Source organism: Burkholderia sp. AU31652, from assembly GCF_002223155.1.
In the GTDB taxonomy this organism is placed as follows: domain Bacteria; phylum Pseudomonadota; class Gammaproteobacteria; order Burkholderiales; family Burkholderiaceae; genus Burkholderia.
On record NZ_NKFG01000001.1, the window covers coordinates 169,308 to 225,439 of the forward strand.

Here is a 56,132-nt window from a genome sequence, read left to right on the forward strand (position 1 = left end):
GCACGACGATCGTCTTGCTGGTCGTGTCGTCCCACGCGAGGAAGTCCGGCCAGACGACCATCAGTTCGCGCTGGCTGAACTGCTTGCGATAGGCGACGGCTTCTTCCTTCGTCTTGCAGCCGTTGGCCGAGACATACGCGAACGCGCGCAGCGACTGCGCGATCGACGCGAGCGCCGCGGCGACGGGTTGCGTGTCGAGGCCCGGCGTCGCGAGGATGCGCGGCTTCACGCCGAAGCGCGCTTGCGCGCCGAGCAGCGCCTTCATGCCGGTGTACTTGCCGTCGGCGGTGACGGTGCCGATCACGTTGGTCGCCGTCTCGGCGGCGTCCTTGCCTTCGGCGACGCGCACGACGATCGTGACGGGCTTGGTCTGCCGGCCGATCGCGTCGAGCGTGCGGCGCAGCGTGCCTTGGGTGCCGGCCTTGCCGAGCGCGGCGACGACGTTGGTCAGCAGGACGGGCGTGTCGAGCGGGAAGGCGGTGGCATCGGCGTCGGACGCGGTGCAGACGATGCCGACGACGGCCGTCGACACGGTGCGGATCGGGCGCGAGCCCTCGTTGATTTCGATGACGCGTACGCCGTGGTGGTAATCCTGCGGCATGGTGTGTGGCTCCTGTGTGTGCAGATCAGATGAAAGAGAACGGGAGAAATCCCGTGCGGATCAGGCCGCGGGGTCCGCGACCGGAGCTGCAGGTGCGCTGGGTTCGTCGGGCTGGGGCTTCGATTCCGGTTCCGGTTCCGGTTCCGGTTGCGGTTGCGGTTGCGGTTCCGGCTGCGAAGGCGGAGGCGGTACGTACGGCGCCGGCGTAGTCGGCCACGTCACCGCATCAGGGAACGTGTCGGACTGGACGACCGAAACGAGTGCCATCTGGTAGGCCGACCAGGCCTTGAAGTAATAGACGCCTTCGTCGTCGAGCAGACCCGCGGCGTAGGCATCGGCCTTGCCGGCGTTGGCCTTGCGTGCGGCTTCGAGGCGTCGCTCGAACTCGGCCATCGCGGCGTCGCGTTTCTCGCGTTCGAGCAGCGCGGCCGGAATGGCCCACGCGCCGTTGATCCATGCATGGCGAGGCGACGGTTGCGGTTCGGTCGTGAGGCCGAGTTCGTCGGGCGTCTTGCCGGCAGTCGCGATTTCGACCGGTTCGCCCGTGTCGGTGCGATAGCAGAGGCGGCCGCGGAAGTCCGGCAACAGCGTCCACGCGTTGTCGCGATAGAACGGCCACGTCGTCGGCGTGCGCGCCGGCGGCTCGTCGAACGTCGCCCATGACGGCACGAGCCAGCGTTCGGGGTTGCGCGGATCGGCGTCGGGCTGGCCGCTGCTCAGGTATTCGCCGTTTGATTGGCTGTAATGATGGATCAGCATGTTTCGTTATCCAGGTTAGTAGGCGCGGATCATGGCGAGTAGCGCGACGTTGCGCGGCCGCGCTTCGTTGCCGCCGTCACCGTTGACGGTGATGGCGTGGCTGTGGCGGCCGGCGCCGCCGATACCGACGTTGTGGCCGTGGTTGCCGTCGCCGTTGATGCCAATTCCGGTTCCGGAGCCGCTCAGCCAAATTCCTGTTCCCGAGCCGTATGTGTTGTAGAAGCCGTCAATACCAAAGGGGCCAACTACTGAGCGTTGATTTCCCCCGCCACCGCCGTGGGGCACGTCCGTACCGTGCGAGTGCCCTGGGTCGTTGACGCCGTGGCTATGCCCGGGATCGCTGACGCCGTGACCGTGCCAGCCCTGCGCGTCGGTCCATGCCGAGTGCACGTGATCCCCGACTTCGCTCGCGCTCGCGCCGTGGCCGTGCAATCGGTTCGTGCTGTCCTGCCATGAGCCGATCGTGCGATCTTTGTCGATACTGCGGGCGTCGTCCCAGCACCGGATGAACTCGCCGCGCAGCTCCGGGAGGCGGAACGTCGTCGATCCGTCGCCAGTGGAGAAGCAGCCCCAGCGTCCGTTGCGCCATTCGTCGTCCGAGACGAGCGTGCCGCTGGCCTGCGCATAGGTCCAAAGGGCGGGGTAGTCGGCACGATTGACGAGCACGCCGTTCGCTTTCAGGAACCCGGCGCGCGGCAGCGTGCGCGGCTCGAATACGATCTGGCCGACCGTCGCCGTCGAGAGGGCGGCCAGCACCCATTCGGTCGTGGCGAGCGCCTTCGAACGATCGCCCGTTGCGGGTGTCGGGCCCTGCACGGGGGTCTGGAAGACGGTGCCACCCGGCGTGAACGAAACCTGCGGGATCGAGTTGCACGTCACGCCGAACGAGCCGTCGTTGACGTGGTATAGGCCCGTGTCTGGTTTGCCGTCGTTGATGAACGTAATGCCGGGCGCGGATGGCGTGCCTTCGGCTGCGAGAATCTGAGCGCCGGCCGACATCGCGAAGCCGGTCGACTGGATCGGATTGGGGAGGTTGCCGGTGTGCCATACCGGTTTGCTGTCTACCCGGAAAGTTCGGTCCTCCGAGAAATACTGGAATGCGCCAGCATTACCTCCCCACCAGCCAACCGATCCGGCGTTGCCGTAGATATATCCGGCAGCGGAGCCGAGCCTGATATGCGCTTCGGCATTGCCCATCCCGACGGAAAGTTCGCCGCCGATGTAGGTCATTTCCCCGCTGCCATTGATCCGGACCGTTCCGTCGGCGAGCGACCAGGCGAACGGGCGGAAATCATTCCACTGGCCGTCCAGATCGCCTTTCTTGGTCGACAACAAGTAAACGTTTGTACCGTCGTTACGCAAAAAGGCGCCGTAGTCGCCGTAGACCATTCGGAAATGCGCACCGTTAGCGTCCATGTCGCGCGAAGTCACCGAGCCCTTGAACGTGGCGCTTCCGGCGGCCTGGATTACGTTGCGGCCGTCGTCAACAGACGTCCCAACCAACATGCGACCAGACGGCATTACGCGAACGCGAGCCGCATTGCCCGCGACGATGTCGCAGGAGCCGTTGGCGTTATCCGAACCGATGGTTGCGTTGCCCGCCGTGCGGAAGTAGCCATTCACCTCGTCGGCAGCAACCCAGGCCTTGACGGTGTTTGCCCCCCCCGAAATGCTCATGCCATACGTGCGAGAGTTGCCGTCGACCTGCAGCCGCGAGTTCCCGTCGTCATTCGTGACGTCGCCCACGAGCACGCGGCCGCCGTATGCGACCCGCACGGCGCGTGCCTGGTTCGCGTCGGTCTCTGCGTCGTTGCCGGTCTTGTTGACCCACAGATCGACGTACTCGCGCCCCCACGCGCCATTGTCGAAGCCTGCCCGCACCGTCGCGATCAAGCGCGTCCCGGTATCGGCGATGTTGCCGCCGAACGTGCCATGCAGGCGCACGCGGCTTTCCCGCCCGTTCTTGCCGGTCGGCGGACGCACCGTGACATGCGCCGTATCCGGCCCCGCATCGAACTCAGTGACGACCGGCCCGGTGAACTTCGCCCCGGTCAACGCCGCGTAACGCGACGCCGCGGTTTTCGGCGTCACTGCACGCGTATCGTCCGCACCGGCGTTGACTTCCGCCTGGGTCGCCAGCTCGACCACGCCTTGCCGCTCGGTGGTCGCCGGCGGATTGAGGAACGACGCGTCGCCGAACACGAGTTGCGTCGCGTCGATCGTCGCGAACTGCAGGTCGGACGACAGCAGCAGCATCGCGGCCGGCGACTTCTCCATGATCGGCGTCGCCTGGCCGTAGCTGGCCAGCAGCACGCCGTTCTCGAGATAGAGGCCGAACCCGTACAGCGAGTACTGGTCCGCGGTGTCGTCCTTGAGCGTCGTATGAATCGTGTCCGGCGCGACGTTGGCGCCGCCGAAGGACTGGATCCGCTTCAGCTCGTTCGGCAGCTTCGTGAGCCCCTTGTCGGCGACGAACGGCGCGTTCGCCAGGCCGATTTCCACGACCTGGTGGGCATTCGTGCCGCCGTTGCCGGCGGCGACGAGCGCGGCACGGCCGGCGTCGGTGATGATGATCTGGGTTGCCATGTGCGATCAGTAGTCGGTGAGGTTCAGGCGGCGATAGGCCGCCACGCGCGCGGCGGCGCCGACCGGTTGTCGGCCCCGCATCTCGAAGCCCTGCGTGAACGTGTAGTGCGCCCGTACCGGCTTGGTCCGGTCGATTTCCGCGAGGATGTCGGCGACGTATTCGGCGGTCGGCGGCTGGCCTTCCTGGCCGCTGACCGTCATCACGAGGTCGAACGTGCCGGGTTGGCCCGGCGGGCGCTGCTCGAACCATTCACGCAGGACGATGTTTCCGCCGAAGGCCGCGACGACTTCGCGCACCGCGGCGGCGGTGCCCTTGCGGCGCGCGATCGGAATCGCCTGGCCGACCCGGGCGCGCTTCACGTACTCGGGCCAGTAGTCCTTCCACGCATCGACGCCGAGGTGCCATGCGAGCCACGGCAGCAGGTCGGACCGGATCGCGTCCGGATTCATCAGCGTCGCGAGCGGCGTCGGCACGTCGTCGATGCGCGCGTTCGTCGCGGCGAGCCGGCGTTCGAGCCGCGTCGCGTTCGGCGGGAGGACGTCATTCATTGCTGTACACCCCGCCGTCGATCAGCTCGATTCCGGTGCAATACGGCGCCTGCTGCTTCGTCGCCGGCAGGCCGGCGGACGGGCTTTCGAGGATCACCTTCTGCACGCCGGCCGCGCGGGCGGCCGCGTAGATCCCGTCGAGCGTGACCTCCATCCCGAGGCGGTGCATGGATTCGGTGTATTTCTTCATCGCGCGGTTGGCTTCCGCGAGCGCCACCGCACGATCCGGGCCGGCAAAGAACACGAGCCGCGCGCGCACCTGGTAGCGCAGGATTTCCGCGCCGCGCACCGTGACCTTGTCGGTCAGCGGCCGCACGTCGTCGGCCTGCAGCGCGGCCGCCACCGCGGCGATCAGCGCCGGATCCGCCGTGCCGTCGCCATCGCGCGCCAGCACCGAGACGAGGACTTCGCACGGGGCCGGGCTGACGGCCGACGCATCGAGCACGCGGCCGTCCGCGTTGCGTGCGTGCGAAACGTACGCGCCTTCGGGGCCGGCGACGGACAGGCTCTGCGGCGCGAGCTGCGTGCGGGCGCGCAGGTCGGTATCACTTTCCATGACCGCCGCGACGTCGTGTTCCGGATCGGCGGGCGTGATCGTCAGGCGCCGGATGCCGAACAGCGCGGCGAGATGATCGAGGTCCGTGCCGACCGCGTAGGCGAGCATCACGGCACGCGCGGCGTCGTTCACGCGCTGCCGCAGCACGATCTCGCGGTACGCGTTCTCCTGGAGCAGCTTCACGACCGGCTCCGATTCGAGCGCGAGCGTCGCGGCGATTTCGGCCTGCTCGTCGGCCGGGTAGAGCGACACGAAGCGGGCCTTGCGCGCGGCAAGCAGGGTTTCGTAGTCGATCGTTTCGACGACGTCGGGTGACGGCAGCTGCGAGAGGTCGATCGGCGTCACGCTCATGCGGGGCTCCCGTTCGTCATCGGCACGCGGGTCGACACGATCGTGCCGTTCTCGCCGGTCCAGCCTTCGATGTCGAGATAGACCGACCCGGCGGCCGCATTCGCGTCGTCGGCGGCGAGCACGACGCGCGTGAGCGTCAGGCGCGGCTCCCAGCGCATGAGCGCCGTCGCGACGGCCGCGTACAGCCGGGTGCGCACGGTGCCGTTGCCGGGTGCGTCGATCAGGTCGGGCAGCTCGGAGCCGAACGTGCGGCGTTTCACGCACGACGCGAGCGGCGTCGTCACGATCCTGCCGATCGACTGGTAGAAGTGGTCCAGGCCCGAGATCGAGCGGCCGGTGTTCGCGTTCATGCCTTTCATTGCGGTGCGCTCACGAGTTGTCCATCGCCTTGTTCGCGATGCGTGTGATGCGGGAGGCTGATGCCCTGGGATGTCACTTCGCGGGTGAAGGTGGCCGCGCCGTCGATCTGCATCGTGGCGCCGCCGCCGGCGCCGCCGGTGCCGGTCATGCCCGATTCGAATGCGAACGGGCCCTTGACCGTCATCGCGCCGGTGCAGGTCGTCTGTGGCGCGTCGAACGTGATGCGCTCGGCCTTCACCGTGGCGTCGCGGGTCTGCACGACGACCGAGCCCGGCGCGACGATGCGCACGGTCGCGCCGGCGGGCAGCTCGGCCGTGAGCGCATGCGCGGCGTGGTCGTACGTGATGCTCGCGCCGTCGGGGTAGACGCGCGCGTGGGTGTCCGGGCTCGAGGCAGGGGCCGGCGCGGCATTCGAATACACGCCGCGCAGCGCGACGCCCTGCGCCGGATCGCCCATCGGGCAGAGCAGCACGACCTGTTCGCCCGGCGTCGGCGGCAGCCAGTCGCGCGTGCCGCCGGCGGTGCCGGCGACCCACGGAATCCAGTTGGTCTGCAGGCCGCTGCCGTCGGAGTCGGCGTCGCCGACCGAGACGCGGCACAACGCGGCCGCATGGTCGACCGCGAGGATCGTTCCCTTGCGCACCGCGTTGCGTGCCTGCCGTTGAATTTCATTTGCGTCCATGCAGCCATGGTGACGGTCGGGCAGCCACGGCGCGAGCGATGGCCTGTGTCGTCGCGACGAGGACAGCGCGCACCGGATGCCGGCACGAACGCGCGCGTCGAGAATCGCATCACCGGTTGGCGTGAGGATGGCGTCGTGCGCCCTGGCGATGGGGTTGCGGGGCTGGAATGCGTGAGCGGATCGACGGCGCAGCGGCGGCTGGGCGGAGGTGCGACGGGTTGCGTGGCGACGAGATGCAGAGGGGTGTTGTGCGGCGGGACACGAGGATGGGGCGCGCATGGAGGTGTTGCCACGGGCGACGACGTCGACGCGGCGCGCGTCGCCGATGCCGGTCGATTCGAGGGCGATGCACGAGCAGGCGATCGGCGTTGCGATCGCGACATGCAAGTTCGCCACGGCGCGCGAAACGAAGAGGGCGAGACGAGATGTCCGGTAGCGACGCGCAGCCGTTGCGGCAGTGAACGCGGCGGAACACTGCGCACGCACGGTGTTCGTTCGATAGCGCGCGGCGGCGATGCCACATGCAGGAAGACGGGCGGCCGCCCGCCGGGCTTACCTGGTGAATGAACGCTGCAGAACACTGTGCACGCACGGTGCACGGCGGTCGTTCGATAGCACGCGGCATCGATGCTGCGTGCAGGAAGACGAGCTGCCGCCCGCTGGGCTTACCTGATCTGCGGCAGCGCGACCCAGGTGAGCGTGTTGGCCGGATCGACCAGCGTGTCGTCGACGTGGGTGATCACGTGCCGGCCGTCCGGCCCAGTTGCGACGTTGACGCTTTCCGTCAGCGCCAGCCGGATCGACAGGTCAATTGCCGCCGGGTCGCGAACGCCGACCTCGAAGGTGATGCCGCTCGTGCGTGCGGCGGGATTCGTCACGAGATCCGGCTGGTTCTTGCGGACCCATTCGACGACCGCGACGAACACCGGATCCGTATCGCCGGAGAAATTCGTCGCGAGCACGTGGGCCGTGTACCGGTATTCGAACGACGGCGTCAGCGTGCCGGTGGTCGCAATCGATCCTTGCTCGACGAGCACGGTCAGCGCGCCCGGTTCGGTTCCGAGTGACGGGATGGCGGCGACGAGCGCCCGCCGCAGGCTGTCTGGCTTAATCATGCGGATGCGCTCCGTGGCGGGTTGCGGGCGTGCCGGCCTGGCATGCCGCGATCATGTCGACTTGCGCCGCGCAGGTTGCCCAGGCCGCCTTCGCGAGCGTGAGCGCGGCATCGAGCTCACCGTTGGTGCCGGGCGCGAGCATCGGCAGCGTGCAGGGGTTCACCGCCTGGCACGTATTCGACGTAAGCGTCGGCGCCGGTGAGAGCGGGATTGGCTTGCATGCGGACAACGTCGTCAGGCAGACGAGTACCAGCCCAGGCGCGAAGCGCGGCGTTTTCATCGGTCAATCTCCGGTTTTCAAGTCGGGTGGCGTCGAGCTTCGACGCGATCGCGGCCTGCGAGCGGTCGAGCCGGGCCTGCTGTCGGGCGCGCTCGGCGGTGTCCTGCCGCATGCGCGCGATGACGTCGTCGCGCCCGGCGAGCGCCTGTCGTGCCTCGACGAGTTGCTGCCGCGTGGCGCCCAGGTCGGCGCGCAGCGCATGCACGACCAGCGCCGCGACGGCGCACGCGGCAAGCGCGGCGACGCAGGCGGCGAATTTCGCGGCGAGCCCGTTCATGCGGCGGACGGGGCGCCGGTCGATGCGGATCCGCCCGGCGTCGACGCGGCCGGTTGCGACGCATAGCGGTCATAGGCGCGCGCGAGCTTCACGTCGTAGAGGTTCGCCGCGTAGTCGGGGCCGTTGTACGCGCGTGCGAATGCGGCCCACTGGCGGTCGCGGAGCGTGCGGCGCAGCGCGTCGTCGGCCGCGATGTAACGGACGAAGGCGTCGAGATGCCGGGCTTCGCCGCTTTCCATGCACGCGACGAATTCGTCGATGCCGGGATAGCCGAGACGCGCCCAGTGATAGCCCATCACCTGGAACGCGCCCCAGCTCGCGGATTCCCACGCGGCGCCGGCATCGATCGACTCGGCCGTCGCGAGGCGCGTGTATTCCGCGGCGCCGCCGCGATAGCCGCCGCGCGTGCGCGACACGATGTCCGGCTGGCGCGCCGCGAACGGTGCGGGATCGATGCCGCGTGCCTGCAGCCGCTTCCAGAACACGTGGCGTTCGAACAGGATCACGGGCCGGCCGTCGGGCAGGAACCCGGCGCCGCGCGACTCGACTTCGTTGACCGCGCGAATGCACGCGAGCGGCACGTCGAGCGTGCGTGCGGCGCGTTCGAGATCGGCGAGCGCGAGGTGGGTCGGATCGCGCCGGCCGGTGGCCAGCGCGGCGCAGGTCTTCGGGCCGGCGATACCGTCGTCGACGAGGCCGGTGTTTCGTTGCAGCGCGATCACGGCGGCTTCGGTCGCCGCGTCGTAGAGGTGCGTGACCTGCACCGGATAGCCGGCGCGGATCAGCCGGCGTTGCAGCAGGCCGACGTCGTCGCCGTGGTCGCCGAGGCGGCGGGTCTTCATGATTCATTCACTCCTGAGCAGGCGGGCGACGTTGCCGCGCGTGCCGCAGACGGACATCGCCAGCAGGACGGCGGTCGCCGTTTCGAAGAAGCCGACGGAGCCGGCATGCAGCAGCAATTCGATCGATGCGCCGCCGGCGACCGCCACGACGATCCAGGCGAACCAGGACGCGCGATGCCGGTGCCGCGCGCCGTTGCGCCGGTAGGTGAGCACGCGCACGAGCACGGCGACGTGGGCGCAGAGCGCGATCAGCACGAGCGGGAGCGGCATGTCATCCCCCCTTGCGGAACAGCGCGAGCAGGTCCAGCGTCTTGACCCGTTCGATGAGTTGCAGCGTGACGGCGATGACGAGCGCGGCCGCGAAGAACGCGGCGACGCCCGTCGAATGGATCGGCGTGGCGCCGACGATTTCCGGTGCGGCGAGATAGCCCATCACGAGCGAGATCAGCAAGTACGCGGCGCGCCGTGCGACGCCGATTTCCTTCGACGTGACGACCACGAGCGCGGCGCCCGTGAACGCGCCGATCAGCGCGTTGCCGTCGATGCCGGGCGCGAGCCCGGCGACGCCGATCGCGGCGGACAGCATCGCGGCGGTGGTGAGGTTCGGTTCGGCCATGCGGGCGATTCCAGGGTCAGTCAAACAGTTGCAGCAACGGCCGGGCGCGCGTGGCGGTGTCGAGCGGCGGCAAATGGACGGGCGTGCCGGCCGGCAGCACGACGCCGAGGCCGGCGAGCCCGGTGTTGGCTTCGAGCACCGTTTCGACGGTGCCGTCCGTGCGGCCATAGTGGCGCCAGCACAGCGCGTCGACGGTGTCGCCCTGCAAGGTGCGTACGATCATGGCCGGCGCTCCCGATGCGGGAGCGCGTCGCAGTCGCCGGCCGGCGCGGGGTGGAGGCTTGTCGATGTCGTGCTGCTTGCCATGGCGAGGTCCCGGGCAGTGAGGCAGTGGAGAGGGTTCCCATGGTCGAGCTTCGCCGGGCGGCGTTCAACGACACGCATGCGTCGCCTGTGCGGAGACGCAGCGCGGCGCGTGTCGCGACGTGCATCGGGCCTTACGCTTTCCGTGGGGGGCTTGATGGGCGCTCGACGGGCACGTCACGGGCGGATGCGGCGCGAGCCGTGCAGCCGGATTGCAGCTGGCGTGAGCCGGGGCGGCCTTGATTGACCTTGTGCAGCCTTGGTTTTGCGCTGTGCGACGCGTGTCGAGCCCTTGCCGGGCAAGGGCGGGGGGAACGTAGGTAAAACTCCGAAGGCAGGGGTTGCCGATGCACGGCGTGCGCCTGCCGCCGCACCGTCATGCGAGAATCCCCTGCAACGACCACTCCAAGCGACGATCGCGGCGGCCGTCCGCGCATCGCGCCGACTCCCGATGGCTGCCATCCTGTCTACCCCGACCGCAGTCGATGCCCGCGCGCTGACCGATGCGCAGCAGGCATTGCTCGCGCGTCTGCACGCCTATTCCCCCGACGATCCGACCGCGCCCCTGCCGTACAGCCGGCGCCTTGCCGAAGCCGAAGGCTGGTCGCATGCGCATGCGCTGGCCGTGATCGACGAATACAAGCGCTTCGCGTTCCTCGCGCAGGCGGCCGGCCATCCGGTCACGCCGTCGGTCGCGGTCGATGCCGCGTGGCATTTCCACCTGCAGTACACGCTCGAATACTGGGACGTCTTCTGCGCCGGCGTGCTGCGCGCGCGGCTGCATCACATGCCCGGCACGGGCGCGCCGGACGAAGCCGCCGTGTACGTGCAGCGCTATCGCGACACGCTCGACAGCTATCGCAGGCTGTTCGGCTGCGAGCCGCCCGAAGCGATCTGGCCGCGCCCCGTCGCCGAGGCCGTGCCCGCCGACGCCCCGGTGCAGCGCGCGGAACGGCGCGACGGCCCGTCGAGCGCGCCCGCCGCGCGCCCGCGACGTTGGCGGCGCATCGCGAAGTTCGCGTGGCCGACGGCGGCGATCAGCGTCGCGGCGACCTGCGCGAGCGCGAGCGATTTCAATGTGCTGGACTTCTCGGGGCCGGACTTTCTCGGGTTGTTCTACGTGCCGCTCTGCACCGCCGCGCTGCTGCTGATCGCCGGCCTGCAGTGGATCGAATACCGCCACCGGGTGTGGGGAACGCGCGCCCCCGAATCGTCGCCTGACCTGAGCGCGGAGGAAGCGGCGTATCTCGCGGGCGGCGGTGCGCGGATGGCGCAGGTCGTGATGCTGTCGCTCGCGCATGCCGGTGCGATCGAGCTGCGGATGAGCAAGGGTCACGACGCGCGGGTGCGGATCGACGATCCGCGACACGCAGGCGTGTATGGCGCCGACTGGGAATGGCTGCGGCGGCAACCCGGCGGCGAGACGAGCTGCCACGCGTTTCGTCAGCGTCTCGCGTGGCGCGAAGCCGACTGCGCCGCGGCGTTGCAGCGCAAAGGCTGGCTCTGGGCGCCGGGCGAGATGCGGGCGACGCGGATGGCCGCGCGCGCGATCCTGCTGCTCGTGTTCGGCGCGGGCGCGGCGAAGCTCGCGGTCGGCCTGAGCCGTGGCCGGCCCGTGCTGCTGCTGATGATGGTCATGGCGGCGTTCATGGTCGCGTACCACTTCATGGTCGAACGCCTGCCCGGCGTCGGGCGCGGCGGCATGACGCGCGGCGGCGAGGCGGCGCTCGACGCGCACCGCGAGCAACGCCGGGGCGACCGCGCGACGCCGGACGGGCTCTTGTGGACGGCCGCGCTGTTCGGCGCCGGCGCGCTCGCCGGCACCGTGTGGGCCGCGCATTCGAACGTGCTGATGGCGCCGCCGCCCGTTGCCGTGCAAACCGGCGGGTCGAGCGGTTCGTTCGACTCGGGCGCCGGAGACAGCAGCAGTTCGAGTTCGTGCAGTTCGTCGAGCTCATGCAGCTCGAGCAGTTGCGGCGGCTGTTCGAGCACCTGAGCACAGCGCGCGCTGCCGGGATAGCGCGCCGCGCCGCCAGCGTCAGGCAGGCGGCACGACGCGCACAGACTTACGCGAGCGCGGCATCGGCGTGCGTGCGTGCCTGCGCGGCACGCCCGTCGCCCGCCTCGACGATCAGCGTCCAGTCGAACGCCGGCAGTGCGCAGAGTTGCTCGACGGTGGCCGTGTACTCGTGCGCGGGCGCGTGCAGGTAGCGCACCTTGTCGGTCCATTCGGGCAGCGGCGCCTGCGACGTGGTCACCACGACCGCCAGCAGATCCTGCTCCGGCCGCCGTGCGATGTCCTGCAGGCTCAGCCGGACCTGGTCGAGGTCGCCCTCGGCGTCCAGGATCAGCGCGCCGGGGATCGGCGCATCGGGGTGGCCGGGCGGGTTGCCGATCGCGCCTTTGTCGATGCACTGCTGATACACGTGGCGATAGCGCGGCAGCGCCTGCTGCAGCGCGTGATGCTTGCGGACCTTCGCCTGCGCCGTGCGCGCGAGCCCGCGGCGCAGCGCCGGGTTCGCGATCAGCCGCTCGAGCGCGTCGACCCAGGCCTGCGGCGCATCCGGAACCAGCAGGCCGTCGCAGCCGTCGTGCAGCGCGAAGCGATAGGCGGGCCGGTCGCTGACGATCGACGCGATGCCGGCCGCCGCGTATTCCTGCCACTGGATCGTGCTCGTGCCGGCGTTGTAGTCGTGGTCGGCGAGCGGCAGCAGCGCGATGTCCCAGCGCCGTTCCGGCAGGCGTTGCGCGTGCGCGTCGTAGTCGTGAAGCTCGGGCTCGCACCCGGCGGCCGGGTGGCCGGCCCAGCCCGGCGGGACGTCCGCGCCGACGAAACTCACCCGGACCTTGCCGGGATGGCGCGCGCAGATCGCCTGCAGCGCCGCGTCGACGAGCGCGAAGTTGTCGGCGCGCAGCGACGCGCCGGCGATGCCGATCGTCACGCAGTCGTCGCCGCGCGCCGTCACGGGGCGGTAGAACCGGTCGAAGTCCACGCTGTCGGGCAGCACGTGAACGCGCGGATGCGACAGCCGGTAGCGGCTGGCGATGAACGGCGTGGATACGATCACGGCGTCCGCGTTGCGCAGCACGAGCTCGATCCCCGCGCGGGCCATCCCGCCTTGCGCGGCGAGCGGATGCGCGGCCGGCAGGTCGGTCAGCAGGTCGTCGGTCTCGTAGATCACCGGCTTTTCATGCTTGAAGATCGTATACAGGTCGTTGCCCGTCAGCATGCCGGGCGCCAGCCGGTGCAGCAGGATGGCGTCGGCCGTGGCCAGCACGCTGCTGTCGAGCTGGCCGTCCCGGAAGCCCGGGACGAGTTCCCATTCATCGTTCAGCAGACCGAACGGCAGCGTGAGGCGAATTCGCGACGACGCGCATGCGTCCGGATCGATCGAATACACGACCAGGCGCTTGCCGCGCGGTGCGGCGTCCGCAGTCGCGGCGACGGGCGCCAGCGTCCGGTTCTCCGCCAGCAGCCGCGCGTACAGCGCACCGTGGCGCGCGGCGTTGCGGCCGATGTCGTGCTGCGCGCGGATCGCATCCTGCGCGGCCGCGGCGAGCTGCGCGCGGGTGTGCGGATGCTCGATCAGGTGCGCGATCGCGTCGACCCACGCGTCGGCGGTGTCGGCGACGAGCCAGGCCGTGCTGCCGTGGACAACCGGGCCGCCTTGCGCCGGCGTGGCGACGAGCACCGTGGCCGCGCCGGCCGCCGAGCATTCGAGCCATGCGCGCGGCGGCGCATCGTCGCGCAACGTGACGGGCGCCGCGACCAGCGCGATGTCGAGGTCCGCGCGCTTCAGCGCGTCGGCGTAGCGGTCGTAAGGGGCAGGCTCCGCGATCGGCGTGACGTCCGGTTCGCGATCCCAGCCGGCCGGCAGCGCCGCGCCGACGAACGACACCCGGAGCTTCCCCGGAAACCGGCGGCGGAGCTCGGCCAGCGCCTGGCGGACCTGCTCGAGACGCACGCCGTCGAGCCCGGTGCCGGAAACCGCGAGGTTCACGTGGTCGCGCACGCCGGGCGCCGCGCGGTGCAGACGCTCGAGATCGACGCCGGTCGGCAGCGCGTGCACCGAGGCGTTGACATGACGGTACTCCCGCACCAGCGTTTCCGACGGCACGACGATCGCATGCGCGCGCTGCACGGCGCTGCGGATGCCCGCCTTGCGGCGCGCGTTGTCGGCCGCGCCGGGGAGGTCGGCGAGCAGCGTATCGAGCGGCACGTCGATGTCGAGGACGACCGGCTTGCCGAGCGAGAACAGGTGTTCCAGCGTGGCGGCGGACAGCAGGCCCGGCGTGTCGCCCTGCAGCACGATCAGGTCCGCGCGCTGCAGCGCGTCGGGATCGATGCCGGCTGGCGTGACCGGGAACGTCAGCGCCCATTCGCGGTCCAGCCGCGCGAACGGCTGCGCGAAGCGCAGGCTGGTGCGCGCGTGGTCGGCCGGTTCGGCGGTGACGACCGCGATGCACGAGCGCGGCGCGGACGCGGGCTGTCCGTGGGCGGCGGCGCCCGTCGCGACGGCCTGCGCATCCAGCGTGTCCGCGTGGGCCTGGGTCCGCTCGACGAAGTGCTGCAACTGCTGCCAGAACGTCTCCTCTTCCTTCAGGTAGACGCCGCGCGCTTCGTGAACGGTGGCCTTCGCGTGGGCGATCTCGTGTTCGTCGAGCCCCCACGCGATGCCCTTGCCGTCCATCACCCACCGGGTCGGCTCCGACAGCGACGCGTCATTCATGATGCACACGACCGGGCAGCCGCACAGCAGCGCTTCGAACACGGCGGTGGACCATTCGTACATGTACACGCACTCGACCTGCCGGAACAGCGCCGCGAGTTCGTGCGCCGAACGTTCCGGCACGCGGGTCGAGATTTCGATCGACTCGGCGGTGACCGGGTGCAGCGTGCCGCCGCGCCGCAGGTGGCGATTGATGAAGACGGCCGTGCCGTTGCGGCGGGCGTCGTCGACCCCGTCGCTGTTGAAGATGCGCGTGTCGACCAGCGGTATGCGCAGCAGGTCCGCCTGCCATTCCTCGGGCACCAGCGACGGCCCGAACGTGAAGATGAGGTCGTTCGGCTGCAGGCTGATCGGTTCGCCGTTGATGCGGCCGGGCTCGGCCAGCAGGTAGCGCACGACGCAGCGCGCGTTGAACGGATTGCCGGTGACGACGTCCGGGTAGACGACGATCGGGCTGCGATTCGCGCGGGCGTGCGCCTGCGCGATGTCGTTGGTCAGCGGCGGCGTGCGCAGCTCGGGATGCACGACCGCCGTGCAGACGTACGCTTCGTGGCCGAGCAGGTTCAGCACGTGGCACAGGTAGTGCATCGCGCGGATCCCGCCGGAGGTTTGCCGGAAATTCGGCGCGAGGATGTAGTACGGGTGGTCGAGTCGCGTAAAGATGCGCGAACCGCCGTGCGCCATGCCAGGTGTGGGAGTCGTCATCGTTATCGGGTGCGGTAGAAATCGAAGACCACGTCGAGGATGCGATCCTGTTCGGCTTCGGTCATGTCGTGGTACAGCGGCAGCCGGACGAGCCGGTCGGCGACGAGGTCCGTCACCGCCATGCCGGAGCCGCAGCGCCCGTAGCGCTGGCCGGCCGGCGAACTGTGCAGCGGCACGTAGTGGAACACCGCGTTCACGCCCACCGCGCGGATCTGCTGCAGCAGCGCGGTGCGTTCGGCGAGGTCGCGTGCGAGGAAATAGAACATGTGGCCGTTGCCGCGCTCGGCGAGCGAAATCGCGGGCAGCTCGATCAGCCCGTCCGCGTGCAGCGGCTGCAGCGCGTCCTGGTAGCGCTGCACGGTCGCGCGCCGCTGCGCGGTGATCACGTCCGCGTGCTCGAACTGCGCGTACAGGAACGCCGCGATCAGCTCGCCCGGCAGGAACGACGAGCCGACGTCGACCCAGGTGTACTTGTCCACCTGCCCGCGGAAGAACTGGCTGCGGTTGGTGCCCTTCTCGCGGATGATCTCCGCGCGCTCGACGAGGCGCGGGTCGTTGACCAGCAGCGCGCCGCCTTCGCCCGAGATCACGTTCTTGGTCTCGTGGAAGCTGAGGCACGCGAGGTGGCCGAGGCTGCCGAGCGGCTTGCCGTTCCACGTCGACTGCAGTGCCTGGGCGGCGTCCTCGATCACCCACAGGTCGTGGTCCGCCGCGAGCTGCCCGATCACGTCCATGTCGCAGGCGACGCCCGCGTAGTGCACCGGCACGATCGCGCGCGTGCGCTTGGTGATCGCGGCGGCGATCTGCGTCTCGTCAAGGTTCAGCGTGTCGCGGCGGATGTCGACGAACACCGGCGTCGCGCCGCGCAGCACGAACGCGTTGGCGGTCGACACGAACGTGTAGGACGGCATGATCACTTCGTCGCCGGGCTGCACGTCGGCGAGGAGCGCGGCCATCTCGAGCGCGGCCGTGCACGAGTGCGTGAGCAGCGCGCGCTGGCAGCCGATGCGTGCTTCCAGCCAGCGGTGGCAGAGCTTCGTGAACGCCTGGTCGCCGGCGAGGCCGCCCTGCTCGACCGCTTTCGCGATGTAGTAGAGCTCCTTGCCGACCACGAACGGGCGGCCGAACGGAATGCAGTCGAGGTTGGGTGGGCCGAACATGGTCAGGCTCCGCGTCAAGGGGTGGGACGTCCGGCCGCGCGGCTCGCGCGCGGCGCCACTCAGGTGTCCTTGCGGACGAGAATCGTGAATTCGTACAGGCCGTAGTCGTGCAGCAGCGCGACGTGGCGCGAATAGCGGCGCTTGCAGCGATCGAACAGCGCGCACGGGTCCGCGTAGTACAGGAGGTCCGGGCGCATGAACGGCGGATCGGAATACGACGTCAGGCAGTTGAACGAGAAGCCCAGTCGGCTCGTCGCGTGCAGCGTGTCGAGCGTCGCGTGGATGTAGTCGAGCCACGCGTCGTCGTCGTGACCGCGCCTGACGTTGAAGATGCCGGAGGCGATCCCGTAGTCCGACGCGACCTGCGGCACCGCGCCGACATGAAACGCGACGTTCGCGTCGTCGCGGTAGCGCTGCCGCGCGGCGTCGACCATGTCGGACGAGATGTCGTAGCCTGCATACGCGAAACCGTCGGGCAGCGCGCGCGCCTTCAGGAAATCGACCAGCGCGCCGTAGCCGCAGCCGATGTCGTTCACCGAGTGGCCGCCGGACGCGGGCAGGATCTTCGTCAGTTGTTCGAAGCGCAGGAACTGGCCGGTTTCGCCGTTCCAGTCGACGCCGCGCGCGGTCGCGCCGTGCTCCGCCAGCCGCGCGCTGTAGTACGCGGCCACTTCTTCCAGCAGGCTCGCATGCCGGGATTCGCTCATGGGCATCACCTCAGTCTTTCGAGGTCAGCGCGTACCGGCGCGCTTCGGGACCGCAGTTGAACAGCACGTCGAGCACCGTCACGCCGTGGACGAAGTCGCCCCACTGCTGCGGATACTCGGGATAGGCCGGATAGTCGAACCAGCGCACCGCGACGCCGGCATCGGCGAACAGGTTCTCGTCGAGGTAGCTGCGCGCGGCCGGGCCGGACAGGTACTCGGTCGCGCCCGCCTGCACGCACAGGTTCAGCAGCTTCTCGGTGCGGTCGCCGTGCAGCGCATAGTCCGACGTCGACGACACGCGCGTGCCGATCTCCAGTTGCCGGAGGACCCACGTCAGCATCGCGGCATTCAGCTCGCTCAGCATCCCGTAGGTTCGGCCGGTGTAGAGCGCTTCGAGCTCGTCCGCATAGCGCGCGAAGTGCGGCGCGCGTGCGTAGTTCTGCTGCAGGGCCTTCCAGTGCAGCGGCGCCCAGTCGGCGCCGTCGATCTCGGTTTCGCGGATCGACTGGTGATACTTGCCCTTCACCTTCACCGGCACGCTCAGCCATTGCACGCCCTGCGGCGTCTTGATCTGGTTGCGGTTGCGCCAGTCGCGGCGCGTGTACTGCGCGTCGTCGTAGAGGATGAACTCGTCGCTGGCGGCGATCAGGTCGAAGTAGCCCTTCCACGGAATGTAGTTGGACTGGACGATCGCCACCCGCTTCGCGTCGCGGTTCATGGTCGCACCGCTCATGCCGGAATGTGGCCGTACCGGTACATGTCGACGAGCTCGGGCGGAATGCCCCAGTCCGTCGCGCCCAGCTTGTCGTGCAGCGCCTCCAGGTCCGCGCGGATCGCGTTCTGGAGCTGTTCGACCATGCGGTTGCGCGCCGGCACGAAGTCGTGCTGGTACGCGGCATTGATCTGATGGCGTACCGTCTTCGCGATCGCGGCCTCGCGCGTCATGTTGCGGATCAGCTTGCGTTCGGGCGCGAGTTCCGCGTAGCGCGGGTCGATCGGCTCGCCGCGCATCGCCGCGACGAGATCGCGGCTCAGCACCGGCGACAGGTGGAAGCCGTCGCGCTTGGTGCCGCCGAGAATCCACAGGTCGCGCACGCTGGTTTCGCCGAACAGCGGATACAGGTCGGACGTCGTCGGCCGCCAGCCGACGTTGACGTTGACCAGGCTCGCGCGCGAGAAGCGGGTGTTGATCTGGTCCATCGCCGACTTCAGCAGCGTGTACGCGCTGCCGGCGTGGCCGTGCTCGTGCGGCACCGGGCTGATGTAGTTGCTGGCGCCGACGAGGGTCCGGTCAGGCCCGTGCGGCGCCGAATACACGCCGCACGCGAGGCCGCGGTTGGTCGTGCGCACGCAGTGCGTGTGCACGTTCTCCGCGCTCTGCAGTTCGATCGACATGCCGACGCCGTAGAACATCCGCTGCACCGGCAGCTCGGGCAGGCTCGCCTGCAGCACGCGCGTCACGTTGGCGCCGTTGCAGAGGATGAAGCGGTCCGCGCCGAGCACGCTGCCATCGGACAGGCGTGCCCCGGTGACGCGTCCGGCCGCGGTGTCGAGCCGCTCGACCTCGGCGTCGATGAAGCGCACGTTGGCGGCTTGCGCGACCGACTCGGTCAGCGCGTCGAGAAACTGTTTCGGATTGACCCAGCCTTCGCGTTTCAGGAAGACCGCCTTCAGCGCGCGATAGCGCGGGTCCGGATGATAGTTCGGGATCCCTGACGGATCGACCGCCTCGCAGGGCTCCTCGAATTCGCGGCAGAACCGCTGCATGGCCGCGAAGTTCTCGTCGTCGAGCGCGTCGGTCGCCGCGTTGTTCAGCACGAAGGTGCCGAAGCCGTGCGCGATCGCGCGCGCCGGCGTGCAGATTTCAGCGAATACGGCGGGCCAGGCCGCCGTCGCGCCGCGGCTCAGCTCGAACTTGAAGCGGTCGATCGGCGTGCCGAGCGAATCGCCTTCCAGCTCGGTGAACGAATTGAGCATCGCCGCCGCGGCGCGCGTGGCCGAGCCGGGCCGATGCGCGTGGCCCACGATCACGAGCTCGACGCCCGGGTCCGCCCGCTGCCATGCGCGGGCCGTCATCAGGCCGAGAATGCCGTTGCCGAGGATCGCGATTTTCATTTGCGTGTGCCTCCACCCTCGGGGAACGACAGGTAGCACAGCGACGGATAGGCCGCCGCCTTGTGGATCTGGTGCGGACGGTTGCCGAGCAGGTCGCGCAGGTAATGGACGCCTTCCGCGGGCAGCTGGCCGCCGCGGGTGAGCTGCCAGAACGCGACGATGCCGCCGGGCACCAGCCGCTCCATCACCGCGTCGAACGCGTGCCGGGTCGGCTCGATCACGTTCAGGTCGAACCACGCGAGCGCGACCATCTCGCCGGGATGCGCTTCGCCGAATGCCGCCAGCGTGTCGCGGCAATCGCCTTCCCACACGTGGTGCTTGTCATGCACGTGCCCCATCGCGTTGCTGCGCTCGTGCAGGTTCAGCAGCTTGCGCAGCAGGTCGGCGTACTCGCCGGACAGCGAGTACGTGCCGTCTGAGAACAGCTTGCGGTCGCGCGTGTCGTGCTCGGCGAAGCCCGTGTAGCCCGTGAACGTATCGAATGCGTGGATGCGGCGCTGGAAGTTCAGCGGTTCGAGAATCGCGCGGAAGTTCTCGCACAGCACGGCGGTCTGCCCGCGCCACGTGCCGAGATCGAGGATCGCGCCCGGCAGCGGCACGATTTTTTGATAAATCTCGAAGGTCGCGAGAATGCGTGCGAGGAGCGAGCCGCGCACGAACAGGCCGAGCGACCGTTCCAGTTCCTCGCGCGTCGCGGGGTAGGTCTGCATCAGGTCGAACAGTTCGCGGCGCGCCGCGAGCTGATCGCCATCTGCGTTGGTGATGATCGCTGATTCGTGCATACACAGGGCTCCAGGCACAAAGGGTGTGGCCGGACGAGCGCGTGTCGGCGCGGTGGCATCGGAATGCGCAACCGTCCGAACGTCGCAGGTCGGACATCTTTCTACGATCAAGTCTAGCGAGCGTCGCCAGGATCGAATGTCGGATTAGCGGGTGGTTTCACCCCGCATTTCGATGGATGCGCGGGTGTCCGGCGCGCATTCGGCGCGCCCGCGGGTGCGGCTTGCAGTCGCGGGAATAGCGACCAATTCCAGCACCTGCTCGCCGGATTGGAACGCGGCGTGCGCGAGGAGAATTCGGACACGTCGGAGACCGTCGGTGCGTGCGTCCGCGGGCGAAGGCGTGCGCCGGCGCAGGGGTGCCGGCCGCGATTCGAATCCCGTATTGGCTACCAGGACGACTTAGCTCATGATGCCCACCTCCCCCGCCGCCGCCACGATCGAACAGGCGCTGGCGCACCATCAGGCCGAACGGTTCGACGAGGCCGAGACGCTGTACCGGCAGATCCTCGACACCGATCCCCGGCACGCGGACGCGCTTCACCTCCTCGGCCTGATCGGTCATCAGCACGGGCGCTATCGGGAGGCATCCGACCTGATCATGGCGGCGATCGAGATCAGGCCGGACGCGATGTACTACTACAACCTCGGCAACGTGATGCAGGCGGACAACCGTCACGCCGCCGCCGCCGAGTGCTTTCGTCTCGCCATCGAGCTGCGACCCGACTACGTCGATGCGTACAACAACCTCGGCAACGCGCTGCGGCTCGCCGGCGACGCCCGCGCGGCCGTCGATGCGTTCTGCCAGGCCATCGCGCTGAAGCCGGACAACGGCCAGGCCTACAACAACCTTGCGAATGCGCTGTTCGACCTGAATGAGATTCCGGCCGCGCTCGAGGCGTACCGGCACGCGGTCGCGCTGCGCCCCGAACTGCCGGAGCCGCGCAGCAACCTGCTGTTCGCGAGCCACTGCAGCGAGGCGTTCGACCACGACGCCTATCTCGCCGAGGCCGCGCGCTACGACGCAGTCGTCACGCGGTGCGCGACGCCGTGGACGGACTGGCTCGTCGACCTGACCGCCTGCGCCGGGCGGCCGCTCAAGGTCGGCATCGTGTCGGGCGACCTGAAGGCGCATCCGGTCGGCTATTTCATCGAGAGCATGCTGAAGCATCTCGACCCGAACCGGATCGAGATGCATGCGTACCCGACGCGCGACGTCGAGGACGACGTGACCGCCCGCCTCAAGCCGGCCTTCGCGACGTGGACCTGCATTGCCGGCCTGAGCGACGAAGCGGCGGCCGCGCGTGTTCGCGCGGACCGCATCGACGTGCTGCTCGACGCGGCGGGCCACACGGTCTACAACCGCCTGCCCCTGTTCGCGTGGAAGCCGGCGCCGCTGCAGGCGAGCTGGCCCGGTTATTTCGCGAGCACCGGCGTGCGGGCGATCGACTACGTGATCGGCGACCGTCACGTGCTGCCGCCCGCCGAGGCCGCGCATTTCACCGAGCGGCCGTGGCATCTGCCGGACAGCTATCTGTGCTTCACGCCGCCGGCCGAGCCTGTCGACGTCGGCGCGCTGCCGATGCTCGCGAACGGCCATCCGACCTTCGGCTATTTCGGCAAGCTCGCGAAGATCACCGAGCACGTCGTCGCGGTCTGGTCGCGCGTGCTGCAATCGGTCGCGGGCGCGAAGCTGTTCGTGAAGGCGGAGCATCTCGACGATCCGCGCGAGCAGCAGGCGCTTGCCGCGCGCTTCGCGGCGCACGGCATCGACGCACGGCGCCTGATCCTCGAAGGCCGCTCGCCGCGCGCCGAATACCTGGCCGCGTACCGGCGCGTCGACCTGATGCTGAGCCCGTTCCCGTATCCGGGCGGCACGACGACCGCCGAAGCGCTGTGGATGGGCGTACCCGTTCTGTGCCGGCGCGGCGAGCGCTTCCTGTCGCACATCGCCGAGAGCCTGCTGCATTCGGCGCGGCTGCCCGAGTGGATCGCGGACGACGACGACGCGTATGTCGCGAAGGCCGTCGCGCAGGTCGGCCAGCCCGCCGAGCTGGCGGCGCTGCGCACGACGCTGCGCGCGCAGGTGCTCGCGTCGCCGCTGTGCGACGCGCCCCGCTTCGCGCGCCACTTCGAGGACGCACTGCACGGCATGTGGGCGCAGCACGTCGAAGCCGCGTCGGGCGCAACCGTGTGAGGCCGCTCACGACGTGACGTGCGCGGGCATTTCCACGCCGGCGGCAAGCGCAACATGGTGCCCCGCGCGCTGAACGCCGCGCCGGCCGGTGTGATCGTCATTCCGGCCGGTGGCGCGTGCGCGACACCGTCGTCGGGATGGCACGCGACGGGATGGCGGCGTCGGCCGTGATGATCGGGCACGGCCGCAGGCTGATCGACTTCGGACGCGAACCGCATCGCTATTGAGCAGAGCAGACGAGATGGACGGAACAGGACAGGCATTGCAGACGGCGCTCGCGCATCACCAGGCGGGGCGTCTCGCGGAAGCGAAGACGCTGTACGACACGATCCTCACCGCGCAGCCGGGCCAGCCGGACGCGCTGCATTTTCTCGGGCTGCTGGCGTGCCAGCTGAAGCAGTACGACGCGGGCATCGCGCTGATGGAGCAATCGCTCGTCGAGCGGCCGGACGCGTCGTACTTCAACAACCTGGGCAACATGCTGCGCGAAAACGGCCGGCTCGACGACGCGATCGCGCACTATCGGCGCGCGGTGGGGCTGCGACCGGACTATCCGGAGGCGCACAACAACCTCGGCAACGCGTTGCGCGACGCGCGCGAGCCGGCGGCTGCGATGGAGAGTTGCGCGCGCGCGATCGAGCTGCGGCCCGGTTACGCGCAGGCATACAACAACCTCGGCAACGCGCTGCAGGATCTGGGCGACCTCGACGGCGCCGCCACGCACTATGGCCGCGCGATCGAGCTGGACCCGTCGATGGCGATGGCCCACGCGAACCTGAGCGCCGTGCGTCACAAGCAGCTGCGCTGCGCGGAAGCGCTCGAGCATGCGCAGGACGCGATCCGGCTCGCGCCGACCCTCGCCGAAGCGCACAACCACGCGGGCAACGCGTATCACGGACTGGACCGGCTCGACGCGGCGCAGGCCAGCCATCGCACGGCCGTCACGCTGAATCCGGCGGACGCCGGCGCGTGCCACAACCTGTCCGTCGTGCTGCTGAAGCTGCAGCGGCTCGACGAGGCGCTCGTGTATTGCCGGCAGGCGTTGCAGGCCGGCCCGCCGGCCGTGTTGATGCACGTCAATCTCGGCGACATCCTGCGCGCGCAGGGCAACGTCGATGCCGCGGTCCACGCGTATCGCGACGCGCTTGCGCTGGTGCGCGACGACGCCGACGACGTCGCGGCGACCGTGCTGAACCGGCTGCTGTTCAGCGCGGCGGCGTCCGCCTGCGTGACCCCCGCCGACTACCTGGCCGACGCGCGGCGCTACGGCCGGCACCTGGCCGCGCGTTCGACGCGCCATGCGCACGATCCGCGCGAGCGGGCCGCGCGCGCGCAGGGGCGACCACTGCGTGTCGGTTTCGTGTCCGGCGACCTGCGCCTGCATCCGGTCGGCATCTTCCTGGAAAGCGTGCTCGCGCACCTCGAGCGCACGCGCATCGACCTGCGCGTGTACGTGACCACGGACGAGGAGGACGCGATCACCGCGAAACTGAAGCCGCACGCGAGCAACTGGCGCTCGATCGCCGCGCTGGGTCCGGAGGCGGCCGCGCGGATGATTCACGACGACGAAATCGACGTCCTCGTCGACCTCGCGGGCCATACGCAGTCGAGCGGGCTGGCCGTGTTCGGCTGGAAACCCGCGCCGGTGCAGGCGAGCTGGCTGGGCTTTTTCGCGTCGACCGGCTGCGACGCGATCGACTACTTCATCGGCGACCGCTACACGCTGCCGGACGCCGAAGCGCATCACTTCGTCGAGCAGCCGTGGCGGCTGCCGGACAGCTTCCTGTGCTTCACGCCGCCGGCCTGCGACGTCGAGGTCGGCCCGCTGCCGATGGCGGCGCGCGGCCATCCGACGTTCGGTTGCTTCGGCCAGCTCGTGAAGATCGGCGACGACGTCGTGCGCGCATGGTCGCGCATCCTGCACACGCTGCCGGACGCGCGGCTGCTGCTCAAGGCGCACGAGCTCGGCCGCGAGGGCGTGCGCGACGCGACCGTCGCGCGCTTCGCGCGGCATGGCATCGGTGCGGACCGGCTGATCCTCGAGGGCGGTTCGCCGCGCGCGGAATACTTCGGCGCCTATCACCGCATCGACGTCGCGCTGAGCCCGTTCCCGTACCCGGGCGGCACGACCACCGCGGAAGCGCTGTGGATGGGCGTGCCGGTGCTCGGCATGAAGGGCAGCCGGTTCGTCACGCACATCTGCGAAAGCGTGCTGCACGCGGCGGGCATGGGCGAATGGGTCGCTGACGGCGAGGACGCCTACGTCGCGAAGGCGATCGCGGCGGTGCGCGACCGCGAGCGGCTCGCGACGCTGCGCGCCGGGCTGCGCGCGCAGCTGCTCGCGTCGCCGCTGTGCGACGCGCGCCGGTTCGCGGCGCATCTCGAAGCGGCGTTCATCGGCATGTGGCAACGCTATACGAACTCGGAACACGAAGCATGAACGATATTCACGACACGCTGCAGTCCGCGCTGGCGCATCACCAGGCGGGGCGTCTCGCGGAAGCGAAGACGCTGTACGACGCGATCCTCACCGCGCAGCCGGGCCAGCCGGACGCGCTGCATTTTCTCGGGCTGCTGGCGTGCCAGCTGAAGCAGTACGACGCGGGCATCGCGCTGATGGAGCAATCGCTCGTCGAGCGGCCGGACGCGTCGTACTTCAACAACCTCGGCAACATGCTGCGCGAAAGCGGCCGGCTCGACGACGCGATCGCGCACTACCGTCGCGCGGTGGGGCTGCGGCCGGACTATCCGGAGGCGCACAACAACCTCGGCAACGCGTTGCGCGACGCGCGCGAGCCGGCGGCTGCGATGGAGAGCTGCGCGCGCGCGATCGAGCTGCGGCCCGGTTACGCGCAGGCATACAACAACCTCGGCAACGCGCTGCAGGATCTGGGCGAGCACGAGGCGGCGGCGGCGAGCTACGCCAAGGCGGTCGCGCACCAGCCGCAATACGCGGATGCGTACTGCAATCTCGGCAACGCGCTGCATGCGCAGGAGAAATTCGACGATGCCGCGGAGGCCTATCGTCGCGCCATCGCGCTGCAACCGGGCTTCCGTGTCGCGCACCAGGGGCTGAGCGAGACGCTGCGCGCGGCAGGTGATCTGCGGGGTGCGGTCGACCATGCGCGCGAGGGGCTCGATCCGGAAGACGCGGACGCGCACTGCGTACTGGCCAGGCTGCTGCAGCGCATGAGCGAGTTCGGCAAGGCGGTCGAACTGCTCGAGCGGGCGATCGCGATCGATCCCGCGCATGCGCGGGCATGGGCCTGGCTCGGCGACCTGCGCAACCAGCAGGGCGAATACGGGCAGGCTGTGCAGGCGTGCCGGCACGCGATCGAGCTCGATCCCGAACTGGCCGATGCGTACAATTTCCTCGGCTACGCGTATCACAACCTCAACCGGCTGGCGGCGGCGGAACTTAGCTACCGGCACGCGATCGACCTGAACCCCGACGATGCCGACGCCCATCAGAACCTCGCCGCCGCGCTGTTGCGGCTCGAGAAGCTCGACGAGGCGATGAAGCACACGGAGATCGCGCGGGAACTCGGCATCGATCCGCTGAAGCTCCAGATGACGCTCGGCGACATCCTGTGGGCGAAAGGCGATCTCGCCGGCGCGCTGGACGCATTCCGCACGGCAATCCGCTACGACCTGCATCGCGCGTACTCGCGGATGCTGTTCAACATGTCGAGTTCGCCCGCGTTCGAGCCGCAGGAGTGGGTCGCTGAAGCGCGCCGCTACGGCGAACATCTCGAGCGCGATGCGCTTCCGTTCGAGCACGACCGCGCGCAGCGCGTCGCGCAGGCGCAGGGGCGGCCGCTGCGCGTCGGCTTCGTGTCGGGCGACCTGCGCCAGCATCCGGTCGGCATTTTTCTGGAAAGCGTGCTGGCGCGGATCGACCGGTCGCGCATCGAGCCACATGCCTATGTGACGTTCATCGGCGAGGACGACGTGACCGCGAGGCTCAAGCCGAACTTCGCGAGCTGGAAGAAGGTGGTCAGCCTGGGCCGCGAGGAGGCCGCGAAACTGATTCGCGACGACGGCATCGACATCCTGATCGACATGGCAGGCCATACCGACTGGAGCGGCCTGCCGATCTTCGGACACAAGCCCGCACCGGTGCAGGCGAGCTGGCTCGGTTTCTTCGCGACGACCGGTTGCCGCGCGATCGACTATTTCATCGGCGATGCGCATACGCTACCCGCCGACGAGGCGCATCACTTCACCGAGCGGCCGTGGCGGCTGCCGGACAGCTACCTGTGCTTCACGCCGCCACCGTACGATGTCGCGGTCGGCCCGCTGCCGATGGTGGCTCATGGCGGCGTCACGTTCGGCTGCTTCGGCAAGCTGGTCAAGATCAGCGACGAGGTCGTCGCGCTGTGGTCGCGCATCCTGCACGCGCTGCCGGACGCGCGCCTGCTGCTGAAGGCTCATGAGCTCGGCGCCGACGACGTGAACCAGGCGACGCTCGACCGCTTCGCGCGGCACGGCATCGGCGCGGATCGGCTGATTCTCGAAGGCGGGTCGCCGCGTGCGGAATACTTTGCCGCGTATAACCGCATCGACGTCGCACTGAGCCCGTTTCCGTACCCGGGCGGCACGACCACGGCCGAAGCGCTGTGGATGGGCGTGCCGGTGCTCGGGATGAAGGGCGGCCGGTTCGTCACGCACATTTGCGAAAGCGTGCTGCACGCGGCGGGCATGGGCGACTGGATCGCGACGGACGAGGAGGCGTACCTGACGAAGGCCGTCGCGTTCGCACGCGATCGTGACCGGCTGGCGACGTTGCGGGCAACGCTGCGCGCGCAATTGCTCGCGTCGCCGCTGTGCGACGCGTCGCGCTTCGCGCGCAACCTGGAAAACGCGCTGCACGGTATGTGGGCCTGCTACGCGTCCGGCGAGACGGCGACCCCGGACGCGTGACGAGCAGGATAGCGTCACGGCTGGAAGCCGCGCTCGCGCATCGTCGGGCCGGCCGCCCGAGATGATCGACGCGGCCGTCGAGCGGGCGACGCGGGCGATGCGGGCGTAGCCGGCGCGATCCGGCTCGCGCTCCCGCCCGCCGGCGAAAAAAAAGCCGCATTGAAGCGGCTCGATGGTACGGCGACAACGGTCCGCTCGACTGGCGGCGTCTTTTAATTCGACCTGCGCGGCGGGCGAGACGCCCGGCCGGTCACAGCAAGCCGGCCTTCTGGTACTGGCTCGCGGCCTTGATCCGCTCCTGGGACTGCGCAAATTCCGCAGCCAGGCGGTCACGGTCCGTCTGCGCATGCTCCGTGATCGACGCGTCGATCGCCATGATCTGCCGCACCTGGTCCAGCACGTCCGGGGTCTGCTCGCCGGACAGGTTCATCAGCAGCGGCGAGCGTTCGTCGACGAGGGCCGCGACGCGCACCCAGTCGCGTGCGTCGGCCGCCGACTGCATGGCACGGGTCAGGTCGAAGGCGCGGGACAGGGTGTCGTTCGTCATGGTTCGGCTCCGAAGGGGCGGTGTGGCGAAGGCTTACTTGTTGTTGGCCATCGCGCCGGCGCTGTTCTGGCCGCCGAACAGCTGGGTCAGGTAGCGGGTGTTGTTCGCCATCGTCGCCATCAGCGTGTTCAGCGCGGTGAACTGCGCATTGTATTGCTTGGTCAACTGGTCCGAGTAGGTCTGCAGCTGCGTCGCCTGACTCTGCACGCTCTTCAGATCGGCGTTGATTGCGTTGGTGCGCTGGTCGATCAGGCCGGACGTCTGCGTGTACGTGTTGATGTTCGCATTGAGCGCCTGGGCGATGCCGTTCGTCTGGTTGAAGATCGCCGTCACCGCGGAACTGTTCGACTTGAGCGCGGTGGTCAGCGCGGCGGTGTCGACCGACATCGCGCCGGTCGAGTCCACGTTGATGCCGATGCTGCCGAGCGCATAGGTCGTGCCGCCCGTCGTGACGCCGCTGCTGAGCGTCGTCGCGAGTGTGTTCCTGATCGTGTTCATCATCGCGTCGCCGAGCAGCGGGCCGGCGGTCTTCGCCGTCGGGTCGTAGCTCGTCAGCGATTTCGCGGTATTCACGAAGTTGGTATACGCGGTCGCGAAATTGTTGATCGCGGTCGTCGCCGCGGCCGTGTCCTGCGACAGCGTGACGGTTTGCGTCGTGCCGACAGCGGCCTGCGACAGCGCCAGCGTGACGCCCGTCAGCGCGCCCGACACGTTGTTCGACGCGCTCGACACCGGCGTGCCGTCGATCGTCAGCTTCGCGTCGGCGGCCGGCGTGACCGTCGTGTACCCCGACGTCAGTTTCGAGTTGACGCCCGTGCCCGTGATCGAGATCGTGTTGGCCGCGCCGGTGGCGTTCGACTGCATCACGAGATGCTGGCCGTCCGAACCGGTGATGACCGACGCGGTGACGCCGGCATTGCCGGACGCGGAGTTGATCGACGACGCGATGTCGGACAGCGACGCGCCGGCCGCCACGTTGACGTTGAACGCCGGGTTGCTGCCGAAGGTGATGCTCAGCGAGCCGGCCGAGATCGTGTCCGCCGACGTCACGCCGGCCGACGACAGCTTGTTGGCGGTCGCGAGCTGCGTGACATTGACCGAATACGAACCGGCCACCGCGCCGCTGCCGCTCTTGATCGTCGTCGCGATGCCCGTGCCGCTCGCTGTCGCGGCCAGGCTGCCGAGCGCGGTGCCGTCCGAGAGGCCGGTGAGCGCGGTCTGCAGCGCGGACAGCGCACCCTTCAGCTGGCCGATCGCGGACAACTGCGTATTGTCGTTCGTCTGGCGGGTCTGCAGGGTCTGCAATTGCCCGGCCGTCTTCGCGTTCACCAGCGTCGTGACGAGCGTATTGACGTCGAGCGACGAATTGGTCGCGCCGCTGATGATCGATTGACCTGCATTCGCCAGGATGCTGCTGATGTCCGTGCTGCTGACGGGGGTCGTGGTGGCCATGCCGTTGCTCCGGTCGTCCGCGCAACCAACGTGCGCGATGCGGCGGGGCGCCGCGGTTCAATGCAAAGAGGGAGGCGTGCCTCCCTGGAGAATTCTGATCCGGGCGGTGTCGGCGGCGTCGCGATGCATCGCATGGCGACGCCGCCGGCCCGGAGGCGGGCGGGCGCGTGGCCCGCCGCGGGTGCTGCTCGATTAGCCGAGGAGCTTCAGGACTTGCTGCGGCAGCGAGTTCGCTTGCGCCAGAACCGAGATACCCGCTTGTTGCAGCACTTGCGCCTTGCTCAGGTTCGCCGTTTCCGTCGCGAAGTCCGCGTCGGTGATCTGCGAGCGAGCGGCGGTCATGTTGGTTGCCTGGGTTTGCGTCGTCGAGATCGCAGCCTGGAACGTGTTCTGTGCTGCGCCCAGCGTTGCCTGGAACGTGTTGACTTGCTTCAGTGCCGCGTCGATCGCCGTGATCGCCGATTGCGCGCCCGACTGGGTGGCGACGCTCAGGGTGTTCACGCTCATGCCCGTGCTGTTCCAGTTCGCCGTGCCGAAGTCGACGGTGACGACCTGGTTCGCTGCTGCGCCGATCTGGAACGTGACGCTGCCGGTGCCGCCCAGGATGGTCTGGCTGTTGAACGTCGTTTGCGATGCGACACGGTCGATTTCGCCGAGACGCGTCGTCACTTCAGCTTGCAGGTTCGCGCGAGCGCTCGAATCCAGCGAGCCGTCGCCGGCTTGTTGCGCCAGCGTACGGATACGCTGCAGGTTGTCGACCGTCGATTGCAGCGCGCCGTTGGCGGTCTGGATCATCGAGATGCCGTTGTTCGCGTTTGCAACACCTTGCGTCAGCGCGTTGATTGCCGCCGTTTGCGACGTCGAGATCGCCAGGCCGGCTGCATCGTCAGCAGCGGTGTTGATGCGCTTGCCCGACGACAGGCGGTTGATTGCTTGCGACAGTGCGCTCTGCGAGCCCGACAGATTCGTCTGCGTCGTCAGCGAAAGGATGTTGGTGTTGATGTTCAGCATTTGCTTCCTCGTTTTGGAAAATGGCTGGGATACAGACAGGTTCTGATTTCGGCGTTGCGCTTTATCGCGACTGGCGCTGCCCCGCCTTTCCTGGTTGACGGCGGCACCCGGCGAAAACTTTAGAGGGATGTTTGGGTAAATTCGGGACGGAAGGATGGCTGTCGGCCGAAAGGCCCGCCCGGCTTGGCCGGCCGGGCCGCGGGCAGGCGCGGCACCCGGCCCCGTTCGACGGGGTGAGCGACCGCGCGACGCGGAGCGGCGAACCGGGGGATGCAAAAGGGTAGTTTTGTCTGTGATTCTCTGCTATGATGGCGGGCTGAATTGAGATTTCTGTCACGCCTCTGCCGTTTTCGGCATGTCTGCTGGCAGTCAAACGCGGCGCTGCACGCGGTTGTGAAGCGTACTCGCGGTGCTTTCCGCCTCTCTTTTCCGGCCTCCGAGGCCGTATTTCCGCTCGTTTCGCCTGTTTGTGGGGACGCTCGGATGGCCGGTGCGTGGCGCTTGGCCGCTACGTTTTTGACCGTTTAAGCAATTTAGGAACGACATGACGACGATTCTTCTGAAAGAAAACGAGCCGTTCGAAGTGGCGATTCGCCGCTTTCGCCGTGCTATCGAAAAAAATGGCCTGATCGCTGAACTGCGCGAACGCCAGTCCTACGAAAAGCCGACCGCAGTCCGCAAGCGCAAGAAGGCAGCAGCCGTCAAGCGCCTGCACAAGCGCCTGCGCAGCCAGATGCTGCCGAAGAAGCTCCACTAAGAGCGTCTTACGGTTCGCCGCGAAACGGCGGAGCGTGCTTCGAAAGAAGCCGCTCCGCCGTTTTGCTTTTGGGGGCCGGGAAACTCCCGATGCTGTGGCGGGGCGGCCGTTCCGGCCAATGGCTGGCGGCCGGCGGCCGCGGTTTGCGGCCGCCGGCTCGCCGTTCAGAAGTCGATCTTCGCGCTCAGGCTCACCGTGCGCGGGTCGCCCGGCTTTACGTAGTCCGCGTACTGGTATTCCCAGTAACGGCGGTTCAGCACGTTGTCGATCGACGCGCGCAGCGTCACGTCGTGGCGGCCGACCCGCGTCAGGTAGCGCGCGCCCGCGTTGACGACCAGAAAGCCCGGCGCGTCGAGGCCGCCGGCCGCGCGCAGCGGCGTCGCGCCGGTGAATTTCGCGTCGACGCCGAGCGTCAGCCCCGGCACGCCCGGCACCGCATAGCCGAGGTCGCCGGCGAGCACGAAACGTGGCGCGCCCGCGACACGGTTGCCGTTGTTGCCGATCCCGTTCGCGTACCACGCGTCGAGCAGCATCGCGTCGACGCCTGCGTTCCAGCGTGCGCCGAATTTCGCGCGCGCACCGAACTCGATCCCCTGGATGATCGATTCGCCGTCCTGCACGTAGACGTTCGCGGCGTTCGCATATTCGGCGCTGCGCTGGATGCGGAACAGCGCGGCCGTCGCGCTCCAGCGCGCGTGCTCGCTCTTGATCCCCAGCTCGTATTGCTTGCTGCGCAGCGGCTTGAGCACTTGGCCGGCGTTCGCGTAGACGTCGTTCACGCGGCTGCCGGGCTCGAGCGATTCGGCGTAGCTCGCGTACGCGGTGGTGGTCGGCGCGAGCTTGAACATCACCGCGAACGTCGGCGTGACCACGCCGTTCTGGCGGTAGCCGGGATCCTCGACGCCGCTCGCCTGGAACGAGCGCTGCTCGTAGTTCATGTAGCGCACGCCGGCGAGTACCGACCACCGCTCGGTGAGCTGCACGGTGTCGCTCGCGAACAGCGATTTCTGCACGATCTCGCTCGTGCGGTACTGGATGAAGCCATGCGGGCTGTCGTAGCGGTATGGGTTCGGCGCATACAGGTTGCCGGCGCCGAGCGGCACGAACACGCTGTTCGCCGAATAGTCGTTCGCCTGCTTCTGCCACGACGCGCCGAGCACGATCTGGTGGCTGAACGGGCCCGTGCGCACCTTGCCCTCGACCATCGCGCGCCACTGGCTGAAGCGGTGATCCTCCATCCCGACGTAGCGGCTGTCGGTGTAGTTGCCGGCCGCGTCCTGCAGGTACAGCGTGCTTTCGTTGCGGCGGCGCGTCGCCTTGCTGTAGCTGTACGCGACGTCGAGCTGCCAGTCGGGTGCGAGCTGGTATTGCAGCCCGGCCGTGTAGAGCTGCAGGTTCGTGTTCAGGTACTGGTCCTTGCCGCCGAGGTTCGTCGTGCCGCCGCTGATCGTCGCGGGCAGCGCGCCGCCCGGGTAGCTGCCGGTGAAGATCGACGGCGTCTGACCCGTCGTGCGGCGGTCCTGGTACAGCGCGCCGAACGTCACCGACAGGTCGCGCGTCAGGTTCGCCTGCAGCGCGAGCGAGACGCTGTCGCGGCGGATGTTGCCGTCGTTGTACGTCTTGCCTTCCTCGTGCGTCGCGTTCAGCCGCGCGCCGAACATGCCGTTCGGCCCGAAGCGCTGGCCGAGATCGACGTGCTCGGTCCACACGTTGGTACTCCGGTAGCCGACGTCGACGCTGCGCACGGGCTCGACGCCCGGCTGCTTCGTCACGTAGTTGACGACGCCGCCGGGCGTCACGAAGCCGTACAGGAACCCGCCGAGCCCTTTCAGCAGCTCGACGCGGTCGAGCTGTTCGTACGGCATCGTGATCCCGTACGTGACGAACGGCAGCCCGTCGATCTTGTAGCCGTTCTGCCAGTCGAGCTGCATGCCGCGCACGGTCATGTAGCTGGCCCATGCGCTGTACGCGCCGCTGTTGTCGGACACCGAGGCGTCGTTCGCGAACACGTCGCCGAGCTTGTACGGCTGGCGTGCCTCGAGCTCCTCCGACGTGACGATCGTCGTCGAGAACGGCGTGTCGAGCTGGCGGCGCGTGCCGAGCGCACCGGTGGAGAGCGTGTCGGTCAGGTGCTGCGGCGAGTCATGCGCAGCGGTGACGTTGATGGCCGGCAGCGCCGTGGCGCCGCCGGGCGAATCGTCCGCGTGCGCGAGCGACGCGGCAAGGCAGGCAAGGGCGGCGGCCACACGACGTGGGCGGACAGGAGGACGGGCGAGGCTGACGGTCATGACGGGTAAGTAAAAATGCAAGTAAGAATCATTCGCATTGCGATAAAATGTTGCGCATCGTATCAAAACCCGTCGAACGCGCAACAATTCCATGCCGCGTGCAAGGGCATCCGGCCTCGCCAGCGGCGGCCGGCCGGCTCGGGCGCGGCGCCTGACCGCAAATGATCTGCATCCCGTTGAACCGGGGCCGCTCGTGCCGGCCCGCTTTCCCTTCCCAGGGCGCGCGATGAACGCGTTCCTGCGACCGTTTCTCGTCCGCCTGCATCGCTGGTTCGGCCTCGCGATCGCGCTGTTCCTGTTCGTCGCGGGCCTTACCGGCGCGCTGATCGCGTGGGATCACGAGCTCGACGCGGCACTGAACCCGGACTTCTACACCGCCCGCAGCGATGCGGCGCCGCTTGATCCGCTCGCGCTCGCGACGCGCATCGAGGCCGCCGACCCGCGCGTGCAGGTGACCTATCTGCCGCTCGCGATCGAGCCGGGCCACACACTGCAGGCGGGCGTGATGCCGCGCACCGACCCGGCAACGGGCCAGCCGTACGCGCTCGGCTTCAGCCAGATCGCCGTCGATCCCGCGACCGGTGCGGTGCAGGGCCGCCGCGAATGGGGCGCGCTGTCGGTCGCGCGGCTCGACCTGATGCCGTTCATCTACCGGCTGCACTATTCGCTGTTCCTGCCCGTGTACGGCGGGATCAACTTCGGGTTCTGGGTGATGGGCGTCGTCGGCATCGTGTGGGCGATCGACTGCCTGATCGCGCTCGTGCTCGCGTTTCCGAACCCGAAGAGCTGGCGCAAGTCGTTTGCGTTCCGCGTGCGCCGCGGCGGCTATCCGCTGGTGTTCGACCTGCACCGCTCGGGCGGCGTGTGGGTGTGGGGGCTGCTGCTGGTCGTCGCGGTCACGTCGATCTCGATGAACCTCGCCGTGCCCGTCGTGCGGCCGCTGGTATCGCTGGTGTCGCCGCTGGCCGAGACGCCGTACACGAATCCCGAACACTTCCCGCCCGCCGCGCCGGGCAGCACGATCCTGCCGCGCGAGCGGATCGTCGAGATCGCGCGTGCGGCCGGGCGCGACGCGGGTTTCGCCGCACCGCCCGGCGCGCTGCTGTTCGCGCCGGCGATGAATGCCTATGCGGTCGGGTTCTTCACGCCCGGCAACGATCACGGCGACGTCGGGCTCGGCAATGCGTGGCTCTATTGGGATGCGGTGACCGGCAAGCCCGTTGCCGCCCAGGTGCCGGGCCGCGGTTCGGCCGGCGACCTGTTCATGCAGGCGCAGTTTCCGCTGCACTCGGGGCGGATCGCCGGCGTCGCGGGGCGTGCCGCGGTGAGCGCGCTCGGCATCGTCATCGCGATGCTGAGCGTGACGGGCATCTGCATCTGGGTGAAGAAGCGCAGCGCCCGCGTGCGGGCCGCGCGCAGCACGCGCTCGGTTGCGCCGGCGTCGTCGCGCGTCGCAAGGTGAGGGGTGGCGCGCCGCGCCGCGCTTCGTGAGCGGTGAGCGGGCGGCGTAACCCGCGTTGGGCCGCGGGGACCGGCGGTCGGTCGGCAGCTGCCCGCGCCGTCGGCCCGCCTCGTGCCGTCAGCCCGCCTTGCGCCGGCGTGCGGCCGGCTTGCCGCCGAGCGCCGCGCATTGTGCGTGGCACGGGCAGCCAACTTCGTGATCGTTGACCATGCCGGTGGCCTGCATCAGCGCATAGCAGATGGTCGAACCGACGAACTTGCAGCCATACGCCTTCAGCGCCTTGCTGAGCGCGTCGGACTGTTCGGTCGACGCGGGCGCGTCGCGGTACGACTGCCACGCGTTCTGGACCGGCGTATCGCCGACGAACGACCACAGGAACGCGGCGAGCGACCCGTGCTCTTCGCGGATGCGCTGCACGGCGCGCGCATTGGTGACCGCCGATTCGACCTTCGCGCGGTTGCGCACGATGCCGGGATTCTCCAGCAGCTTCTCGATGCGTTTCGGCGTGAAGCGCGCGACGGCATCGACGTCGAAATCCGCAAAGGCTTCGCGATAGCCCGCGCGCTTGTTCAGGATCGTCGACCACGACAACCCGGCCTGCGCGCCTTCCAGGATCAGCATTTCGAACAGGTGGCGATCGTCGTGCGACGGCACGCCCCACTCGGTATCGTGATAGTGAGCATCCGCTTCCGTCTTCACCCAGTTGCACCGCTGCGACATCGTCTGCCTCGCATTTCGTATCGATTCGATCGCGTCAGCATAGCGGAAGCCCTTTTCACGGAACAGCCGGCCGAACGGCAGATGGGCGCGCGGCGCCGATCCGGTTAAGCTTGGCGCCTGTTCGAATCAGCGGGATGAAGGCATGGCGGCATTACTTTTTGCGATCGGCATCGACGGCGGCGGCACGGGCACGCGCGCGGTGCTGGCCGACCGGCACGGGCGCGAGCTCGCGCAGGGGCGCGGCGGCCCGTCAGGGCTCGGGCTCGGCATCGAGCGCGCGTGGGCGTCGATCGGCGCAGCCTGCGCGGATGCATTCACCCAGGCCGGTCATGCATTCGACTGGTCGCAGTGCGCGCTCGGCTGCGGGCTCGCGGGCGTCAACAATGCGGCGTGGCTGGCCGCGTTCCGCGCGCAGGCACCGCTCGGCGCGCTCGCGGTCGAGAGCGACGCGTATACGACCGTCGTCGGCGCGCACGGCGGCGCGCCGGGGCTGATCGTCGCGCTCGGCACCGGCAGCATCGCCGCGGCGCTCGATGCGGCCGGCGCGTGCCGCATCGCGGGCGGCTTCGGCTTCCCGTCCGGCGACGAGGCGAGCGGCGCATGGCTCGGCGTGCGCGCGCTCGCGTATGCGCAGCAGGCGCTCGACGGCCGCGTGCCGCGCGATGCGTTCGCCACCGCGCTGCTCGCGGAAACGGGCGCGCAGGATCGCGACGCGCTCGTCCAGTGGTCGTGCGATGCGAACCAGACGATCTACGCGCGGCTTGCGCCGATCGTGTTCGCGCATCGTGCGCATCCGGTCGCGGCCGCGCTGATCGCGCAGGCGGGCGACGAGATCGGCAAGATGATCGACGCGCTCGATCCGCAGCGGGCGCTGCCGGTTGCGCTGTGCGGTGGATTGGCGGACGCCCTCGCTCCGGCCGTGCCGGCACGCCATGCCGTCCGGCTGCGCGCGCCGCTCGACGATTCCGCGCACGGCGCGCTGCGGCTCGCGCTGCAGGCGTTGCGGGCGGCGGAAGGGGGCTGACGGCGTTTCGGGGGGATGGAGGCGCACCGCAACCGCGCCGCTGGCGGCAATCGACCGGGAACCGTCCGGCGGGCAACCGGGCACGACGTTAGAATGGCCGTTCCGCAGAGCCCTGAGCGCCATTCTTCCGTCCCATGTACAAAGTCATCGCCACCGATCTCGACGGTACCCTGCTGAACAGCGACCACCAGCTCGATCCGTACACGATCGACACCGTCCGCCGGCTCGACCGCGACGGCCTGCAGTTCGTGATCGCCACCGGGCGCCATTACGCGGACGTCGCCGGCATTCGCGACGTGCTCGGCATCCGGCCGTACCTGATCACGTCGAACGGCGCGCGTGTGCATGCACCGGACGACACGACGATCCACGCGCAGGACATCGATCCGGCGATCGTCCGCGGCCTCGTGCAGCCGGATGTCGTCGGCGCGCATGGCCGCGTGATCGTCAACCTGTTCACCGACCAGGGCTGGCTGATCGACCGCGATGCGCCGCACCTGCTCGAATTCCACCAGGATTCGGGCTTCCGCTACGACGTGATCGACATGCCCGCGCATGACGGCGCGGATATCGCGAAAGTGCTGTACATCGGCGATCCGGCGGATCTGGCGGTCGTCGCCGAGCAGATGCGCGTGCGCTTCGGCGATGCGCTGTACGTCACGTACTCGCTGCCCGATTGCCTCGAGGTGATGACCGCGAACGTGTCGAAGGGCCGCGCGCTGCGCTCGGTGCTCGCACGGCTCGGCGTCGACACCGGCCACTGCATCGCGTTCGGCGACAACATGAACGATATCGACCTGCTCGAAACCGCCGGCCACGCGTTCATGATGAACAACGCGAATCCCGACCTGATCGCGCGGCTCCCGCACATCCCGCGGATCGGCAACAACTTCGATTCGGGCGTCGCCCGTCACCTGCGCACGCTGTTCTCGCTCGAAGACAACGTCGCCGCCTCCTGAGCGCGCTGCCGGCGCGGAAATGAAAAACGGGCGCCAGTGGCGCCCGTCGAAATGACCTGCCTCGATCTTCTTCGACAGCGTGAGGCTCGCTGCTCTGCTCGCTTGACCCCGTAGTGTTTTATTCGCTTGTGCGAGCCGATGCCGGCAGCAGGTCGACGGCGTCGTCACGCCCCGCGACCAGCGGATAGATGATCCCGGCGAGTACCGCGCCGATGATCGGTGCCACCCAGAACAGCCAGAGCTGACCGATCGCATCGCCGCCCACGAACAGCGCGGGGCCGGTCGAGCGGGCCGGGTTCACCGACGTGTTGGTGACCGGGATCGAGATCAGGTGGATCAGCGTCAGGCACAGGCCGATCGCGATCGGCGCAAAGCCGGCCGGCACGCCGCGCTTGTCGGTGGCGCCCAGGATCACGAACAGGAAGAAGCCCGTCATCACGACTTCGCAAATGAACGCCGAACTGAGTGCGTAGTGGCCGGGCGAGCGTTCGCCGAAGCCGTTCGTCGCGAAGCCGCTGCCGACGACATCGAAGCCCGGCTTGCCGGTCGCGATCAGGTACAGCACGAACGCGCCGAGCGTCGCGCCGACCACCTGCGCGACGATGTACGGCACGAGATCGCGTGCGGGGAAGCGGCCGGCGACCGTCAGGCCGACGCTCACCGCCGGATTCAGGTGGCAGCCCGAAATGTGGCCAATTGCGAATGCCATCGTCAGCACGGTCAGGCCGAAGGCAAGTGCGACGCCGGCAAAGCCGATGCCGAGGCCCGGAAAGGCGGCGGCCAGCACGGCGCTTCCGCACCCGCCGAGCACCAGCCAGAACGTGCCGAATACCTCTGCAGCGAGACGCTGAGAAAGATTCATGTAAGGACCTCGTTCAAGTGGATTGAAGACAACCGGACGACGCGACGGATTTAAACCGTCACCCGGAATTGGTCTGGATTATAGGAAATGAATCGGGTCGGGGAGGGTCAACGATTGTTAAATTTGAATAGCTGACGAATGCCTTTTATTAGAATAAGTCCGCATTCTCGATATAGTCGAATCGGTTAAAGATGACAGCATTCATTTCAAAGGGCAGGGCGGCAGTGCGGATGGCGTAACGGATGTTGGTGTCCCGGCCGGATTCGCCGGGGCCGCATCATCGAAAAGGGGAGTCAAAAAATGTCTCAATACGCGAAGCTCAAGGCGCAGATCGCCGATCTGCAGGCCCAGGCGGACGATGTGCGCCGCCAGGAAGTGGCGGCGGTGATTGCGGAAGTCCAGCAAAAGATTGCCGAATATGGGCTGACTGCCCAGGATCTGGGCTTCGCGGAGCGAGCGAAGCGCGGGCGTCCGCCGAAGAAGGCGCCGCTGCCCCCGAAATACCGCGATCCGAAGTCGGGCGCGACCTGGAGCGGGCGTGGCAAGCCGCCGAATTGGATCGTCGGTAAAAACCGCGATCGTTTCCTCATCGAATGACCGAAAGCCCAAACAAAAGAGCCGCATCGAGATGCGGCTCTTTTGTTATCCGCGCCAATTTCGGCGCGGATTGGATTACGGCATATTTCCTTGCGGCATTCCGTGTCAGGCGCCGGCGACCCGGCGCAATGCCGGTTGACGGGCTCCCGTGCAAAGCGATTCGTAAGTTTCGACGTATCGCTGCGCCATCGCCTTCGAGCTGAAGCGCGTATCGAAACGTTCGCGGATGGCGGTGCGCGACAGGCTGTCGATCCGGTGCAGCGCGCCGACCGCGCCCTGCACGTCCTCGACGATGAAGCCGGTCACGCCGTCCTCGATCACTTCGGGCACCGAGCCGCGGTTGAACGCGACGACCGGCGTGCCGCAGGCCATCGCCTCGATCATCACCAGGCCGAACGGCTCCGGCCAGTCGATCGGGAACAGCAGCGCCTTCGCGCCGGACAGGAACGCGGGCTTCTGCGCCTCGTTGATCTCGCCGATGAATTCGACGTGCGCCTGGTCGAGCAGCGGCTCGATCACTTCCTTGAAGTAGTCGGCGTCGGCCTTGTCGACCTTCGCGGCGATCTTCAGCGGCAGCCCGCTTTGCGCGGCGATCCGGATCGCGGTGTCGACGCGCTTTTCCGGGCAGATCCGGCCGAGGAACGCGAGGTATTCGGGCTTCACGCCCGGTTGCGGCGTGAGCAGCGTGTCGGGCAGCCCGTGATACACGGTGCCGGCCCACGCGGCCTGCGGCAGCGGCTTGCGCTGGTTGTTCGAGATCGACACAACCGGCGCGTCCGGGAACGCATCGAACACGGGCTGCAGTTCCGGCAGGTCGAGGCGGCCGTGCAGCGTCGTCACGTACGGCGTGTCGAGGCGCGACATCAGCGGGAACGGCAGGTAGTCGAGGTGGAAGTGCAGCACGTCGAATTCGTGCGCGACCCGGGCGACCTTTTCGAGGAGCCGCATATGGGGCGCCATCGAATCGCGGATCGACGGGTCGAGCCGCAGTGCGCGCGGCCAGGCCGCCTCGAGTCGGGCCGACGTGACGGAGTCGCCGCTGGCAAACAGGGTCACGTCATGGCCGAGATCGACGAGCGCCTCGGTGAGGTAGGACACGACACGCTCGGTGCCGCCGTAGAGTTTCGGCGGAACGGCTTCGTAAAGCGGCGCGATCTGGGCAATTCGCATGGATGTTCTCCTGTTTCGACCCGGGGCGCGGTGGCGCCGACGCGGGTCCCGTGCAACGTTGCGGAACTCGCCGGCGTACGCGGTTGGCGGTACGTGGCCGTGCCCTGGGCGGGGTGCGCGGGGCTTCGGACGGCAAGCTGCGGGGCGGGCCGGCACGGCTCGCGCCGCCGCCCATTGGAGTCCATTATCGATATCGCCCTGAGGGGTTCGAGTGTTTTTTCAAACACTTAAGGCTTGTTACACGATGAAATACGCGAAAACCCCGATAAAAAGGGTGCGGAAACAGAAATAGAGATAGACGCAACTATTGTTGCGTCTTCGTGAAAAAGCACTATAATTTTTACCGATCCGATTGCTGGCAGCCTTGCCGGCAAGCCTTCCAGGACTGCACGGAGGCCATCGGACACATCACAGCCGAATCCGCGCTGCCAGCCGCTTCCCCGATTGAGTCTTTCAATTCGCTTTGTCGGAAAAATTCCTACACGGTTTACAGACAAATCCTGCGCGGCATACGCCACTTCGCTGATACCGGCGCACATGCCGTTTGGCCAAAATTCGCCCTGTAAGACTATAAACGAGCCGACTGAGCGCCAAGAGCGCCCTGATCGAGCAAACGTTTTCATAACACGAATGGCCAAAGCAAAGCTCTTTAACGGGGGAATCATGAGCGCTACCAGCGAAATGCTCAGTGAGATCAAAGAGGTCAACCTGTCGTACCTCCTCCTCGCGCAACGCCTGCTGCGGGAAGACAAAGCGATGGGCATGTTCCGCATGGGCATTTCCCAGGAACTCGCCGACGTGCTCGCCAGCCTCACGCTCGCACAGACCGTGAAGCTGGCTGCGTCGAACCAGATGCTGTGCCGCTTCCGCTTCGATGATCACGCGCTGCTCTCGTCGCTCGCCGACAAGGGCCGCAGCGATGTCGTCGCGCACGCCCACTCGGCCATCCTGATGGCCGGGCAGCAGGTCGAAGGCGTCCGCTGATCCATCCCGCCTTGCGTTTGTCCCGGCGTGCCGCGCCGGTGGGCAGCGTATTGGCCATCCATCCGAATAACGTCAAGCGGACGGTTATCACCATGGCAAGCAAAAGCGTCGTGATCGAGGTGAAGGAAATCACCCTCGCCATCGAACTGATCGAACTGGGCGCCCGGCTGCAGCTGCTGGAAGCGGAGACGAGCCTGTCGCGGGACCGTCTGATCAAGCTGTACAAGGAACTGAAGGGCGTGTCGCCGCCGAAGGGGATGCTGCCGTTCTCGACCGACTGGTTCATGACGTGGCAGCCGAACATCCACTCGTCGCTGTTCTACAACATCTACCGGTTCATGCAGGACCACGGCCGCTGCGAGCCGATCCAGTCGATCGTGAAGGCGTACCGGCTCTATCAGGAGCACGTGAACCTGTCCGGCGACGAGGCCGCGCTGAGCCTCACGCGCGCGTGGACGCTCGTGCGCTTCTTCGATTCGGGGATGCTGCAGATGACCCCGTGCACGCGCTGCGGCGGCCACTTCGTCGCGCATGCGCATGATCCGCATCAAGGTTTCGTCTGCGGCCTCTGCCAGCCGCCGTCGCGCGCGGGCAAGACCCGCAAGGCCGCCGCCGCGCGCGCCGAACTGGCCGCTGCCGCGGCCTGAGCAGCGCCGGGCGGGGCGCTCAGGCCGCGCCGGATGGCGCGAATCGTCTGCGAATTGCTGGTAAACACCGTCGGGCCGCCGCCTGGCCGCCCGCGAAAGTTTTCCTGCCGACTGCCGTAAACCTGATTAACGGCGGTCTCCCCGCCGGTCATTCGTGAGGGACAGGCAGTGCTGATTATCGTGGGAACACTCGTGACGCTGTTGTCCGTCTTCGGCGGTTATGCGCTGGCAGGCGGGCATCTGGGCGCCTTGATCCAGCCGGTCGAGATCCTGATGATCGTGGGCGCCGGCGTCGGCGCGTTCATCCTCGGCAACGGCGGCAAGACCATCAAGGCCACGCTGCGCGTGCTGCCGACGCTCTTCAAGGGCTCGAAATACACGAAGGATGTCTACATGGAGCTGATGGCGCTTCTTTACGTGCTGCTCGCGAAGGCACGCAAGGAAGGCACGCTCACGCTCGAGGCCGACATCGACGATCCGGAAAAGAGCCCGATCTTCACGCAATACCCGAAGATCCTCGCCGATCATCACATCGTCGAATTCCTGACCGACTACCTGCGCCTGATGGTGGGCGGCAACATGAACGCGTTCGAGATCGAGAGCCTGATGGACGAGGAGATCGAGACGCACCACGCGGAAGGCGAAGGCCCCGCGCATGCGCTGATGCGTGTCGGCGACGCGATGCCGGCATTCGGTATCGTCGCGGCCGTGATGGGCGTCGTGCACACGATGGCGTCGGCCGACAAGCCGCCCGCGGTGCTCGGCGCGATGATCGCGCAGGCGCTGGTCGGCACGTTCCTCGGGATCCTGCTGTCGTACGGGCTGATCGGGCCGCTCGCGAGCCTCGCGGAGCAGCGCGTCGCCGAGTCGACCAAGATGTTCCAGTGCATCAAGGTGACGATCCTCGCGACGCTGAACGGCTATGCGCCGGCGATTGCGGTCGAGTTCGGCCGCAAGGTGCTGTTCTCGACCGAGCGCCCGTCGTTCTCCGAACTCGAAGAACATGTGCGCCGCGTGAAGGCGAAGTGACGCGGAGCGCCCAATGAGCAAGAGCAAGGATCGCGCAATCGTCGTCAAGCGGGTGGCCCCGGCGAAGAAGGGCCACCACGGCGGCGCATGGAAGCTCGCGTACGCGGACTTCATGACCGCGATGATGGCGTTCTTCCTGCTGATGTGGCTGCTGAGCTCGGTCACGCCGGTGCAGCTGAAGGGGATCGCCGAATACTTCAACACGCCGCTGAAGGCCGCGCTGTTCGGCAGCGGCGACCGCAGCTCGCAGGATTCCAGCATCATCAACGGCGGCGGCCGCGACCTGTCGAGCGTCGACGCCGGCACGCTGCGCCGCACCGACGGCACCACGCAGCTCGCCGAACGTCTCGCGAAGATGGGCGACGAGCATTCCCGCTCGCAGGCGCAGAACGCGCAGGCCGCGCAGGACCGGCTCGAGCAGGCGCGCCTGCACGACCTGCAGATCAAGCTGATGGCCGCGATCGAGGCCAACCCGACGCTGCGCCAGTTCAAGCAGCAGATCCGCATCGATTCCACGCTGATGGGGCTGCGCATCGAGATCGTCGATTCGCAGAAGCGGCCGATGTTCGCGATGTCGAGCGATCACGTCGAGCCGTACATGCGCGACATCCTGCGCGAGATCGGCAAGACGCTGAACGACGTGCCGAACCGGATCATCGTCCAGGGCCACACCGACGCCGTGCCGTACGCGGGCGGCGAGGGCGGCTACAGCAACTGGGAGCTGTCGGCCGACCGCGCGAACGCGTCGCGCCGCGAGCTGATCGCGGGCGGCATGGGCGAGGCGAAAGTGCTGCGCGTGCTCGGCCTCGCGTCGACCCAGAACCTGAACAAGGCCGACCCGCTCGATCCGGAAAACCGCCGGATCAGCGTGATCGTGCTGAACCGCAAATCCGAAGAGGCGCTGATGCGCGACGATGCGACGACCACGACGCTGTCGGCCGATGCGGCCGGCTCGCAGCAGCTCGCGCAGCAGCTGGCCCCGGCGCCGGCCGTGCGCCCGGCGCTCGCGGCGTCCGCCGTCGCCGTGCCGAAACCCTGACGTTTACGAGATTCCGAGACAGACATGATCCGAACCATTCTCGCCATCGACGACTCCGCGACCATGCGTGCGCTGCTGCAGGCAACGCTGATGCAGGCCGGCTACGACGTGACGGTGGCGCCGGACGGCGAGGCCGGCTTCGACCTGGCGGCCACCGTGCCGTACGACCTGGTGCTGACCGACCAGAACATGCCGCGCAAGAGCGGGCTGGAAGTGATCGCCGCGCTGCGCAAGCTGACCGCCTATACGGAAACGCCGATCCTCGTGCTGACGACCGAAGGCAGCGACGCGTTCAAGGACGCCGCACGCGACGCGGGCGCGACCGGCTGGATCGAGAAGCCGATCGACCCCGCCGTGCTGGTCGACCTGGTCGCGACGCTGTCCGAGCCGGCCGCCTCCTGACATTCACGCGACGCATTCAACCCGGGACCGGGCATGACTCTCGACATCACTCAGTTCTACCAGACATTTTTCGACGAAGCGGACGAGCTGCTCGCACAGATGGAGCAGCTGCTGCTGAACCTCGACGTCGGTTCGCCCGACCCCGAGGATCTGGCCGCGATCTTCCGCGCCGCGCATTCGATCAAGGGCGGCGCGGCGACGTTCGGCTTTTCCGCGCTGACCGATACGACGCACATCCTCGAATCGCTGCTCGACCGCGCCCGCAACCATGAGCTGACGCTGACCAAGGAAATGGTCGACGCGTTCCTGGAGACCAAGGACGTGCTGTCCGACCAGCTCGTCGACTACCGCGCGAGCGCCGAACCGGACGCGGCCGCCGCCGCGACGATCTGCGCGAAGCTCGAACGGCTGAAGGCCGAGAGCGGCGCGGCTGCGCCGGCTGCCGCCGCCGTGGCGCCGGTCGCGGCTGTCGTCGCACCGGCTGCGCCGGCCATGGAACCGGCTGCCGCCGACGATCGTGTGCCCGACCACGTGATCGAGCAGGCCGTCGCGGCTGCGCATCCGGCGGGCGACGCAGGCGAAGGCGGCCCGCACCTGAAGATCACGCTCGTGGGCGTCGATGCAAAGGATCGCGAACTGCTCACCGAAGAACTCGGCAACCTCGGCCGGATCGTCGGCCGCGAGGAAGTGGGCGCCGACCTGACGCTGTGGGTCGAATCGGACGTGCCGTCGGACGACATCGTCGCCGTGTGCTGCTTCGTGATCGACGAAAGCCAGATCCGCGTCGGGCGCGGCACAGCGCCGGCCGCACCGGCGGCCGCGCAGGACGCCGCGGCGCCGGCCGCCGCCGCGCAACCGGCGCGCGCCGAGGTATTCGCGCCGCAGGCCGCGGCACCGCAACCGGCGGCATCGGCACCGGCGGCGCCCGCCGAGCCGGCCGCCGCCGCCGCGCAAGCGCCGCAGCCGGCCCAGCCGGCGGCGCACGCCGACCACGCGCCGCAGGCCGCCGCGCATCACGACGACAAGCGCGCCCGCCCGGCAGCCGCCGCGGCATCGGGCGCCGAAGGCAGCTCGATCCGCGTCGGTGTCGAGAAGGTCGACCAGCTGATCAACCTGGTCGGCGAGCTCGTGATCACGCAGGCGATGCTCGCGGAAACCGCGAGCGCGTTCGATCCGGCGCTGCACGACCGCCTGTTCAACGGGATGGCGCAGCTCGAGCGCAATGCGCGCGACCTGCAGGAAGCGGTGATGTCGATCCGCATGATGCCGATGGACTACGTGTTCAGCCGCTTCCCGCGTCTCGTGCGCGACCTCGCCGGCAAGCTCGGCAAGCAGGTCGAGCTCGTCACGTTCGGCCAGGCGACCGAGCTCGACAAGAGCCTGATCGAACGGATCATCGATCCGCTGACCCACCTCGTGCGCAACAGCCTCGACCACGGGATCGAGACGGTCGACAAGCGCGTGGCCGCCGGCAAGGACGCCGTGGGCCAGCTGGTGCTGTCGGCCGCGCATCACGGCGGCAACATCGTGATCGAGGTGAGCGACGACGGCGCGGGCCTGAACCGCGAGCGGATCCTCGCGAAGGCCGCGAAACAGGGCATGCAGGTGTCCGACAACATCAGCGACGACGAAGTCTGGCAGCTGATCTTCGCGCCGGGCTTCTCGACCGCCGAGACGGTGACCGACGTGTCGGGCCGCGGCGTCGGTATGGACGTCGTGAAGCGCAACATCCAGTCGATGGGCGGCCACGTGGAAATCACGTCGGTGGCCGGCCGCGGCACGACCACGCGGATCGTGCTGCCGCTGACGCTCGCGATCCTCGACGGGATGTCGGTGAAGGTCGGCAACGAGATCTTCATCCTGCCGCTGAACTTCGTGATGGAGTCGCTGCAGCCGTCGAACGACGACATCTACACGGTCGGCAACGGCGAGCGCGTGGTGCGCGTGCGCGGCGAATACCTGCCGCTGGTCGCGCTGCACGAGGTGTTCTCGGTCGACGACGCGCGCACCGACCCGACGCAAGGGATCGTCACGATCATGGAAACCGAGGGGCGCCGCTTCGCGATGCTGATCGACGAGCTGGTCGGCCAGCAGCAGGTGGTCGTGAAGAACCTCGAAACCAATTACCGCAAGGTGCACGGCATCTCGGCGGCGACCATCCTCGGCGACGGCAGCGTCGCGCTGATCGTCGACGTCGCGGCGCTGAACCGCGAAACCCGTGCGATGCACGGCGCCCGTGCCGGCGCCGAGCTCGCGATGTTCTGATGTCACTCGCCATTCAACCGATTGGGGGCAAACGTGTCTGCTGAAGTCCAAATGATCAATCCGGCCGCGGCGAACGCGGCGACGAGCCGCCGCGACGCGGAACAAGGCGACGCGACGGGCCAGGAATTCCTCGTGTTCACGCTCGGCGACGAGGAATACGGGATCGACATCCTGAAGGTGCAGGAAATCCGCGGCTACGACAGCGTCACGCGCATCGCGAACGCGCCGGAGTTCATCAAGGGCGTGATCAACCTGCGCGGGATCATCGTGCCGATCGTCGACATGCGGATCAAGTTCCATCTCGGCCGCGTCGAGTACGACCACCAGACCGTCGTGATCATCCTGAACGTCGCGCATCGCGTGGTCGGGATGGTGGTCGACGGCGTGTCGGACGTGCTGACGCTGCAGACCGACCAGATCATGCCGGCGCCGGAATTCGGCGCGACGCTGACGACCGAGTACCTGACGGGCCTCGGCACGGTCGACGGCCGCATGCTGATCCTGATGGACATCGAGAAGCTGATGTCGAGCCGTGAAATGGCGCTGATCGAGACGCTCGGCGGGTAAGCGCGCCGCGCGCGCAGGAATTTCGGGAGAATCTGCAATGTTGCAAAACTGGTCGATCCGCACGACGCTCACGGCGGTCGGACTCATCCTCGTGGCGCTGGCCGCAGCCGTCGGCGGGCTCGGCCTGGTCGCGCTGAATCACGCGAGCCGCTCGCTCGACGCGATCGCGCACGTCGACCTGCCGGCGATCCACTCGCTCGACGATACGTCGTCGTACCTGCTGCGCGCACGCGTGTCGCTCGACCGCTTCCGCTCGTTGACGGAAGCCGGCAACACGGCCGAAGCGGCCAAGGTGCTCGACCGCGCGCAGGAGCTGTACGCAAAGTCGAACCAGAACTGGCAGGCGTTCCAGGCGACGCCGAAGCTCGGTATCGAGCAGGCGCTCGTCGACGACCTGGCCGCCCGCTACGCGACGATCGTGAAGGAAGGCGTCGAGCCCGAGTTCGCGGCCGCGCGCGCGGGCGACATGGCCGCGTACCACGCGGTCGCCGATACCAAGATCAGCCCGATGTTCGTCGCGTACGACCAGGCCGCGGCGGCCGTGGTTGCGTCGCTGCAGAAGCGCGCGGAAGATCGCCAGGCCACGACGCAATCGCAGATCTCGCTGATGATCGGGTTGATCGCGGCGGGCATCGCGATCGCGTTCGTCGTCGTGATCGCGATCCGCTTCGCGCTGCGCGGGCTGATCGTGCAGCCGCTGGAAGACGCGATCGCGCACTTCGAGCGCATCGCCGGCGGCGACCTCACGCAGCCGGTCAACGTGTTCAGCACCAACGAGATCGGCCGCCTGTTCGGCGGCATCAAGCGGATGCAGGACGCCGTCACGACGATGGTGCAGGCCGTGCATCGCGGTACCGAGTCGATCGACGTCGGCGCGCGCGAGATCTCGACCGGCAACACCGACCTGTCGCAGCGCACCGAGGAGCAGGCCGCATCGCTGCAGGAAACCGCGTCGAGCATGGAGCAGCTGACGGGCACTGTGCGGCAGAACGCGGAAAACGCGCGGCAGGCCAGCCAGCTCGCGGTGAACGCATCGGACATCGCGACGCAGGGCGGCGAAGTGGTCGGCCAGGTCGTGTCGACGATGCAGGACATCGCGGCGAGCTCGGGCAAGGTCGTCGACATCATCGGCACGATCGAAGGCATCGCATTCCAGACCAACATCCTCGCGCTGAACGCGGCGGTCGAAGCCGCGCGTGCGGGCGAGCAGGGCCGCGGCTTCGCGGTGGTCGCCGGCGAGGTGCGCTCGCTCGCGCAGCGCAGCGCGAGCGCCGCGAAGGAAATCAAGCAGCTGATCGGCGATTCGGCCGAGAAGGTCGAAAGCGGGTCGGCGCTCGTGTTGCGCGCCGGCACGACGATGGACGAGATCGTGCAGGCCGTGCGCCGCGTGACCGACATCATGGGCGAGATCAGCGCCGCGTCGGACGAGCAGTCGACCGGCATCGAGCAGGTCAACCGCGCGGTCGGCCAGATGGATTCGGTCACGCAGCAGAACGCCGCGCTCGTCGAGCAGGCGGCCGCCGCGGCGGCGTCGCTCGAGGAGCAGACGCGCCAGATGAAGGCGATCGTGTCGGGCTGGCGCGTGATGGGCGGCATCGTGCTCGCGCCGTCGCGTGGTGTCGCGCGGCCGGTCGCACACGAGCCCGCGCCGGCGCTGACGTCGGAGCCGCGTTTCGACGCGGCGCCGGTCGCCGCGCTGCCGGCTCCGCAGGCTGCCGCACAACCGGCACGGCGCGCCGCGCCGGCGCCGCGTGCCGCCGCCGCGGCTGCATCGGGTGCGGGCCATGAAACGAAGCGTGCAGCCGATACGGGCGCGCACGCGCACAAGGATGCACCGGCTTCCCGCGGCACGGCCGCGGGCGGCTACGGGCCGCGTCTGGCGAAAACCGCCGCACCGGCCGACAAGCCGGCCGCGAAGCCCGCGCTCGTGCGCCCGGCGCTGAACGGCGAGAAGCCGGCGGCGGCCACGGCCGGCACGTCCGACGACGATTGGGAGACCTTCTAAACCATGCCGCATGCGCGCGCGCCGTTTCGACCCGATGCACCGGATGCCTCGCCTCGCGCGGGCGAGCCGGGGCGCGATTTCGCGTTCACCAGCGCGGATTTCGCACGCATTCGCGCGCTGATCCATCAACGCGCGGGGATCTCGCTGTCCGAGCACAAGCGCGACATGGCGTACAGCCGTCTCGCGCGCCGCTTGCGGGCACGCGGCCTCGACACGTTCCGCGACTACCTCGACCTGCTCGAGCAGGAAGACGATCCGCTCGAGTGGGAAGCGTTCACCAATGCGCTGACGACGAACCTGACCGCGTTCTTCCGCGAGGCTCACCATTTCCCGATCCTGTCGGATTTCGTGAAAGGGCGGCCGGCGCCGGTCTCGGTCTGGTGCTCGGCGGCGTCGACGGGCGAAGAGCCTTACTCGATCGCGATCACGCTGATCGAGGCGCTCGGCGAATCGGCCGCGCGCGGCGCGTCGATCCTCGCGACCGACCTCGACACGCAGGTGCTCGCGAAGGCGGAGGCCGGCATCTACACGTACGACCAGGTCAAGCACCTGGCGCCGGAGCGGCTGAAGCGCTTCTTCCTGAAGGGCACGGGCGCGCAGGCCGGCCGCGTGAAGGTGCGCCCCGAGCTGCGCGCGATGATCCGCTTCGAGCAGCTGAACCTGACCGATGCGGATTACGGGATCGCGAAGCCGTTCGACGCGATCTTCTGCCGCAACGTGATGATCTATTTCGACAAGCCGACGCAGGGGCAGGTGCTGTCGCGCTTCGAGCCGCTCGTGAAGCCGGGCGGGCTGCTGTTCGCCGGCCATTCGGAGAACTTCACGTATGTCACGCAGGCGTTCCGGCTGCGCGGGCAGACGGTGTACGAACTGACCCGCGACGCCGCCCAGGGCGCGCGGCCGCGGGGCGCGCAGGCGTCCGCGATGCCGTCTCCCGCGCGCATGCATGCCGCGGGCGCCGCATCCGCTCTGGGAGAGCGCGGATGAGCGCCCTGCCGATCGCCACCAATCGCTACTTCGACAACCACTTCGGCCGTCCCGGCGTGAAGCTGCTGCCGAACGAGTTCTACACGACGTCCGAGGACATGGTGCTGATGACCGTGCTCGGCTCGTGCGTCGCCGCGTGCCTGCACGATCCGTACGCGGGCATCGGCGGGATGAACCACTTCATGCTGCCCGACGACGGCGCCGATCCGGGCGCGGCCGCGTCGGAATCGATGCGCTACGGCGCGTATGCGATGGAAGTGCTGATCAACGAGATGATCAAGGCCGGCGGGCGCCGCGAACGCTTCGAGGCGAAGGTGTTCGGGGGCGCCGCCGTGCTGGCCGGGATGACGACGATCAACATCGGCGACCGCAACGCGGATTTCGTGCGCCGCTACCTCGCGCTCGAACGCATCCGCATCACGGCGGAAGACCTGCAGGGCGTGCACCCGCGCAAGGTCGCGTTCATGGCGGCCACGGGGCGCGCGGCGGTGAAGAAGCTGCGGCTGCAGGTGCCGGGCGTCACCGAGCGCGAAGCCGCGCTCGCCCGCGAGGCCGATCGCGCCCGCGCCGCACGGCCGCGTCCGCAGGTCGAGCTGTTCGCGGCCAAGCGTCCAGCCCCGCCGCAACCGGTGCGCCCGCGCATCGAGCTGTTCGGCGCGCGCAGCGCGGCGCCGGCCGGCGGCGTGCGGGCGGCGAACCTATCAAGAAAGCAGGAGGCATGACCGCAGTGCAGAAGATCAAAGTGTTGTGCGTCGACGATTCGGCGCTGATCCGCAGCCTGATGACCGAGATCATCAACAGCCAGCCCGACATGACGGTGTGCGCGACCGCGCCCGATCCGCTCGTCGCGCGCGAGCTCATCAAGCAGCACAACCCCGACGTGCTCACGCTCGACGTCGAAATGCCGCGCATGGACGGGCTCGACTTCCTCGAGAAGCTGATGCGCCTGCGGCCGATGCCGGTCGTGATGGTGTCGTCGCTGACCGAGCGCGGCTCGGAAATCACGCTGCGTGCGCTCGAACTCGGCGCGGTCGATTTCGTCACGAAGCCGCGCGTCGGGATTCGCGATGGCATGCTCGACTACGCGGAAAAGCTCGCCGACAAGATCCGCGCGGCGTCGCGGGCGCGCGTGCGCCAGGCGCCGCAGCCGCAGGCCGCCGCGCGCGCGACGGACAGCCACCCGGCCGCGCCGATGATCAACAACCCGCTCGTCAGTACCGAGAAGCTGATCATCATCGGCGCGTCGACGGGCGGCACCGAGGCGATCCGCGAAGTGCTGACGCCGCTGCCGCCGGATGCGCCGGCCGTGCTGATCGCGCAGCACATGCCGCCGGGCTTCACGAAGTCGTTCGCGCAGCGGCTGAACGGCCTGTGCCGGATCGCGGTGAAGGAAGCCGAGCACGGCGAGCGCGTGCTGCCGGGCCACGCATATATTGCGCCGGGCCACGCGCACCTGTTGCTTGCGAGAAGCGGGGCGAACTATATTGCGCAACTGTCGGACGAGCCGCCGGTGAACCGGCACCGCCCGTCGGTCGACGTGCTGTTCCGCTCGGCGGCGACGCACGCGGGCAAGAACGCGCTCGGGGTGATCCTGACCGGGATGGGTCGCGACGGCGCGGCCGGCCTGCTGGAAATGAAACGCGCGGGCGCTCACACGTTCGCGCAGGATGAAGCAAGCTGCATCGTGTTCGGAATGCCGCGCGAGGCGATCGCGCTCGGCGGCGCGGACGAGATCGTGCCGCTCGCCGAGATGAGCCGTCGCGTGATGGCGCGCCTGGCGACGATGGGCGACCGCGTGCAGCGCGTTTGAATGGAATGTCACGGGGCGCGTGCCACGATACGCGTCCCGACGGAAACGAATCTGGAAAGGAACGACGATGGACAAGAGCATGAAAATCCTGGTGGTGGACGATTTCCCGACGATGCGCCGGATCGTCCGCAACCTGCTCAAGGAACTGGGCTATTCGAACGTCGACGAGGCCGAGGACGGCGCGGCCGGCCTGGCGCGGCTGCGCGGCGGCGGTTTCGACTTCGTGATCTCCGACTGGAACATGCCGAACCTCGACGGCCTCGCGATGCTGAAGGAAATCCGCGCGGACGCGACGCTCACGCACCTGCCGGTGCTGATGGTCACGGCCGAGTCGAAGAAGGAGAACATCATCGCGGCCGCGCAGGCCGGCGCGAGCGGCTACGTCGTGAAACCGTTCACGGCCGCGACGCTCGACGAGAAGCTGAACAAGATCATCGACAAGATGGCGAAGACCGGGAGCTGACGTGAACGAGCCGATCCATGCCGCGCTGACCGGCGCCGGGTTCAGCGCCGACGGCCAGGCCGAAGGCGCCGATTTCGCGAGCGACCGCATCCTCGCGCGCATCGGCCATGTCACGCGCACGCTGCGCGATTCGATGCGCGAGCTCGGGCTCGACAAGCATGTCGAGCGGGCGGCGGAAGCCGTGCCCGATGCGCGCGACCGGCTGCGCTACGTCGCGACGATGACCGAGCAGGCCGCCGTGCGCGTGCTGAACGCGATCGAGGTCGCGAAGCCGATGCAGGAGCGCATCCAGAACGAGGCCGAGGCGCTCGACGCGCGCTGGGCCCAGTGGTATGCGGCACCGATCGAGCACGCGGAAGTGCGCGAGCTGATGGACGATACGCGCACGTTCCTGCGCACGCTGCCCGAGTCGGCTTCGGCCACCCGCGCGCAACTGCTCGAGATCATGCTCGCGCAGGATTTCCAGGACCTGACCGGGCAGGTGATCAAGAAGATCATGGACATGGTCTACCTGATCGAGCAGCAGCTCCTCACGGTGCTCGTCGAGAACATCGCGCCCGAGCGGCGCGAGCAGTTCGCGGCCACCGCGGCTTTGCTCGCGGCCGAGCAGATCAGCCCGACCGGCAGCCCCGAGTCGCTGCTGAACGGCCCGCAGATCGCGCCGGAAGGCAAGACCGACGTGGTCCAGGACCAGGGGCAGGTGGACGACCTGCTCGCCAGCCTGGGCTTCTGACCCTGCCGCGGGCATCGGCGCGCCGCGTCTCGCAGCGGCGCCCGATGCCCGCGTCACACCGTCCCCCGCACTCCTTCACCGCGCACGCGGCCCCCGCGTGGCGCAGCGCGATCCTGCGTCAAATTGACACTTCGACACACTCAGCAGGCATACTACGCGTCAGCAGCAACGTAGCGTCAATCGTACGATTTCATATGTTGGCTGGTGGCGCGGGTGCGATGGCCGCACCGCCGTCGACGAAGCCAGTCCCTTGGGGGGGAACGTGAAGCTGAAACGCTTGGGCTGGGCCGTCGCGCACGCGACGGCTGCAATGGGTGTGCTGTGGAGTGTCCACGCATACGCTGAACTGGGCGGCGCGCCGATGTCGCCGCCGGCGGACGATCGGGCCGCAACCGTGCGCGCACTGCAGCGCGCGATGCGTTCGGCAGACGGCATGCAGACGAGCACGGCCGCCTATACCGTCCGCGAGATCACGCTCGGATCGGGCACCGTCATCCACGAATACACGTCGGCCGCCGGCAGCGTGTTCGGCCTCGCATGGCAAGGGCCGACGATGCCGGATCTCGCGTCGCTGCTCGGCAGCTATTTCCCGCAGTACACCGCAGGCGTCCAGGCGGCGCACCAGGCGCGCGGCTGGCGCGCGCCCGTGTCCGTCGACACCAGCGGCCTCGTGATCCGGACAGGCGGCCACATGGGCGCCTTCTCGGGCCAGGCGTGGCTGCCGGCGGCGCTGCCTGCCGGCCTGACCGGCACCGACATCCAGTGACAGCGGGAGAGCGATCTTGAGAATTCCTCGTACATTCAAGCGCTGGCTCGGCGTGCTGGGCCTTGCGGCGGCAACGGCCGTCCTCGTGACGGCATGCGGCGGCGGAGACGGCGGCGGCAGCAGCTCGGGCAACAACGGCAACGGCGGCAACAACGGTAACGGCGGCTCGGACGGCAATTCCGGGAACACGGCCGTCATCACCGTCAATGCCGGCGTCGCGAACGTGATCAACATCCCGACCGTCAGCCTGAAGGTCTGCGCGCCGGGCACGTCGAACTGCCAGGTGGTCAACAACGTGCTCGTCGATACCGCGTCCTACGGGCTGCGGCTCGTCGGCAGCGCCGTGTCGGGCGTGCTCGGCAGCCTCCCGCAGGTGACGAGCGGCGGCGCGCCGGTCGCCGAGTGCGGCAAGTTCGTGTCGAGCTATACGTGGGGGTCGGTGCGCACGGTCGACCTGTCGATCGGCTCCGAGCAGGCGAGTTCGCTGCCCGTGCAGATCATCGGCGACCTCGGCACGACCAACGTGCCGAGCTCGTGCACGAACGGCGGCGCGTCGGCCAACTCGGCAAGCGCGCTCGGCGCGAACGGGATCCTCGGCATCGGGCCGGCGCCGGTCGACTGCGGCACGACCTGCGCGACGTCGACGTCGACGAACAACAACTATTACGCGTGCCCGAACGGCAACAACGCGAACTGCACGGTCGCGCTCGTGCCGGTGGCGCAGCAGGTCGCCAACCCGGTGCATCGCTTCGCCGACAGCAGCGGGGTGAGCGTGAGCATGCCGAAAATTTCGGACAGCGGGCAGGCCAGCGCAACCGGCACGCTGACGTTCGGCCTGCCCGACCTGACCGGGAAGACCGTGATGACGTCGACCACGACGGGCGACGTCAGCGCGACGTTCCAGGGGCGCAACGTGACCGCGTTCTTCGATACGGGTTCGAATGCGTACTTCTTCAACGATACGTCGGGCACGTTGCCGGCCTGCCCGAAGAATACGCAGTTCTACTGCCCGTCGACGACGACCAGCAATTCGGCGACGCTGACCGGCCAGAACGGCGTGAGCGGCACGGTGACAATGCCCGTCGTGAACGCGGATTCGCTGTTCTCGAACCCGTCGACGTTCGCGTTCAACGACATCGCGGGCCCGTTTGGTTCGTCCAGCTGGCTCGACATCGGCATGCCGCACTTCTACAACCGGACGATCTACTTCGGGATGGACAAGACCGCGAGCGGCGGCGCGGCGCCTTTCGTCGCGTTCTGACGCGGCACGGCGACACGCAGGACCAGGGGGCGAGCGATCGCCCCCTTTTTTATTCGACGGCCGTGCGCGGCACGACGGGTCCGACCGGCGCGCCGCCGCGCGCGGGCACAGCGCCTACGATGTAATACCGGCACCCATGCCGGCACGACATCGAGGAGGCAGCGCCATGAACCCGCGCATACAACGCATCACGCCGTTCCTGTGGTTCGACCGCGACGCCGAGGCGGCCGCCGGTTTCTACGTATCGGTGTTCGACAACGCGCGCATCGTGCATGTCGCGCGCTACGGCAAGGCCGGCGCGCATGCGTCCGGCAGCGCGGAGGGTGCGGTGATGACCGTCGCGTTCGAGCTCGACGGGCAGGCCTTCGTCGCGCTGAACGGCGGCCCCGTGTTCCAGATCACGCCGGCCGTGTCGTTCGTCGTCAACTGCCGGGACCAGGACGAAATCGACCGCTACTGGGCGCGCCTGTCGGAAGGCGGCGACGAGCGTGCGCAGCAGTGCGGCTGGCTGCGCGACCGCTTCGGCGTGTCGTGGCAGGTCGTGCCGGCGCAGATGAGCGAGCTGATGACGGGCGATCCGGCGCGCGCGGAGCGCGTGATGGCGCAGGTGATGACGATGAAGAAGCTCGATCTCGACGCGTTGCAGCGGGCGGCGGCGGGTTAGGGGGCCGGGTGGCGGGGTGCAGGCGTGAACCGGCGAACCGGCGGGCCGCGCAAGCCCCGTGGGCGGCCGGAATGGGCGCTAGGCCGGCGGCCGGCCGTCGCGCATCAGGCGCGTGTGGTCGAGGAAGCGGTGGTCGGGCCCGTACGCGGTGCTTTCGATCCGGACGGCGTCGGCCGGCGCGACCGGGCGCCCGGCGGCATCGACCGGCACCGATTCGATCTCGACGACCGGCACGCACCAGGCCGCGCGGGCGCGTTCCGCCGGCTCGCCGCGCGTGTCGACGCAGCGGAAGATGAAGCTCGCGGGGAAATCCTGCGCGCGCAGGGGTTGCGTCGATCCGTTCCATGCATCGCGCAGGGCGATCGTGCCGGGATGCGGCGCATCAGGCGCCTGCGCGCCGGGCGGCAGGGCCGGCGTGCCCGCGCATCCGGCGGCCAGCGCGCAGGCAAGCGACAGCAACGGAACGAG

General features: G+C 68.5%; 53 protein-coding genes (2 of these 53 cut by a window edge). 25 read left to right on the forward strand and 28 right to left on the reverse strand.

The window, feature by feature from the left end; all coding sequences use genetic code 11:
- The 14 genes from CFB40_RS00805 to CFB40_RS00870 all read right to left on the reverse strand — a co-directional run.
- Nucleotides 1–601, reverse strand: the 5' portion of a protein-coding gene (locus tag CFB40_RS00805) for a phage tail sheath protein (protein WP_089424202.1). It extends 572 nt beyond the left edge of the window; 601 of the gene's 1,173 nt are visible here — the first part of the coding sequence; it begins with the start codon at nucleotides 599–601; its stop codon lies beyond the left edge, outside the window.
- Between the two features lie 60 nt (nucleotides 602–661).
- On the reverse strand, nucleotides 662–1,360 hold the full coding sequence (locus CFB40_RS00810) for a tail fiber assembly protein (protein ID WP_089430437.1): 699 nt from the start codon (nucleotides 1,358–1,360) through the stop codon (nucleotides 662–664).
- Nucleotides 1,361–1,375: 15 nt separating this feature from the next.
- Entirely contained in the window at nucleotides 1,376–3,946 is a 2,571-nt protein-coding gene (locus CFB40_RS00815; RefSeq protein WP_089430438.1) for a phage tail protein, read from the reverse strand.
- 6 nt (nucleotides 3,947–3,952) lie between these two features.
- Nucleotides 3,953–4,495, reverse strand: coding sequence for a phage tail protein I (locus CFB40_RS00820; protein WP_089424205.1), 543 nt, complete (start codon nucleotides 4,493–4,495; stop codon nucleotides 3,953–3,955).
- Nucleotides 4,488–5,402 (reverse strand): baseplate J/gp47 family protein, encoded by a 915-nt coding sequence (locus CFB40_RS00825; RefSeq protein WP_089424206.1) that lies wholly within the window; start codon nucleotides 5,400–5,402, stop codon nucleotides 4,488–4,490. Before CFB40_RS00825 ends, CFB40_RS00820 begins: the two co-directional genes overlap by 8 nt.
- A complete protein-coding gene (locus tag CFB40_RS00830) occupies nucleotides 5,399–5,761 on the reverse strand; it encodes a GPW/gp25 family protein (protein ID WP_089424207.1) in 363 nt (120 codons plus the stop codon). Before CFB40_RS00830 ends, CFB40_RS00825 begins: the two co-directional genes overlap by 4 nt.
- Nucleotides 5,758–6,444, reverse strand: a complete 687-nt coding sequence (locus CFB40_RS00835) for a phage baseplate assembly protein V (protein WP_089424208.1) — start codon at nucleotides 6,442–6,444, stop codon at nucleotides 5,758–5,760. Before CFB40_RS00835 ends, CFB40_RS00830 begins: the two co-directional genes overlap by 4 nt.
- Before the next feature lie 665 nt (nucleotides 6,445–7,109).
- Nucleotides 7,110–7,559 (reverse strand): phage tail protein, encoded by a 450-nt coding sequence (locus CFB40_RS00840; RefSeq protein ID WP_089430439.1) that lies wholly within the window; start codon nucleotides 7,557–7,559, stop codon nucleotides 7,110–7,112.
- Nucleotides 7,552–7,788: an Rz1-like lysis system protein LysC gene (gene lysC / locus CFB40_RS38875; RefSeq protein ID WP_256976503.1), complete on the reverse strand. Its 237-nt coding sequence runs from the start codon at nucleotides 7,786–7,788 to the stop codon at nucleotides 7,552–7,554. The genes CFB40_RS00840 and lysC overlap by 8 nt, the downstream gene beginning before the upstream one ends.
- The gene (locus CFB40_RS38940; RefSeq protein WP_089430441.1) at nucleotides 7,676–8,116 is read right to left on the reverse strand and encodes a protein lysB; all 441 of its coding nucleotides are present in this window, start codon (nucleotides 8,114–8,116) and stop codon (nucleotides 7,676–7,678) included. Before CFB40_RS38940 ends, lysC begins: the two co-directional genes overlap by 113 nt.
- The gene (locus tag CFB40_RS00855; protein WP_089430442.1) at nucleotides 8,113–8,958 is read right to left on the reverse strand and encodes an N-acetylmuramidase domain-containing protein; all 846 of its coding nucleotides are present in this window, start codon (nucleotides 8,956–8,958) and stop codon (nucleotides 8,113–8,115) included. The genes CFB40_RS38940 and CFB40_RS00855 overlap by 4 nt, the downstream gene beginning before the upstream one ends.
- Before the next feature lie 3 nt (nucleotides 8,959–8,961).
- A complete protein-coding gene (locus CFB40_RS00860; protein WP_069246836.1) occupies nucleotides 8,962–9,228 on the reverse strand; it encodes a phage holin family protein in 267 nt (88 codons plus the stop codon).
- Between the two features lies 1 nt (nucleotide 9,229).
- Nucleotides 9,230–9,574, reverse strand: a complete 345-nt coding sequence (locus tag CFB40_RS00865) for a putative holin (protein ID WP_069246837.1) — start codon at nucleotides 9,572–9,574, stop codon at nucleotides 9,230–9,232.
- A gap of 16 nt (nucleotides 9,575–9,590) precedes the next feature.
- Nucleotides 9,591–9,797: a tail protein X gene (locus tag CFB40_RS00870; protein ID WP_089430443.1), complete on the reverse strand. Its 207-nt coding sequence runs from the start codon at nucleotides 9,795–9,797 to the stop codon at nucleotides 9,591–9,593.
- A gap of 531 nt (nucleotides 9,798–10,328) precedes the next feature.
- On the opposite strand from CFB40_RS00870, the gene CFB40_RS00875 reads away from it, so the two are divergent.
- Nucleotides 10,329–11,873, forward strand: a complete 1,545-nt coding sequence (locus tag CFB40_RS00875; RefSeq protein ID WP_089430444.1) for a TIGR04222 domain-containing membrane protein — start codon at nucleotides 10,329–10,331, stop codon at nucleotides 11,871–11,873.
- A 70-nt stretch (nucleotides 11,874–11,943) separates the two neighbouring features.
- On the opposite strand, the gene CFB40_RS00880 is transcribed toward CFB40_RS00875, so the two are convergent.
- Genes CFB40_RS00880 through CFB40_RS00905 form a run of 6 tightly spaced genes read right to left on the reverse strand, consistent with a single transcriptional unit; the run spans nucleotide 11,944 to nucleotide 20,076 of the window.
- On the reverse strand, nucleotides 11,944–15,312 hold the full coding sequence (locus tag CFB40_RS00880) for a glycosyltransferase (protein ID WP_089430445.1): 3,369 nt from the start codon (nucleotides 15,310–15,312) through the stop codon (nucleotides 11,944–11,946).
- A 2-nt stretch (nucleotides 15,313–15,314) separates the two neighbouring features.
- The gene (rffA, locus tag CFB40_RS00885; RefSeq protein ID WP_089424216.1) at nucleotides 15,315–16,472 is read right to left on the reverse strand and encodes a dTDP-4-amino-4,6-dideoxygalactose transaminase; all 1,158 of its coding nucleotides are present in this window, start codon (nucleotides 16,470–16,472) and stop codon (nucleotides 15,315–15,317) included.
- Nucleotides 16,473–16,531: 59 nt separating this feature from the next.
- A complete protein-coding gene (locus CFB40_RS00890; RefSeq protein WP_089430486.1) occupies nucleotides 16,532–17,179 on the reverse strand; it encodes a class I SAM-dependent methyltransferase in 648 nt (215 codons plus the stop codon).
- Nucleotides 17,180–17,189: 10 nt separating this feature from the next.
- Entirely contained in the window at nucleotides 17,190–17,912 is a 723-nt protein-coding gene (locus CFB40_RS00895; protein ID WP_089430446.1) for a WbqC family protein, read from the reverse strand.
- Entirely contained in the window at nucleotides 17,909–19,294 is a 1,386-nt protein-coding gene (locus CFB40_RS00900) for an NAD(P)/FAD-dependent oxidoreductase (protein WP_089430447.1), read from the reverse strand. Before CFB40_RS00900 ends, CFB40_RS00895 begins: the two co-directional genes overlap by 4 nt.
- Nucleotides 19,291–20,076, reverse strand: coding sequence for a TylF/MycF/NovP-related O-methyltransferase (locus CFB40_RS00905; RefSeq protein ID WP_089424220.1), 786 nt, complete (start codon nucleotides 20,074–20,076; stop codon nucleotides 19,291–19,293). The genes CFB40_RS00900 and CFB40_RS00905 overlap by 4 nt, the downstream gene beginning before the upstream one ends.
- A gap of 406 nt (nucleotides 20,077–20,482) precedes the next feature.
- Here CFB40_RS00905 and CFB40_RS00910 point away from each other — a divergent pair, with 406 nt between their 5' ends.
- From CFB40_RS00910 to CFB40_RS00920, 3 genes are all read left to right on the forward strand, one after another.
- Nucleotides 20,483–22,270 carry an O-linked N-acetylglucosamine transferase, SPINDLY family protein gene (locus CFB40_RS00910; RefSeq protein ID WP_089430448.1) on the forward strand — a complete coding sequence of 596 codons (1,788 nt, stop codon included), beginning with the start codon at nucleotides 20,483–20,485 and terminating at the stop codon, nucleotides 22,268–22,270.
- A gap of 241 nt (nucleotides 22,271–22,511) precedes the next feature.
- On the forward strand, nucleotides 22,512–24,710 hold the full coding sequence (locus tag CFB40_RS00915) for a tetratricopeptide repeat protein (protein ID WP_089430449.1): 2,199 nt from the start codon (nucleotides 22,512–22,514) through the stop codon (nucleotides 24,708–24,710).
- The gene (locus tag CFB40_RS00920; RefSeq protein ID WP_089430450.1) at nucleotides 24,707–27,193 is read left to right on the forward strand and encodes a tetratricopeptide repeat protein; all 2,487 of its coding nucleotides are present in this window, start codon (nucleotides 24,707–24,709) and stop codon (nucleotides 27,191–27,193) included. The genes CFB40_RS00915 and CFB40_RS00920 overlap by 4 nt, the downstream gene beginning before the upstream one ends.
- A 250-nt stretch (nucleotides 27,194–27,443) precedes the next feature.
- Here the strand turns inward: CFB40_RS00920 and CFB40_RS00925 are convergent, their stop codons facing one another.
- The 3 genes from CFB40_RS00925 to CFB40_RS00935 form a co-directional block, all read right to left on the reverse strand.
- Nucleotides 27,444–27,740, reverse strand: a complete 297-nt coding sequence (locus CFB40_RS00925) for a flagellar protein FliT (protein WP_089424224.1) — start codon at nucleotides 27,738–27,740, stop codon at nucleotides 27,444–27,446.
- A gap of 33 nt (nucleotides 27,741–27,773) precedes the next feature.
- On the reverse strand, nucleotides 27,774–29,192 hold the full coding sequence (gene fliD / locus CFB40_RS00930) for a flagellar filament capping protein FliD (RefSeq protein WP_089424225.1): 1,419 nt from the start codon (nucleotides 29,190–29,192) through the stop codon (nucleotides 27,774–27,776).
- A 192-nt stretch (nucleotides 29,193–29,384) separates the two neighbouring features.
- A complete protein-coding gene (locus CFB40_RS00935; RefSeq protein WP_011350581.1) occupies nucleotides 29,385–30,203 on the reverse strand; it encodes a flagellin domain-containing protein in 819 nt (272 codons plus the stop codon).
- A 544-nt stretch (nucleotides 30,204–30,747) separates the two neighbouring features.
- Between CFB40_RS00935 and rpsU the strand changes: the two genes are divergently transcribed.
- Entirely contained in the window at nucleotides 30,748–30,960 is a 213-nt protein-coding gene (gene rpsU / locus CFB40_RS00940; RefSeq protein ID WP_006401410.1) for a 30S ribosomal protein S21, read from the forward strand.
- 164 nt (nucleotides 30,961–31,124) lie between these two features.
- On the opposite strand, the gene CFB40_RS00945 is transcribed toward rpsU, so the two are convergent.
- The gene (locus CFB40_RS00945) at nucleotides 31,125–33,248 is read right to left on the reverse strand and encodes a TonB-dependent siderophore receptor (protein WP_089430451.1); all 2,124 of its coding nucleotides are present in this window, start codon (nucleotides 33,246–33,248) and stop codon (nucleotides 31,125–31,127) included.
- Between the two features lie 226 nt (nucleotides 33,249–33,474).
- Here CFB40_RS00945 and CFB40_RS00955 point away from each other — a divergent pair, with 226 nt between their 5' ends.
- The gene (locus CFB40_RS00955; protein WP_089430452.1) at nucleotides 33,475–34,710 is read left to right on the forward strand and encodes a PepSY-associated TM helix domain-containing protein; all 1,236 of its coding nucleotides are present in this window, start codon (nucleotides 33,475–33,477) and stop codon (nucleotides 34,708–34,710) included.
- Between the two features lie 117 nt (nucleotides 34,711–34,827).
- On the opposite strand, the gene CFB40_RS00960 is transcribed toward CFB40_RS00955, so the two are convergent.
- Nucleotides 34,828–35,430, reverse strand: a complete 603-nt coding sequence (locus CFB40_RS00960; protein WP_089430453.1) for a DNA-3-methyladenine glycosylase I — start codon at nucleotides 35,428–35,430, stop codon at nucleotides 34,828–34,830.
- A 142-nt stretch (nucleotides 35,431–35,572) separates the two neighbouring features.
- Between CFB40_RS00960 and CFB40_RS00965 the strand changes: the two genes are divergently transcribed.
- Both CFB40_RS00965 and CFB40_RS00970 read left to right on the forward strand, forming a co-directional pair.
- Nucleotides 35,573–36,454 (forward strand): BadF/BadG/BcrA/BcrD ATPase family protein, encoded by an 882-nt coding sequence (locus CFB40_RS00965; RefSeq protein ID WP_089424230.1) that lies wholly within the window; start codon nucleotides 35,573–35,575, stop codon nucleotides 36,452–36,454.
- Between the two features lie 134 nt (nucleotides 36,455–36,588).
- Nucleotides 36,589–37,413, forward strand: a complete 825-nt coding sequence (locus CFB40_RS00970) for a Cof-type HAD-IIB family hydrolase (protein ID WP_089424231.1) — start codon at nucleotides 36,589–36,591, stop codon at nucleotides 37,411–37,413.
- Between the two features lie 118 nt (nucleotides 37,414–37,531).
- On the opposite strand, the gene aqpZ is transcribed toward CFB40_RS00970, so the two are convergent.
- Nucleotides 37,532–38,275, reverse strand: coding sequence for an aquaporin Z (gene aqpZ, locus CFB40_RS00975; RefSeq protein ID WP_089424232.1), 744 nt, complete (start codon nucleotides 38,273–38,275; stop codon nucleotides 37,532–37,534).
- A 300-nt stretch (nucleotides 38,276–38,575) separates the two neighbouring features.
- Here aqpZ and CFB40_RS00980 point away from each other — a divergent pair, with 300 nt between their 5' ends.
- Entirely contained in the window at nucleotides 38,576–38,872 is a 297-nt protein-coding gene (locus tag CFB40_RS00980; RefSeq protein WP_021162849.1) for an H-NS histone family protein, read from the forward strand.
- A gap of 105 nt (nucleotides 38,873–38,977) precedes the next feature.
- Here the strand turns inward: CFB40_RS00980 and CFB40_RS00985 are convergent, their stop codons facing one another.
- Nucleotides 38,978–40,042: a glycosyltransferase family 4 protein gene (locus CFB40_RS00985; protein ID WP_046547453.1), complete on the reverse strand. Its 1,065-nt coding sequence runs from the start codon at nucleotides 40,040–40,042 to the stop codon at nucleotides 38,978–38,980.
- Nucleotides 40,043–40,705: 663 nt separating this feature from the next.
- On the opposite strand from CFB40_RS00985, the gene flhD reads away from it, so the two are divergent.
- From flhD to CFB40_RS01070, 16 genes are all read left to right on the forward strand, one after another.
- On the forward strand, nucleotides 40,706–41,026 hold the full coding sequence (flhD, locus tag CFB40_RS38945) for a flagellar transcriptional regulator FlhD (RefSeq protein ID WP_254600254.1): 321 nt from the start codon (nucleotides 40,706–40,708) through the stop codon (nucleotides 41,024–41,026).
- Between the two features lie 92 nt (nucleotides 41,027–41,118).
- Nucleotides 41,119–41,673 carry a flagellar transcriptional regulator FlhC gene (flhC, locus tag CFB40_RS01000; RefSeq protein ID WP_011350591.1) on the forward strand — a complete coding sequence of 185 codons (555 nt, stop codon included), beginning with the start codon at nucleotides 41,119–41,121 and terminating at the stop codon, nucleotides 41,671–41,673.
- A gap of 168 nt (nucleotides 41,674–41,841) precedes the next feature.
- A complete protein-coding gene (motA, locus tag CFB40_RS01005; RefSeq protein ID WP_011350592.1) occupies nucleotides 41,842–42,702 on the forward strand; it encodes a flagellar motor stator protein MotA in 861 nt (286 codons plus the stop codon).
- Nucleotides 42,703–42,715: 13 nt separating this feature from the next.
- Nucleotides 42,716–43,741, forward strand: a complete 1,026-nt coding sequence (gene motB, locus CFB40_RS01010) for a flagellar motor protein MotB (protein WP_039346832.1) — start codon at nucleotides 42,716–42,718, stop codon at nucleotides 43,739–43,741.
- A 24-nt stretch (nucleotides 43,742–43,765) separates the two neighbouring features.
- Nucleotides 43,766–44,143 (forward strand): response regulator, encoded by a 378-nt coding sequence (locus CFB40_RS01015; RefSeq protein ID WP_011350594.1) that lies wholly within the window; start codon nucleotides 43,766–43,768, stop codon nucleotides 44,141–44,143.
- 33 nt (nucleotides 44,144–44,176) lie between these two features.
- A complete protein-coding gene (cheA, locus tag CFB40_RS01020) occupies nucleotides 44,177–46,408 on the forward strand; it encodes a chemotaxis protein CheA (protein WP_089430454.1) in 2,232 nt (743 codons plus the stop codon).
- Nucleotides 46,409–46,459: 51 nt separating this feature from the next.
- Nucleotides 46,460–46,975 (forward strand): chemotaxis protein CheW, encoded by a 516-nt coding sequence (gene cheW / locus CFB40_RS01025; protein WP_043185043.1) that lies wholly within the window; start codon nucleotides 46,460–46,462, stop codon nucleotides 46,973–46,975.
- A gap of 37 nt (nucleotides 46,976–47,012) precedes the next feature.
- Complete coding sequence (locus CFB40_RS01030; RefSeq protein ID WP_089430455.1) at nucleotides 47,013–48,980, forward strand: methyl-accepting chemotaxis protein; 1,968 nt, start codon at nucleotides 47,013–47,015, stop codon at nucleotides 48,978–48,980.
- 3 nt (nucleotides 48,981–48,983) lie between these two features.
- On the forward strand, nucleotides 48,984–49,967 hold the full coding sequence (locus tag CFB40_RS01035) for a CheR family methyltransferase (RefSeq protein ID WP_089424235.1): 984 nt from the start codon (nucleotides 48,984–48,986) through the stop codon (nucleotides 49,965–49,967).
- A complete protein-coding gene (gene cheD / locus CFB40_RS01040; RefSeq protein WP_089430456.1) occupies nucleotides 49,964–50,689 on the forward strand; it encodes a chemoreceptor glutamine deamidase CheD in 726 nt (241 codons plus the stop codon). Before CFB40_RS01035 ends, cheD begins: the two co-directional genes overlap by 4 nt.
- Complete coding sequence (locus CFB40_RS01045; RefSeq protein WP_089424237.1) at nucleotides 50,686–51,777, forward strand: protein-glutamate methylesterase/protein-glutamine glutaminase; 1,092 nt, start codon at nucleotides 50,686–50,688, stop codon at nucleotides 51,775–51,777. Before cheD ends, CFB40_RS01045 begins: the two co-directional genes overlap by 4 nt.
- 67 nt (nucleotides 51,778–51,844) lie before the next feature.
- Nucleotides 51,845–52,240, forward strand: coding sequence for a chemotaxis response regulator CheY (gene cheY / locus CFB40_RS01050; protein ID WP_039346818.1), 396 nt, complete (start codon nucleotides 51,845–51,847; stop codon nucleotides 52,238–52,240).
- 1 nt (nucleotide 52,241) lies between these two features.
- The gene (cheZ, locus tag CFB40_RS01055) at nucleotides 52,242–52,973 is read left to right on the forward strand and encodes a protein phosphatase CheZ (RefSeq protein WP_089424238.1); all 732 of its coding nucleotides are present in this window, start codon (nucleotides 52,242–52,244) and stop codon (nucleotides 52,971–52,973) included.
- A 262-nt stretch (nucleotides 52,974–53,235) separates the two neighbouring features.
- Nucleotides 53,236–53,739, forward strand: coding sequence for a DUF2844 domain-containing protein (locus CFB40_RS01060; protein WP_089424239.1), 504 nt, complete (start codon nucleotides 53,236–53,238; stop codon nucleotides 53,737–53,739).
- A 16-nt stretch (nucleotides 53,740–53,755) separates the two neighbouring features.
- On the forward strand, nucleotides 53,756–55,000 hold the full coding sequence (locus CFB40_RS01065; protein WP_089424240.1) for a DUF3443 family protein: 1,245 nt from the start codon (nucleotides 53,756–53,758) through the stop codon (nucleotides 54,998–55,000).
- A gap of 166 nt (nucleotides 55,001–55,166) precedes the next feature.
- Nucleotides 55,167–55,664 carry a VOC family protein gene (locus CFB40_RS01070; RefSeq protein WP_089424241.1) on the forward strand — a complete coding sequence of 166 codons (498 nt, stop codon included), beginning with the start codon at nucleotides 55,167–55,169 and terminating at the stop codon, nucleotides 55,662–55,664.
- A 78-nt stretch (nucleotides 55,665–55,742) separates the two neighbouring features.
- On the opposite strand, the gene CFB40_RS01075 is transcribed toward CFB40_RS01070, so the two are convergent.
- A protein-coding gene (locus CFB40_RS01075; RefSeq protein WP_089424242.1) for a hypothetical protein crosses the window boundary here: on the reverse strand, nucleotides 55,743–56,132 show its 3' portion. The gene runs 15 nt beyond the window's last position; the window shows 390 of its 405 coding nt (coding positions 16–405); its start codon lies beyond the right edge, outside the window; it ends in the stop codon at nucleotides 55,743–55,745.

Bases quoted from the DNA above. Each gene is read 5' to 3' on its own strand.
- CFB40_RS00810 (WP_089430437.1), bottom strand. From the start codon at position 1,360: ATGCTGATCCATCATTACAGCCAATCAAACGGCGAATACCTGAGCAGC.
- CFB40_RS00815 (WP_089430438.1), bottom strand. From the start codon at position 3,946: ATGGCAACCCAGATCATCATCACCGACGCCGGCCGTGCCGCGCTCGTC.
- CFB40_RS00820 (WP_089424205.1), bottom strand. From the start codon at position 4,495: ATGAATGACGTCCTCCCGCCGAACGCGACGCGGCTCGAACGCCGGCTC.
- CFB40_RS00825 (WP_089424206.1), bottom strand. From the start codon at position 5,402: ATGAGCGTGACGCCGATCGACCTCTCGCAGCTGCCGTCACCCGACGTC.
- CFB40_RS00830 (WP_089424207.1), bottom strand. From the start codon at position 5,761: ATGAAAGGCATGAACGCGAACACCGGCCGCTCGATCTCGGGCCTGGAC.
- CFB40_RS00835 (WP_089424208.1), bottom strand. From the start codon at position 6,444: ATGGACGCAAATGAAATTCAACGGCAGGCACGCAACGCGGTGCGCAAG.
- CFB40_RS00840 (WP_089430439.1), bottom strand. From the start codon at position 7,559: ATGATTAAGCCAGACAGCCTGCGGCGGGCGCTCGTCGCCGCCATCCCG.
- CFB40_RS38940 (WP_089430441.1), bottom strand. From the start codon at position 8,116: ATGAACGGGCTCGCCGCGAAATTCGCCGCCTGCGTCGCCGCGCTTGCC.
- CFB40_RS00855 (WP_089430442.1), bottom strand. From the start codon at position 8,958: ATGAAGACCCGCCGCCTCGGCGACCACGGCGACGACGTCGGCCTGCTG.
- CFB40_RS00860 (WP_069246836.1), bottom strand. From the start codon at position 9,228: ATGCCGCTCCCGCTCGTGCTGATCGCGCTCTGCGCCCACGTCGCCGTG.
- CFB40_RS00865 (WP_069246837.1), bottom strand. From the start codon at position 9,574: ATGGCCGAACCGAACCTCACCACCGCCGCGATGCTGTCCGCCGCGATC.
- CFB40_RS00870 (WP_089430443.1), bottom strand. From the start codon at position 9,797: ATGATCGTACGCACCTTGCAGGGCGACACCGTCGACGCGCTGTGCTGG.
- CFB40_RS00875 (WP_089430444.1), top strand. From the start codon at position 10,329: ATGGCTGCCATCCTGTCTACCCCGACCGCAGTCGATGCCCGCGCGCTG.
- CFB40_RS00880 (WP_089430445.1), bottom strand. From the start codon at position 15,312: ATGACGACTCCCACACCTGGCATGGCGCACGGCGGTTCGCGCATCTTT.
- rffA (WP_089424216.1), bottom strand. From the start codon at position 16,472: ATGTTCGGCCCACCCAACCTCGACTGCATTCCGTTCGGCCGCCCGTTC.
- CFB40_RS00890 (WP_089430486.1), bottom strand. From the start codon at position 17,179: ATGAGCGAATCCCGGCATGCGAGCCTGCTGGAAGAAGTGGCCGCGTAC.
- CFB40_RS00895 (WP_089430446.1), bottom strand. From the start codon at position 17,912: ATGAGCGGTGCGACCATGAACCGCGACGCGAAGCGGGTGGCGATCGTC.
- CFB40_RS00900 (WP_089430447.1), bottom strand. From the start codon at position 19,294: ATGAAAATCGCGATCCTCGGCAACGGCATTCTCGGCCTGATGACGGCC.
- CFB40_RS00905 (WP_089424220.1), bottom strand. From the start codon at position 20,076: ATGCACGAATCAGCGATCATCACCAACGCAGATGGCGATCAGCTCGCG.
- CFB40_RS00910 (WP_089430448.1), top strand. From the start codon at position 20,483: ATGATGCCCACCTCCCCCGCCGCCGCCACGATCGAACAGGCGCTGGCG.
- CFB40_RS00915 (WP_089430449.1), top strand. From the start codon at position 22,512: ATGGACGGAACAGGACAGGCATTGCAGACGGCGCTCGCGCATCACCAG.
- CFB40_RS00920 (WP_089430450.1), top strand. From the start codon at position 24,707: ATGAACGATATTCACGACACGCTGCAGTCCGCGCTGGCGCATCACCAG.
- CFB40_RS00925 (WP_089424224.1), bottom strand. From the start codon at position 27,740: ATGACGAACGACACCCTGTCCCGCGCCTTCGACCTGACCCGTGCCATG.
- fliD (WP_089424225.1), bottom strand. From the start codon at position 29,192: ATGGCCACCACGACCCCCGTCAGCAGCACGGACATCAGCAGCATCCTG.
- CFB40_RS00935 (WP_011350581.1), bottom strand. From the start codon at position 30,203: ATGCTGAACATCAACACCAACATCCTTTCGCTGACGACGCAGACGAAT.
- rpsU (WP_006401410.1), top strand. From the start codon at position 30,748: ATGACGACGATTCTTCTGAAAGAAAACGAGCCGTTCGAAGTGGCGATT.
- CFB40_RS00945 (WP_089430451.1), bottom strand. From the start codon at position 33,248: ATGACCGTCAGCCTCGCCCGTCCTCCTGTCCGCCCACGTCGTGTGGCC.
- CFB40_RS00955 (WP_089430452.1), top strand. From the start codon at position 33,475: ATGAACGCGTTCCTGCGACCGTTTCTCGTCCGCCTGCATCGCTGGTTC.
- CFB40_RS00960 (WP_089430453.1), bottom strand. From the start codon at position 35,430: ATGTCGCAGCGGTGCAACTGGGTGAAGACGGAAGCGGATGCTCACTAT.
- CFB40_RS00965 (WP_089424230.1), top strand. From the start codon at position 35,573: ATGGCGGCATTACTTTTTGCGATCGGCATCGACGGCGGCGGCACGGGC.
- CFB40_RS00970 (WP_089424231.1), top strand. From the start codon at position 36,589: ATGTACAAAGTCATCGCCACCGATCTCGACGGTACCCTGCTGAACAGC.
- aqpZ (WP_089424232.1), bottom strand. From the start codon at position 38,275: ATGAATCTTTCTCAGCGTCTCGCTGCAGAGGTATTCGGCACGTTCTGG.
- CFB40_RS00980 (WP_021162849.1), top strand. From the start codon at position 38,576: ATGTCTCAATACGCGAAGCTCAAGGCGCAGATCGCCGATCTGCAGGCC.
- CFB40_RS00985 (WP_046547453.1), bottom strand. From the start codon at position 40,042: ATGCGAATTGCCCAGATCGCGCCGCTTTACGAAGCCGTTCCGCCGAAA.
- flhD (WP_254600254.1), top strand. From the start codon at position 40,706: ATGAGCGCTACCAGCGAAATGCTCAGTGAGATCAAAGAGGTCAACCTG.
- flhC (WP_011350591.1), top strand. From the start codon at position 41,119: ATGGCAAGCAAAAGCGTCGTGATCGAGGTGAAGGAAATCACCCTCGCC.
- motB (WP_039346832.1), top strand. From the start codon at position 42,716: ATGAGCAAGAGCAAGGATCGCGCAATCGTCGTCAAGCGGGTGGCCCCG.
- CFB40_RS01015 (WP_011350594.1), top strand. From the start codon at position 43,766: ATGATCCGAACCATTCTCGCCATCGACGACTCCGCGACCATGCGTGCG.
- cheA (WP_089430454.1), top strand. From the start codon at position 44,177: ATGACTCTCGACATCACTCAGTTCTACCAGACATTTTTCGACGAAGCG.
- cheW (WP_043185043.1), top strand. From the start codon at position 46,460: ATGATCAATCCGGCCGCGGCGAACGCGGCGACGAGCCGCCGCGACGCG.
- CFB40_RS01030 (WP_089430455.1), top strand. From the start codon at position 47,013: ATGTTGCAAAACTGGTCGATCCGCACGACGCTCACGGCGGTCGGACTC.
- CFB40_RS01035 (WP_089424235.1), top strand. From the start codon at position 48,984: ATGCCGCATGCGCGCGCGCCGTTTCGACCCGATGCACCGGATGCCTCG.
- cheD (WP_089430456.1), top strand. From the start codon at position 49,964: ATGAGCGCCCTGCCGATCGCCACCAATCGCTACTTCGACAACCACTTC.
- CFB40_RS01045 (WP_089424237.1), top strand. From the start codon at position 50,686: ATGACCGCAGTGCAGAAGATCAAAGTGTTGTGCGTCGACGATTCGGCG.
- cheY (WP_039346818.1), top strand. From the start codon at position 51,845: ATGGACAAGAGCATGAAAATCCTGGTGGTGGACGATTTCCCGACGATG.
- CFB40_RS01070 (WP_089424241.1), top strand. From the start codon at position 55,167: ATGAACCCGCGCATACAACGCATCACGCCGTTCCTGTGGTTCGACCGC.